Raw genomic sequence first — 56,438 nt, forward strand, 5'->3', positions numbered from 1 at the left:
CGAAGGACCCGGAGGAGGGCCGGTGCAGGACGAGCTCGCCCAGGGCGCGCAGGATGAGGAAGACGAAGAAGCCGCAGATCGCGTAGGAGAGCACGAGGGAGGGCCCGGCCGCGGCGAGGCGCCCGCCCGCGCCCAGGAACAGGCCGGTGCCGATCGCGCCGCCGATCGCGATCATCTGGATCTGGCGGGCCTTGAGCCCCTTGTGGTAGCCGGCATCCTCGGCATGGATCACATGGTCCCTCGAATGCGCGTGGCCACGGTCTTCAAGACGGTCGGCGAGCTGCTGGTCGCCGTCCTGCGGGACGGACTCGGTGGAGGACATCGGCGTCCTTTCGTTGGTGGGGTTGGAAGGGAAGGCTAGGCGCTGAGATTCGCGAGGCGCTCGGGGCGGAGGAGCTCCTCCAGCCTCTCGGCGGTGAGGAGCCCGCGCTCGAGCACGAGTTCGGCGACGCCGCGCCCCGTGGCGAGGGCCTCCTGGGCGATCGCCGTCGCCGCCGCGTAGCCGAGGTAGGGGTTGAGCGCGGTGACGAGGCCGATCGAGTGTTCGACGCTCGCCCGAAGCCGCTCTGCGTTCGCCGTGATGCCCCGAACGCAGCGCTCGGTGAGGGTGTGGCAGGCGGCTTCGAGGTGCGAAATGCTCTTGTGGAGGCTGTGCACGATGATCGGCTCGAAGGCGTTGAGCTGGAGCTGTCCTGCCTCGGCGGCCATGGTGATCGTGACGTCGTTTCCGATGACCTCGTAGGCCACTTGGCTGACCACCTCGGGGATGACCGGGTTGATCTTGCCGGGCATGATCGACGAGCCGGACTGCACCGCGGGCAGGACGATCTCCGCGAGACCGGCGCGCGGCCCCGACGAGAGCAGGCGGAGGTCGTTGCAGATTTTCGAGAGCTTGACGGCGACCCGCTTGAGAACGCCCGAGAGGTGCACGAACGCGCCCATGTCCTGGGTTGCCTCGATGAGGTCGACGGCGGTGACGAGCGGCAGGCCCGTGGCGTCGCCGAGGTGGCGGCAGGCCGCTTCCGCGTAGCCGGGAGGTGCGTTGAGCCCGGTGCCGATGGCGGTTGCGCCGAGGTTGATCTCGTGCACGAGCCGCGAGGCCTCGCGAAGTCGCTCGCGGTCCTCGCCGATCGTCACGGCATAGGTCCCGAACTCCTGGCCGAGAGTCATGGGCACGGCATCCTGAAGCTGGGTCCGGCCCATCTTGACCACAGTGCGGAATTCGGCTGCCTTCTGCGCGAACGCATCCTCGAGCGAGGTGAGCGCCGCGAGGAGGCCCTCGATGCCGTAGACCGTCGCCACCCGCACCGCCGTCGGGTAGACGTCGTTGGTCGACTGGCTCAGGTTCACGTGGTCGTTCGGGTGCAGCCTCGCGTAGTGGCCCTTCGCCTCGCCGAGCAGCTCGAGCGCTCTGTTGGCGATGACCTCGTTCGCGTTCATGTTGGAGGAGGTGCCCGCACCGCCTTGGACGACGTCGACGACGAACTGATCCGCCAGCTCTCCGTCGAGGATCTCGAGGCACGCCTTCTCGATGGCGGCGCCGCGCTCCCCGTCGAGAAGCCCGAGTTCCTGGTTCGCCCTCGCAGCGGCGAGCTTGACCGCCGCCAGCCCTCGCACGAGATGCGGGTTGGTCGAGAGCGGCTGCCCCGTGATGGGGAAGTTCTCGACCGCGCGCAGCGTGTGGACGCCCCAGTAGGCGTCGACGGGGATCTCGCGATCGCCCAGGAGATCATGGTCGGTGCGCGTTGGACGCGTCGCGGCGAGCCCGGCGCGGGAGGCCGGGGGCGCGGCGTCGTCGAGGGGCGCGGCGGCACGGATCATGGGAAGGCCTTTCATGCGAGGACGCCCGGGGAGCTGGGGGAGGCTGAAGGATAAAGCGGCAGACGGGCAGGGTTCAGGCGGGGAATGCGTCGTCGAGGGCGGCGAAGATTCCCACCGGGCGGCCGCCACCGAGGACGGTTGCGGCGGCGAGCCCCGCGAGTGGTGCGTCGGGCGCGGCTTCGGGGATTCCGAGCGCGGCGAGCGCGCGCACGGCGATCGGCATGCGGGCGCGGTCGGCGCCGTCCGAGACCTTCACGGCGACTGCACGGCCATCAGGAAGCCCGACGAGCTGGATGCCCTCGAAGCCGTCCTTCGCGACGGCGCCCGGCAGGAGCCGCATGAGCGCGGTGACGTCCCGGCCTTCGCCTGCCACCATCCCGGGATGGGCCGTCATGGCGCGGGCGACGGCGGCTTCCGCGCTCAGGGCGCCATTCGCGCCGTCGTCTGTCGCGGCGGCCCGTGCGAGCCGCCCGTAGGCCCGCGCCATTGCCGCGAGGCTGAGGGCGGGAAGCGGCGTGCCGCAGCCGTCGGTGGTCCACGCCGCGGGCTCCTCGCCCGTCAGCTCGGCGATGGTGGCGGCGATGAGCTGCTGCAGCGGGTGATCTGGTTGGAGGTATCCGCTGACCGGCCAGCCGTTGATCGTGCAGACGGCGGCCATGGCGGCGTGCTTGCCGGAGCAGTTCTGGCAGAGGTGGTCGGCTGTCCCGCCATCGTGGAGCCATTGCTCGCGCTCGGGCACTCCGTACGGGAGGTCGACCGTGTTCTCGAGCGCCGAGATCCCGAGGCCGTGCAGCCTGAGGATGCGCAGTGCACCCTCCCGATGCGGCTGGGCGCCGCTGTGGCTCGCGGCGGCGAGCGCAAGGAGTTCGTCGGGGAGCCTGAGGCCCGCGCGCACGAGGGCCACCGCCTGGAGCGGCTTGAGCGCTGAGCGCGGATAGACCGGAGCGCTCGAGTCGCCCACTTCCCAGAGGAGGGTCCCGTCAGCGGCCGTTGCGGCCACGCTTCCGTAGTGGACGCCTTCGACGAGGTCGCCGCGGATCTGTACGGCGAGTGGGACGTGGGCGGGGAGGCCCGGAAGCACGAGGGCGCGGCCTGCGGGGGAGACGTACGGGGAGTGATCAGGGGTGGAAGGCATGGCTCTCTGAGGACGGCGCTAGGCGGATTGTGATCGGCGGTGTGGAGGACCGCTAGGGTCCGGGGGTTCCCAGGGACCCGAGCGCTTCATTGACTGCCGCGAGGTGCTCAGCCATGGCGGCGCTCGCGAGCTCGGCGGAGCCGGCCTCGAGCGCGGTGACGATCCGGCGGTGTTCGACGTCGGAGGCGCGCTGGCGGTCGGCGACGAGGTTGAGGGTTTCGGACTGGTTGGAGAGCGCCTCGCGCAGGTCGACGACGACGCTTTCGAAGACCTTGTTGCCGCTTGCCCGTGCGATGAGGCAGTGGAATGCCGCGTCGAGGGCGACCCACGCGGCTGGGTCGTCCTCGAGGACCATGTCGGCGACGATGCCCTTGAGGGTCGCGAGGTCCTCGTCGCTGCGGCGCAGGGCGGCGAGGCCGGCTGCAGGGACCTCGATGTGCGGGCGCGCCTCGGTGAGGTCCCGGGCGGAATAGCGGCCGAGCACGAGGTCGCCCGAGATGCGGCCCGAGACGACGAAGGTCCCCTTGCCGGTGTGGGTCTCCGTGAGTCCCAGCGCGGCGCAGGAGCGCAGCGCCTCCCGGACCACCGAGCGGCTGACGCCGTAGCGCGCCGCCAGAGCGGCCTCCGCAGGGAGCTTCGAGCCGACCGGGAGGTCGCCTGCCTCGATGGCGCCTCGCAGTTCGGCGAGGACAGCCTCGGCCGCGCTCAGGCGGGGGAGCGGCCGCGACGGGGCGCCGGAGGGGATTGCCTCCCGCTGTCTAGCTGTAGGGCTGTCAGACAGGTTCACCCGACGACTATGGCACTCCTCACACAGCACTGTCAACCGGCCACGGGACCCCTGGGCGTATGGCCTACCGCTCGAGCGGCGGGTACAGCTCGCCTACGGGTATCTCCGCCGCAAGACGGTTCTCCGGGCCGGGGAGGGGGCAGGCCCACGCCTCGTTGTAGGCGCAGGAGGGGTTGTACGCGAAGTTGAAGTCGAGCGTGTAGACCGCGACGCCGGTCGGATCGGTCCTGGCGCCGAGATAGGCCCCCTTGATCGTGTCGACGAGATACCTCCCGGCGCCATAGGTCCCGTCCGGCCGTCCGGCCGTGGCATCCCGGAACGGCACGAAGACGCCCCCGCCATACCCTGCATGCCGCCACGCGGCGAGCCGGCCGAGCCCGGGCACGTCGAACGTTCCGATTCGCACGAATGGCACCACACCGTCCGTGCCCGTCCGCACGGGCCTCTCCTGGCCCGCGCCGTCCGCGAGGAGCGGGAGCTCGAAGCGGAAGCCGGCGTCGTAGGGGGCGGTGTGCAGCCCGCGGAAAGCTGTGCGGTCCGCGGGGACGACGGCGGAGGCGGGGTGGGTGCCGAAGAGCACGTCCCGCTCACGGCGCCACAGGTCGTGGCCCTCGCGGGGGCTTGCCGCCGCGCGGACCCGCTGATAGAGGTCGAACACGCGGAGCCGCCAGTCGGCGACGTCGTGCGCGGGGATTGCGAGGCCGTCCTCGTCCTGCTCCAGCATGGCGCCAGACTACCGCTGTCGCGGTTCGCTAGGGTGTCGGTATGGTCGTCGCCCGCCACGCTGTCCTCCCCGCTGGCACCGAAGCCAGCACGGAGGCCAGCGCCGCCACAAGCACCGCCGCCAGAACCCCCGCCAGCCCTCGAGCGCGTGTTTTGCTCAGCGCCGTCCTGTGCGCGCTGTTCCTTGCGGGGTGCGGCGCGAGTCAGAGCGGCCCCCAATGGACTCCTGTGGTTCCCGGGAGCGCCTCGGCGAGTGCTTCGCCAGCTCCCTCGGGCAGCACCTCGGCGGGCGCGACGTCGGCCCAGTGGAAGACCTTCACCGACCCTGGGAAGACGATCAGCTTCGAGCTGCCCGCCCAGTGGATCGTGCAGTCGGCCCCGCTGGCCCCCGGCTCCGCCGCGGGTGCCGTGCACTACGACGTCAAGAAGGCCGACGGGACGTTCGTCGCGGGCCTCCAGACGGGTCTGCCGGTGCCGACCCCGCAGCCGTGCGACGCTGGTCAGGCGAAGCCCTACACGGTGCTCAACAGCGTGCCGGTCAACCTGCCGTTCCAGGACGGTCCGACGGCCCTCACGCCGCGCTTCGTCTTCCGGGTGATCCAGGGCTACAAGTACTTCGGCTCTTTCGGACTCGTGGGGGTCACGACGTCGGCTCAGGACGGCAAGGCGTGCCGCCTGCTCAACATCGTCCCGGGCCCGACCGGCACCGGCGGCTACGCGTTCTCCGACGTCACGGAACTCGCGCCGCTTGCCGCGAATGCGGAGGTTGCCCCGCTGCAGGCATTCGATAACCTTGCACAGGCGTCCGATTACGTCCGGGCGTCGGGAGACTTCGCCGATGCGCAGCGCATGATCATGTCGCTGAAGTTCACGAAGACCTCCTAGGCCTTTCGACTCCTAGCCGTCTGGAGCCCAATGCTGCGTACTGTCAGCGCCCGTCTCTCGTTCACCACAGTGGCGCGGACGAAGGTCGCAATGGCCGTCGCCGTCGCACGGAACGCCGGGTACGCGTCCTTCGACGAGCGGCTCAGCGTGACCGCCGACGGCCAGCCGGTCCCCTGGCGCGAACTCGTCGACGGGCATGGCGGCCGCTTCCACGTCCTCGAGTTCGACTACCCGTCGGATGTCGACGTCGAGTACACCGCGAGCGTGCGGGGCCGGGCCGTTCCCGACGCGGTCGACGAGATGGACCTCATCCGCTACGTCCGGCCGAGCCGCTATGCGGAGAGCGACCGCCTGCTGCCCACCTCGTACGGGCAATTCGGGGGGATGGGCGGGTCCCAGCTCGCGGTCGCGGTCCGCAAGTGGGTGCACGAACAGCTCTCGTACGTTGCCGGTTCGTCCCGGGGGACCGACGGCGCGGTGGAGACCCTTCTGCACCGCCGTGGCGTGTGCAGGGACTATGCGCACCTCGCGATAGCGCTCCTGAGGGCCAAGGACGTTCCCGCGAGGCTCACGGCGGTCTACGCTCCCGGGTTGCGGCCCATGGACTTCCACGCCGTCGCGGAGGCCTACGTCGACGGGTCGTGGCACGTGATCGACCCGACTGGCCTCGCGCCGCGATCCGGCATGCTCCGGATCACGGCTGGACGCGACTCCTCCGACACGGCATTCCTCTCGACGGTCGGCGGAAGCCTCGTGCTGCGGAAGCTCGCTGTCGCAGCGGACTGCGACGAATCGCTCCCGGACGACGATCCGGAAGCGCTCGCCGTCATCGGCTAGCGGCTCCTCCATCGGCCGAGGAACGGACGCGGCGCAGGAACCCTCTGCTCAGAGCGGATGGTTCTCGACGACGTGCTCGCGGAGCTTGGCGGTGAGCCGCTTCAGTTCGGCGAGCTCTTCGGCGTCGAGCGCGCCGCCGAAGAGCCGGGCGATCTCGCGGACATGCTCGCGGCCGATGCGCCGCTGGGTCTCGCGCCCGGCCTCCGTCAGGGTGATGAGGATTCCCCGAGCATCGTCGGGCGCTGCCCGGCGCGTGACGAGGCCTTTGCGCTCCAGCCGCTCGACGAGCCGGCTGAGACTCGACTGCGCGAGCAGCACATGGTCGTTGAGCTCGTTGAGGCGCAGGCCGCTTTCCGGGCAGCCGCTGAGGGTGAAGAGGACGTCGTACTCCTTGATGCCGAGCCCGCGGAATGCCGGGTCGGCCTGGAGACGCCGCATCACGGCGACCTGCGCCCGGAAGAGGGACTCCCACGCCTCGGCCGCGTCCCGCACTGATGGCGCGGGGCTCGTCGTGGCACTGGAGGGGGCGTTCATTTCGCTGCCTCCGCCTCCGCATGTGCCTCGGCGGGCGCCTGTGCCTCTGCCGGCTCGGGTGAGGCCTTGCGCTCGAGGAGCGCGGCGTGGGTCGGACCCTCGGGGACGTCGGCCGGACGCCCGGCCTCGAAGCCGGCCTTGAGCTCGGGGAGCACCTCCCCGAGGAGGTCGAGCTGGTCGAGCACCGTCTTCAGCGGAAGGCCCGCGTGGTCCACGAGGAACAGCTGCCGCTGGTAGTCCCCGAAGTAGTCGCGGAACGCGAGCGTCTTCTCGACGAACTCCGCCGGGCTGCCGACGGTGAGCGGGGTCTGGGACGTGAAGTCCTCGAGGGAGGGGCCGTGGCCGTAGACCGGCGCGTTGTCGAAGTACGGCCGGAACTCGCGTACGGCGTCCTGCGAGTTGCGGCGCATGAAGAACTGGCCGCCGAGACCGACGATGGCCTGATGGGCCTTGCCGTGGCCGTAGTGCTCGTAGCGCTCGCGATACAGGTTGATGAGGCGGATGTAGTGCTCCTTGGGCCAGAAGATGTTGTTGGCGAAGAAGCCGTCGCCGTAGTACGCGGCGAGCTCTGCGATCTGCGGCGTGCGGATGGAACCGTGCCAGACGAAGGGAGCGACGCCGTCGAGCGGGCGCGGGGTGGCGGTGAAGTTGTGGAGCGGCGTGCGGAACTTGCCCGACCAGTCGACGACGTCCTCATCCCACAGGCGGCGGAGGAGCGCGTAGTTCTCGATCGTGAGTTCGAGCGCATCGTGCGGGTTCTTGCCGAACCAGGGGTACACGGGGGCGGTGTTGCCGCGCCCCAGGACGAGGTCGGTCCTGCCGTCGACCAGATGCTGGAGCATCGCGAAGTCTTCCGCGATCTTGACGGGATCGTTGGTCGTGATGAGCGTCGTCGTCGTGGAGAGGATGAGCCGCTCAGTCTGCGCGCCGATGTAGCCGAGCAGCGTGGTGGGCGAGCTCGGGTAGAAGGGCGGGTTGTGGTGCTCCCCGGTCGCGAAGACGTCGAGTCCGACCTCCTCGGCGTGCCGGGCGATCTGGACGATGGCCTTGATCCGCTCGGCCTCCGTCGGCATGCGGCCATTCGTGGGGTCGAGCGTGACGTCGCCTACGCTGAAGATTCCGAACTGCATGATGACCTCTCTCCTCGTGTCTTTCCCAGAGTACATGCATTTGCATCTACTTTGAACCGAGGAGTGCTGCCGATTGTTTCCCGGGGGCGGCCCTGGCTGCCGGCCGGGGCGTCAGCTCTCGAGGACGAGCGGCTCGGCGATCTCCCGGAGGAGCCGGCGGCGCTCGAGCCGCCCTTCGACGAGCCGGTACAGCACCGGCACCAGGACGAGCGTGAGCGCAGTCGAGGAGACGAGTCCGCCGATGACGACGACGGCGAGCGGCTGCGAGATGAAGCCGCCGCCCCCGGTGAGGCCGAAGGCCATTGGCGTGAGGGCGAAGATCGTCGCGAGTGCCGTCATGAGGATCGGCCGCAGCCTCTGCCGCGCCCCCCGCTCGATGGCGTCCTCGAGCGGGAGGGCAGGCCGTCCGGGACTCGGGCGCCTGTACTGGTTGATGAGGTCTATGAGGACGATCGCGTTCGTCACGACGATGCCGACGAGCATGAGGAGGCCGATGAGGGCCGGGAGCCCGAGCGGGATCCCGGTCGCGAGGAGGAGCAGGATGGCTCCCGTCGCGGCGAACGGGATGGACACGAGCAGCACGAGCGGCTGGATGAGGCTCTTGAACGCGGCGACCATGACGACGTAGACGATCGCGATCGCGGCGAGCAGCGCCAGTCCCAGCTGGCGGAACGAGTCCGCCTGCTGGCTCGCCGCGCCGCCCACCGACGCCGTGGCCCCGGCGTCGAGAGAGAGGTTGTTCACGCGCTGCTGGACCGCGGCGCTCACGGTGCCGAGGTTCGAATCGCCCGGGGTGACCGAGACGGTCGCCGTGCGCTGGCCGGATGTGCTCGTCACGGTGACCGGCACGTTCAGCGCCTCCACGCTCGCGATCGCCCCCAAGGTGAGGCCGTGGGCGCCCGGGAGCGGCAGCGCCCGGACGGCGTCGACGCTGGAGAACTGGGTGCCCTTCCCGATGAGCACGGGATAGTCGGTGGTGTCGATCCGCACGGTCCCCGCGGGAATCGGGCTGACCGTCGCCGCGAGCATCGCCCCGACCTGCTGCTCGTTGAGACCCGCAGCGGTGGCCTTCGCGCGGTCGACCTTCACCTGCACGACGGGCTGGGCGGCTGCGAGATTGCTCGTGACGCCCGTGGCGCCGGGAACGCCCTGGAGCGCACTGACGACGGCGTCATTGGCTTTGGAGAGGGAGGCGGCGTCGGGCGCCTTGACAGTCACGTCCACGGTGGACGCCGTCCCGAAACCACCCTGCTGCTGGCTGAGGTTCACCTGGCCGACGCCGTTGAGGCCGGCGAGCTCGCTCCGCACGCGCTGCTGGAGCGCCAGCTGGTCGCTGTTCTCGTCGGTGATCACCGTGAACGTCGCGCTCGAGGCACCTGAGGAGAGGAACGCACTGAATCCGGTCGTCGAGTTGCCGACGGTGACCTGCACGGTCTTGATGCCGTCCATGTGCCTCAGGACGTCCTCCACCTTGCCGGCCGCGGCGCTTGTCGCGTCGAGGCTCGTGCCCGGCGGCATCGTCTGGCTCACCGTGAAGCTGTTCTCCCCGGAATTGCCGAGCAGATTGGTCGGGAGGAGGGGCGTGAGGGCGAAGGTCCCGACGAGGACGACGGCGCCCGCGACGAGCGTCCACACCGGGTGCCGCTGGGTCGAGCGCAGGATCGGGAGATAGCCGCGCTGGATGAGGCTGCGCTTCTCCTTCTCGTGGGCGCGTGCTTCGACCTCGGCCCGGTCGACGGCGGGCCGCGGCTTGCGGCCGAGGAACCAGTAGGCCAGGACGGGCACGATGGTGAGGGCGACCGCGAGGGAGGCGAGGAGCGCGATCGTGACCGTGAGCGCGAACGGTCGGAACAGCTCGCCCGCAAGGTTTCCGACGAACGCGATCGGGAGGAAGACCGCGACTGTCGTGAGGGTCGAGGCCGTCACGGCGCCGGCGACCTCGCGGACCGCGGCGAGGATCGCCGTCGTCTTCTCCTCGCCGTAGCTCAGGTGGCGTTTGATGTTCTCGATCACGACGATCGAGTCGTCCACGACGCGGCCGATGGCGATCGTGAGTGCGCCGAGCGTGAGGATGTTGAGCGAATAGTGCGCCGCGAAGAGACCGATGAACGTGATGAGGAGCGAGAGCGGGATGGAGACCGCCGTCACGAGCGTCGAACGGACGGAGAGCAGGAACACGAGGATCACGAGGACCGCGAAGCCGAGGCCGAGGAGGCCCTCGGTCGTGAGGTCCTGGATGGACTTCTCGATGAACGGTGCCTGGTCGAAGACGGTCGTGAGCTTGGCGTTCGAGCCGAGCGCCGACTGGAGGCAGGGGACCGCGTTCCGGACGGCGTGCGAGATCGCGACGGTGTCGCCGTCGGGCTTCTTCGTCACGGAGACCGCGAGCGTGGGCTTCCCGTCGGTGCGGGTGATCGAGGTGGCTGCGTCGTCCTGGATGGCGACGGCGGCGACGTCGCCGATCGTGGTGGGCTGCGTCGCCCCGGCGAGCGGGAGCCCCTTGACCGCGTCGGTCGAGTCGATCGGGCTGCCGGCCTGGAGGGAGAGCGTGCGCCCCTGGTCGGTCACGGTGCCGACCGGAACAAGCGAGCCGTTGTTCTGCAGAGCGGTCTTGATCGCCCCGACATCCACGCCGCGGGCCGCGAGAGCCGCGGGGTCCGGCTGAATCTGGATGTGCCGGGTCGCGCCACCCGTGATGTCGACGCTTCGGACGCCGTCGATCTTCGACAGGGAGGGGACCACCTGCTGCGTGAGCTCATTCTGGAGGTCGCTCAGCGGGCGGTCGGACGACGCTGCGAGGAAGACGATCGGGAAATCCGTGATGCTCCCCGCCAGGGTATTGGGGGAGACGTCCGAGGGGAGCTCTGACTTGGCGTTCGAGATCGCTCGGTCGATCTGGTTGCGCGCCCGGTCGAGGTCGGTCCCGTACTGGAAGGAGAGCCGGATCGTGGAGACACCCGTGCGCGACGTCGACGCGCTGCTCTCGAGGCCTTCGACCGCTTGGAGCGCCTTCTCGAGCGGCTGCCCGACCTGCTTGTCGACGACGTCGGGCGATGCGCCCGGCATCGAGGTCACGACGGTGAGCTGTGGGAATTCGATCGACGGGATGAGCTCCTGCTTGAGCGTCCCCATGGTGATCACGCCGAACACGGCGGCGAAGACCGTGATGAGCGCGATGAGAGCCTTGTTTGACATCGAAAGGCTCGCGAGCCGGAACATAGGGTGGTCTCCCGTCGAACGACGACGGCCCGCACCGTACCACGGTGCGGGCCGCCGGATGCCTGTGCGTTACTGGGCGGTGGCCGCCAGCTGGAGGGCGTCGGCTGTGGTGGCAGCGACCTCGGCCAGCAGGTCGGGATTCTCATTGAGCTTGACGCCGTAGCCCGGCATCATCTCGCGGAGCTTGTCCTCCCAGCCACGGTACTTCTTGGGGAAGCACCTCCGCATGAGCTCGAGCATAATCGGAACCGCCGTGGAGGCGCCGGGCGAAGCGCCCAGCAGGGCGCCGACGGACCCGTCACGCGACGTGATGACCTCAGTGCCGAACTGCAGGACGCCACCCTTCTGCGGGTCCTTCTTGATGATCTGCACGCGCTGCCCCGCAGTGATGAGCTCCCATTTGTCGCCGTCGGCGAGCGGGAAGTACTCGCGGAGCGCCTCGACCTTCGCGCTGTGGCTCTTCGCCACCTCCTTCACGAGGTAGGCGGTGAGATCCATGTTGTCCTTCGCGACCGCGAGCATGGGCACGATGTTCCCGAGCCGGATCGAGAGGGGCAGGTCGAGGAGCGAGCCGTTCTTGAGGAAGTTCGTCGAGAAGCCGGCATAGGGCCCGAAGAGGAGCGAGCGCTTGCCGTCGACGTAGCGGGTGTCGAGGTGCGGAACCGACATCGGGGGAGCGCCCACCGACGCCTGGCCGTACACCTTGGCGTTGTGGCGCGCCGCGATCGACTCGTCCGTGCTGCGGAAGAACTTGCCGGACACGGGGAACCCGCCGTAGCCCTTGCTCTCCGGGATCCCCGACGCCTGCAGGAGGTGGAGCGCCCCGCCGCCCGCACCGATGAACACGAACTTCGCGTGGATGCGCCCGCGCTCGCCCGAGGCGGTGTGCTTCGTGGCGATGTCCCAGCCCCCGCGAGAACGGGAGACATCGGTCACGTCCGTTCCGTAGTTGACCTCGACGCCGTTGCTGGCCAGATAGCCGACGAGCTCCCGGCTCAGCGTGCCGAAGTCGACGTCGGTGCCGGAGGCGACCCGGTTGGCTGCGACGCGGCCCCCGCCTCGCCCTTCCATGACGAGCGGCGCCCATTCCGCGATCTGTGCCGGGTCCTCGCTGAATTCCATCTCGCTGAACAGCGGGTTGGGGTGGAGGGCCTCGAAGCGCTTCCTGAGGTAGTCCGCATGGGCGTCGCCGAGGACGAAGCTCATGTGCGGGACCGTGTGGATGAACCGGGTGGGATCCCCGATGTCACCCTGGCGGACGAGGTGGGACCAGAACTGTCGCGAGAGCTGGAAGCCCTCGTTGATGCCCAGCGCCTTCGCGGGGCTGATCGAGCCGTCCTTCGCCTGGGGCGTGTAGTTGAGCTCACAGTAGGCCGCATGGCCGGTCCCCGCGTTGTTCCACGGGCCCGAGCTCTCGAGCCCCACGGCCGGGAGGCGCTCGAAGAGCACCACGTTCCAGGCCGGTTCAAGTTTCTTGATGAACGCCCCGAGGGTTGCGCTCATGATGCCCCCGCCGATCAAGACGACGTCGGCGGACCGAGTGGTGGATATGAAGGTCACTGACTCTCCCTGCGCATATGGACCACAGGCAGAATATCCCTCGGCGGGCGGTTCTCTAAATCCCCGCGTGCCTGTGCGTCAAGGGGTTCCCCCTCATTTTTTCAGGGCTGCGAAGTGAGGACCACGTGGTTGAACGTCTCGTTGAGCACAGGGGACGTCGGGTACGTGTCCACCCGGCTCGAGAGGGCCACGGCCGAGATCGGGAAGGCGATGGGGACCGCAGGGGCCGTGCTCGCGATCTGCGCGTTGATGTTCTGGTACGCCTGCGTCCGGTCGTTGCCGTCGGGCAGGCCGCGGGCCCGCCCGAGCTTGCTGAAGAGCTGCGCGTCGAAGAAGCCGAACTCCCCGTTCTTCGATCCGAAGAGCGAGGCCAGGAAGTCGTCGGGATCGGCGTACGTCCCGTAGCGGCCGAGCAGGTGGAACGCGTGATCCCCTGCTGTGGTCACACGCTCGAGGTAGCCGTCCGACCACGCGACGGGCACGGGCTGGATGTTGAGCCCGACGAGCGTGAGCTGCGAGCTCAGCTCCGCATAGACCTTCTCCGGAGAGGGCAGGCACAGGTGCGTGACGTCGAGGGGGTAGTAGAACTTGAGCGGCTCGCCCCGGTAGCCCGATTGGGCGATGAGCCGCTTGGACTTCTCAGGGTCGAAGGACGGGAAGCCGCCGGCCTGGTTGAAGCCGTTCAGCTTGGGCGGGAGGAACTGGGCCGCTGGCTTCGTGTCTTCGAGGAAGATCGGCGTGATCAGCGCAGTCTTGTTGATGGCGGAGGCGACGGCGAGGCGCACGTTCTCGTTCTGGAGGATCGGCACGGACTGGTTCATGCCGAGGTACATGACGGAGAACGGGTCGCGACGGACGACTTGGAGGCCCTTGCGGACGAGGGTCTCGATGTTGTCGAGGGTCACGGCGTCGTAGCCGTCGATCCTGCCGCTGACGAGCGCGTCGAGCCGGCTCTGGGCCTGGTCGTACACCACGAAGGTGAGCTGCCCGATCTGGCCCCGGGTCCCCCAGTAGTCGGGGGAGGCTTCGAGGAGGATCTGGTCGGAGTTCCACGCCTTGAAGCGGAACGGTCCCGTGCCGACGGGATGCTGGGCGTAGCGGGAGATCCTGGTTCCGGCGGACGGCTGGTCCTCGACGTCGGCCGCGCCCGCCTTGAGCGCGGTCGGCGATGAGATCGCGAAGGCGGGGGCCGTGAGGGCCTGGAGCAGTCCCGTGAGCGGCGAGGTGAGGTCGAGCCGGACCCGGTAGTCCCCGAGGACGGTGCAGCCCTTGTAGAGGGAGAGCTGCGGTGCGTCGGAATGGGCCTGGAACGCGGCCGTGAAGGGAAGGACGCCCCGGGAGGCGCGGAGGGAGGGGGAGAATCCGAACCACCGGTCGAAGTTGAACTTCACGTCGGCGGCGGTGAACGGAGTGCCGTCGTGGAACCGGACCCCCTGCCGGAGGGTGAACGTGTACGAGAGGAGGTCCGCGCTCTGCGTCCACTGGATCGCCAGCCCAGGAGCCGGCGCCCCCGTCTCGGGGTCGGTCGTCAGAAGTCCCTCGAGGACCTGGCGGGCGACGCGCCACGATTCGATGTCTGCTGTCAGGGCCGGGTCGAGGCCGATGGGGGAAGCCGGCGTTCCGAAGGTGAACTTCTGGTTCGACGTGGGGGTCGGGCTCGATGAGGCGGTCGGCTTCGGCTGCGGCGAAGGCGTGCACCCTGCCAGCAATGCCGTGACCGCTGCCGCTTGAAGCAGATCCCTGCGCCTGATGCCTCGCGCCACTCCTATGCCTATGCCTTTCCCGCCGCGTGCCCGGCGCCCGTCCCCAGGTGTCGTTCCTGCACGGCCGGGCTCGTGCTCATGCCGGAGGTGGTGCGCGAGGAGGGATTTGAACCCTCACGTCCGAAGACACAGGAACCTAAATCCTGCGTGTCTGCCAATTCCACCACTCGCGCGGGGCCCGCACCGAACTCGGCGGGACCGTCTGTCAGTCTAGCGGGAGTGCCCGGACAGTGGGTCCAGGCGGCACTCGGGTCAGCCGAGGCCGAGGTCGCGCCGGAGCTTCGCGACGTGTCCCTTGGCGCGCACGTTGTACTGGGCCAGCTCGATCCGGCCTTCCGCGTCGAGGACAAACGTGCTGCGGATGAGGCCTTCGTAGGTCCGTCCGTAGTTCTTCTTCTCTCCCCACGCCCCGTAGCGCCCGGCGATCTCGTGCCCCTCGTCGGCGAGGAGCGGGAAGCCGAGGTGCTGCGCCTCCGCGAAGTCGACGATGGCTGAGGCAGGGTCCGGCGAGATTCCGACGACCGAATAGCCCGCGGCGGCGAGCGGAGCCAGGCTGTCGCGGAAATCACACGCCTGCTGAGTGCAGGCCGGGGTGTCGGCCTGAGGGTAGAAATACAGGATCGCCTTGCGCCCGCGGAGGTCCGAGAGCGATGTGGTGCCGCCGTTGGAGTCAGGCAGCGTGAAGTCCGGGGCGGCGTCGCCCGGGGCAAGCCGCGCTGTGGCTGGGGGAGTGCTCATCACGCCAGCGTAGCCTTGCGGGCGGGGCGACGCCGGGCGGCTGTGGGCGACGTGATCGACGGCACTGCGGATGCCTGCGTCCCCGATTTCACTCTGGGCGCGGAACCGTGTAAAGTCTCATGTCGTTGCGGGGGACGCAGCGCGGCCGAAAACGAAGCCCTCAGGGGCTTTGCGGCCCGTCAGGATCCCGCTCAGCGAAAGCTGCGCCTCTAGCTCAACTGGCAGAGCAATTGACTCTTAATCAATGGGTTCCGGGTTCGAGTCCCGGGGGGCGCACTGCAGAGGAAAGGACCCCGTCGCGATTCAGCGATGGGGTCCTTTCCGTTCCGCCGGTCCTTTCGTTCCGCCGGTCCTTTCGTTCCGCCGATCAATTCGACCGGCGAAGGCGGGCAAGCCCTAGGCGCCGAAAGGTCCCAGGGCCCGAACTGCCCTACGCTCCGAACTGCACAGCGTCGACCTTCCACGTTCCGCCCTCGTCGGCCATCGTGACACTCGCGTTCGCGAGCTCGTTGGGATTGATGGCGTCGGGCTGCCCGGACGCGGTCCAGCGGGCGTCGGTCACGGCGGCGCCGTCTGGCCCGACGTACTGGCGGCTCAGGTAGCAGAAGACGTGGCCGCTCTGGAGGGCGGACCCTGCGCTCGTGTGGAGAACGCACTCCATCCCGGTCGTCTGGACCGTGAAGCCGGCGGCGTGGACCTGCCCCTGTCCCGGCGTGAACGCGGCCGCGAACGACCCCGCCATGTGGGCGGTGATGAGTCCCTGCGACAGGAGCTCATCGCGGGCTCCTGTCGGGGAGGCGTACTTCGCGGAGGTCTCGTTCAGGAGGACAGGGAGCACCCGGTAGATCGCGTCGCGCGCCTTGGTCTCGTCGGCGGTGAGTGTGCCCGAGAAGCCGGGCCCGTCGATCTGGAGCGACCGGAGGGTCGGGGCCACGACCGGCACGCTCACCGCCGCTGACGGCGCGTCGGACGACGTCGACGGCCCCGACGGCTGGGGCGCGGACGCCGTAGCCGAGGCAGCCGGTGTCGTCGCGCTGCCGGACGGCGAACCTGTGGGCGTTCCGGTGGCTGCGCTCGCGGCGGGCGCCGCTTGGGGGCCAGCGGCCGAGCACCCCGCGAGCACTGTGCCCGAAGCGAGCGCTCCGAGCGCAAGGGTCGAGGCGAGCAGAAGCTTCCTGGCGGTCATTCAGTGTCCTTCCCGCGGACTCGGCCCTCGCGGACCGTCTCCATCAGACCATGTCTCATCGTCTTGCTCTGCCAACCTACGCGACTTCCTGCAGCCTCCCTGCCGCGACTTGCTGAGCCGCCGCGAACTGCTGGTCCGCTACGGGCAGGTCGTGATCAGAGGGCGCAGAGGTCGCGCATGAACGCCGTGAAGTCGTCGGCGTCGTCCTCCTGCTCGAGGGTCCGGGGAGCGGTCGAACGCTCGGCGGGATCGAGTTGGCACAGCGAACGTATGGTGAAGGAGAACTCACGGCCCGTGCTCGTTCCCACGTCGAATGCGCCCGGCGAGGGTTCGGCGGCGTAGGCGAGATTCGTGAGGTCGACGGTCCAGGGGCGTCCTGCGGCCTCGAGCGTCCGGCGGTCGAAGGGCGCGATGACGAGTTCGATGGGCTGGCGCCTGTACCCGAGGACCACGCCACGCGGCGTGGGCGTCCCGCTGAACGGGCCGTCGAGCATCCCCCCTGCCTCCGCAGCGCACACGAGGTTGTAGGACGCGTAGTTGGGGATCTGCCGGTCGAAGACGCGGTGGAGTGCCGCCTTGAGCGCTGCGTCTGATGCCGCGCGGCCCCTTCCGTCCGCGAGGGGCGGATGCTGGCTGCTCACGCTTGCTCCTTTCGCCGCCGCGCCTCCCAGTCTACGGACAGGTCCGTCCGTGGCTGGAGGGGCGGTGGCGAGGTTTCAGCCCTGTCCAGAATGCGGACACTAGTCCATCTGCTGGATGAAACATTGCCGGAATTTCGCCGATCCTCCCCGGGACAGGTCGGGGGAGCCCGCCCCCGGTCATAGACTCTGCACATGACCGAGCAGAGCCAAACCTCCCCAGCGCCCCGCGAGGGCGTCGACATCAAGCCCCGCAGCCGCGTCGTCACGGACGGCATCCACGCCGCGCCGGCCCGCGGCATGCTCCGCGCGGTGGGCTTCGGCGACGAGGACTTTGCCAAGCCGCAGGTCGGGATCGCGAGCTCGTGGAACGAGATCACTCCGTGCAACCTCTCGCTCGACCGTCTCGCGAAGGCCTCGAAGGAGGGCGTCCACGCTGCAGGCGGCTTCCCCATGCAGTTCGGGACCATCTCCGTCTCCGACGGCATCTCCATGGGCCACCAGGGCATGCACTTCTCCCTCGTCTCGCGCGAGATCATCGCCGACTCGGTCGAGACGGTCATGCAGGCCGAGCGGATCGACGGCCAGGTCCTCCTGGCTGGCTGCGACAAGTCGCTGCCCGGCATGCTGATGGCCGCGGCGCGCCTCGACGTTTCGAGCGTCTTCCTCTACGCCGGCTCGATCATGCCGGGATGGGTCAAGCTCGAAGACGGCACGGAGAAGGACGTCACCCTGATCGACGCCTTCGAGGCCGTCGGCGCCTGCGCTGCGGGACGCATGTCCAAGGGCGACCTCGACCGCATCGAACGCGCCATCTGCCCGGGCGAGGGAGCATGCGGCGGGATGTACACGGCGAACACCATGGCGAGCGCCGCCGAGGCCCTCGGCATGTCGCTCCCCGGTTCCGCCGCTCCGCCCTCGGCGGACCGGCGCCGCGACATGTTCGCCCACCGCTCCGGCGAGGCCGTTGTGAACCTCCTCCGCCAGGGGATCACCTCGCGCGACATCATGACCCGCGAGGCGTTCGAGAACGCGATTGCCGTCATCATGGCCTTCGGGGGATCGACCAACGCGGTGCTCCACCTCCTTGCGATCGCGCGCGAGGCGGAGGTCGAGCTCGAACTCGAGGACTTCAACCGGATCGGCGACAAGGTGCCGCACCTCGGCGACCTCAAGCCGTTCGGACGCTATGTCATGTACGACCTCGACCGCGTCGGCGGGGTGCCCGTCGTCATGCGCGCCCTCCTCGATGCAGGCCTCCTGCATGGGGACGCCCTCACGGTGACCGGCAAGACGGTGGCCGAGAACCTCGAGGAGATCGCTCCGCCGGACCTCGACGGCAAGATCGTCCGCGCAATGGACAACCCCATCCACAAGACCGGCGGGCTCTCGGTGCTGCGCGGTTCGCTCGCGCCCGAAGGCGCCGTCGTCAAGACGGCGGGATTCGACGCCGAGGTGTTTGAGGGCAGCGCCCGCGTCTTCGAGCGTGAGCAGGGCGCACTCGATGCCCTCGACAATGGCGAGATCAAGGCGGGGGACGTCGTCGTCATCCGCTACGAAGGCCCCAAGGGCGGTCCCGGCATGCGCGAGATGCTCGCCATCACCGGCGCGATCAAGGGGGCCGGGCTCGGCAAGGACGTGCTGCTCCTCACGGACGGCCGCTTCTCGGGCGGCACCACGGGCCTGTGCATCGGGCACGTCGCTCCTGAGGCGGTCGACGGCGGCCCGATCGCCTTCGTGCGCGACGGCGACCGGATCCGCGTGGACATCCCGAACCGCACGATCGAGCTGCTCGTCGACGAGAGCGAGCTCGAGGCGCGCCGGGAGGGCTGGGAGCCGCTTCCTGCCAAGTTCACGAAGGGTGTCCTGGCCAAGTACGCGAAGCTCGTCCACTCGGCGAGCGAGGGTGCAGTCCTCAACTGACGTCGAGTGCCGAGGGGCGCCACGACTGCGGCCGGGCCCGAGGGCCCGGCCGCCTGTCAGTCTCACGTCGTGGATGGCAGTCCGAATACTGAGACGGAGACGTCGCAGATTGACACTCTCACAAGCGATTGTGAAGACTGTGGGCATGCGGACCGTTTCGACCGACATGGTGCTCACTGTCGTCGTCCTTGCCAAGCGCGTGGCTTACTGAAGCCCGACTGGCAACGTTCTGTCACGCGCAACCCCTCGGAGAGCCGAAAGGCTGAGGGGTTGTTTTTATTTGAGCTGAGCACAGCTCCTTCGCCACGAAGATCCTAAGGAAGAGACTGATGAGCAAAGGAACGCCGATCAGCCCATCGCTGATGGCTTCGAAGCCGTCTGCGGCCAAGGCCGCGGATTCTGTCGACTCTGTCGACTCTGCCTCTGCCGTCCTGGGGCCCAACCGCGTCGTTGAGCCCACAGAGATGACTGGATCTGAAGCAATCGTCCGCTCGCTCGAGGAACTGGGCGTGGACGATGTCTTTGGTCTTCCGGGCGGCGCGATCCTGCCGACCTACGACCCTCTGATGGCTTCGAAGATCAACCACGTCCTGGTGCGCCACGAGCAGGGCGCCGGCCACGCAGCCCAAGGGTATGCGATGGTCACAGGACGTGTCGGCGTCTGCATCGCCACGTCGGGTCCGGGCGCCACCAATCTGGTGACCGCGATCGCCGACGCGCATATGGACTCCGTCCCCCTCGTAGCAATCACCGGCCAGGTCGCGAGCAGCGTCATCGGCTCCGACGCCTTCCAGGAAGCGGACATCGTCGGCATCACCATGCCGATCACGAAGCACTCGTTCCTCGTCACGCGCGCAGAAGACATCCCGCATACCCTCGCGGCGGCCTTCCATCTCGCGTCGACGGGCCGCCCGGGTCCCGTCCTCGTGGACGTCACCAAGGATGCCCAGCAGTCGAAGATGGTCTTCAGCTGGCCGCCGAAGATCGACCTCCCCGGCTACCGCCCCGTCACGCGCGGACACAGCAAGCAGGTGCGCGAGGCCGCCCGCCTCATCGCCGCCGCGTCCAAGCCCGTCCTCTACGTCGGCGGAGGCGTCATCAAGGCCGACGCGGCCGCGGAGCTCGTACAGCTGGCCGAGACGACGGGCGCGCCCGTCGTGACGACGCTCACCGCGCGGGGGGCCTTCCCGGATTCCCACTCGCAGCATGTCGGCATGCCGGGGATGCACGGGTCGGTCTCGGCCGTCATGGCGCTCCAGCAGGCGGACGTCCTCATCACGCTTGGCGCCCGGTTCGACGACCGGGTGACCGGCGTGCTGAGTACGTTCGCGCCCAATGCCAAGGTGATCCACGCCGACATCGACCCGGCCGAGATCTCCAAGAACCGCACCGCCGACGTGCCCATCGTCGGATCCGTCAAGGAGATCATCCCCGAGCTCACCGAGGCCGTGCGGGCGATCCAGGAGAAGGACGGCGGCGCGGACCTCGCGCCGTGGTGGGCGTTCCTCAACCGGCTCAAGGAGGACTACCCCCTCGGGTGGACCGAGCCGGAGGACGGGCTCCTCTCTCCGCAGAAGATCATCCAGCGCATCGGCGAGCTCACGGGCCCCGAGGGCGTGTACGTCGCCGGAGTCGGGCAGCATCAGATGTGGGCGGCCCAGTTCGTCAAGTACGAGCGTCCTCGAGCCTGGCTCAACTCGGCGGGCCTCGGCACCATGGGCTACTCGGTGCCCGCGGCCATGGGGGCGAAGGTCGGGAACCCCGAGCGCGTCGTGTGGGCGATCGACGGCGACGGCTGCTTCCAGATGACGAATCAGGAGCTCGCCACGTGCACGCTCAACAAGATTCCCATCAAGGTCGCGGTCATCAACAATTCGTCCCTCGGCATGGTGCGCCAGTGGCAGACCCTCTTCTATGACGGCCGCTATTCGAACACCGACCTCCACACCGGCGCCGAAACGCTCCGCATCCCGGACTTCGTCAAGCTCGGCGAGGCCTACGGGTGTGCATCGTTCCGCGTCGAGCGGGAGGACCAGATCGACGACGTCATCAAGCAGGCCTTGGAGATCAACGACCGTCCCGTCGTGATCGACTTCGTCGTGAGCCCCAACGCCATGGTCTGGCCGATGGTCCCGTCCGGCGTGAGCAATGACCTGATCCAGGTGGCCCGCAATTCCACGCCAGTGTGGGAAGAGGAGGACTGAGGCATGGCCCGCCACACCCTGTCCGTGCTGGTCGAGGACAAGCCCGGCGTGCTGACGCGCGTCGCAGGCCTCTTCGCCCGCCGCGCGTTCAACATCCACTCGCTCGCAGTCGGTCCGACTGAGGTCGACGGCATCTCGCGCATCACCGTCGTCGTCGACGCCGAGGGCGACCTCCTCGAGCAGGTGACCAAGCAGCTCAACAAGCTCGTGAACGTCATCAAGATCGTCGAGCTGCTGCCCGACAACTCGGTACGGCGCGATCACCTCCTCATCAAGGTGCGTGCCGACGCCGCAACCCGGATCCAGGTCACCCAGGCAGTCGACCTGTTCCGCGCTTCCGTCGTCGACGTGTCGACGGACGCGATCGTCGTCGAGGCGACCGGGACGACTGAGAAGCTCGAGGCGCTTCTCACCGTCCTCGAGCCCTTCGGCGTCCGCGAGATCGTGCAGTCGGGTACTCTCGCGATCGGCCGCGGCTCGCGGTCGATGAGCGACCGCGCACTGCGCGCCAGCTAACGCCCCTGTCAAGCCAGCAGAGTTTTCCCAGTGAAGAGCCAAGGAGATATCAAGTGACTCACCTCTACTACGACGACGACGCCGACCTGTCGGTCATCCAGGGCCGCAAAGTCGCCGTCATCGGCTACGGCAGCCAGGGGCACGCCCACGCCCTGAGCCTCCGCGACTCGGGCGTCGACGTCCGCGTCGGACTCGCCGAGGGCTCGAAGTCGAAGGCCAAGGCCGAGGCCGAGGGCCTCCGCGTCCTCCCGGTCGCCGAGGCCGCCGAGGAAGCCGACCTCATCATGATCCTGACCCCGGACCAGGTCCAGGCGAAGGTCTACGCCGAGTCGATCGCCGACCACCTCAAGGCCGGCGACGCCCTCTTCTTCGGCCACGGCTTCAACATCCGCTACGGCTTCATCCAGCCGCCGGCAGAGGTCGACGTCGCGCTCGTCGCGCCGAAGGGCCCGGGCCACATCGTCCGCCGCGAGTTCGAGGCCGGACGCGGCGTCCCGGACCTCATCGCGGTCGAGCAGAACCCGTCGGGCAAGGCCAAGGAGCTCGCCCTCTCGTACGCGAAGGCCATCGGCGGCACGCGCGCCGGCGTCATCGAGACCACGTTCACCGAGGAGACCGAGACGGACCTCTTCGGCGAGCAGGCTGTCCTCTGCGGCGGTGCCTCCCAGCTCATCCAGTACGGCTTCGAGACCCTGACCGAGGCCGGCTACAAGCCGGAGATCGCGTACTTCGAGGTGCTCCACGAGCTCAAGCTCATCGTCGACCTCATGGTCGAGGGCGGCATCGCGAAGCAGCGCTGGAGCGTCTCGGACACCGCAGAGTTCGGCGACTACGTCTCGGGCCCGCGCGTCATCGATCCGCACGTCAAGGAGAACATGAAGGAAGTCCTCAAGGACATCCAGGATGGGACCTTCGCGAAGCGCTTCATGGATGACCAGGCGAACGGCGGGAAGGAGTTCCTCGAGCTGCGCAAGAAGGGCGAGGACCACCCGATCGAGGCGACCGGCCGCGAGCTGCGCAAGCTGTTCTCGTGGATCAAGTCGGACGACGACTACACCGAGGGCTCGGTAGCCCGCTAGTCGTCTCGAAGCGGCGGGCGCAGATCGCGCCCGCCGCTTCGGCTGTCCCGCGGAGCAGAGTGCTCCGGCTCACACCCCTCCCATCACCCCGCCCCAGCGTGAAGCATCCCGCCTGACCCGACCGGAGAGGCCCGCCCGTGTCCAACGAGAAGCCCGTCGTCCTCCTCGCCGAGGAACTGTCCCCCGCCACCGTCGAGGCCCTGGGCCCCGACTTCGAGATCCGCCACACCGACGGCGCCGACCGCTCCCAGCTCCTGCCGGCGATCGCGGACGTCGACGCAATCCTGATCCGCTCCGCGACGAAGCTCGACGCCGAGGCGATCGAGGCCGGCAAGAAGCTCAAGGTCATCGCGCGTGCAGGCGTGGGCCTCGACAACGTCGACATCAAGTCCGCGACCCAGGCGGGCGTGATGGTCGTCAACGCGCCCACCTCGAACATCGTCTCCGCCGCCGAACTGACGTGCGGGCACATCCTGAGCCTCGCCCGCAGGATCCCTGCGGCCAACGCCTCCCTCAAGGCGGGCGAGTGGAAGCGGTCCAAGTTCGCGGGCACGGAGCTCCTCGACAAGACGCTCGGGGTCATCGGCCTCGGGCGGATCGGCGCGCTCGTCGCTGCCCGCATGCAGGCGTTCGAGATGAACATCGTCGCGTTCGACCCCTACGTGACGTCGGCGCGCGCCGCGCAGCTGGGAGTCAAGCTCGTGACCCTCGACGAGCTCCTCGCCCAGAGCGACTTCATCACCATCCACATGCCGAAGACCCCCGAGACCCTGGGCATGCTCGGCGCCGACGCGTTCGAGAAGATGAAGCAGACGGCGTATGTCGTCAACGTCGCCCGCGGCGGACTTGTCGACGAGGACGCTCTCACGAAGGCCCTCGAGGCCGGGAAGATCGCCGGCGCCGGCATCGACGTCTTCGAGAACGAGCCGAGCACCAACCTTCCGTTCTTCGAGTACCCGAACGTGGTGGTGACTCCGCACCTCGGTGCCTCGACCGACGAGGCCCAGGAGAAGGCGGGCATCTCGGTCGCCAAGTCCGTGCGCCTCGCCCTCGCCGGAGAGCTCGTGCCGGACGCCGTCAACGTCGCGGGCGGCGTCATCGCGCCCGACGTGCGCCCCGGCATCCCGCTCGTCGAGAAGCTCGGCCGCATCTTCACGGCCCTCAGCCACGAGCCGGTCACCCAGATCGACGTGGAGGTCGCCGGCGAGATCGCCTCGCTCGACGTGAAGTCGCTCGAGCTCGCGGCGCTCAAGGGCGTGTTCATGGACGTCGTGTCGGAGAAGGTCTCGTACGTCAACGCGCCGGTGCTCGCGGAGCAGCGCGGGGTCGGCGTCCGCCTCCTCACGACGGCCGAGGCCGAGGACTACCGCAACGTCCTCACGATCCGCGGTCTGCTCTCCGACGGGACCCAGGTCTCCGTCGCGGGCACGCTCACGGGCCCCAAGCAGATCCAGAAGCTCGTCGGCATCAACGGCTACGACCTCGAGATACCGATCTCGGAGCACCTCGTGGTGATGAGCTACACCGACCGCCCCGGCGTCATCGGCACGATCGGCCACATCCTGGGCATGAACGGCGTGAACATCGCCGGCATGCAGGTGGCCCGGGCCGAGCAGGCGGGCGAGGCGATGGCGCTCCTCACCGTCGACTCGAAGATCCCGGCCAACGTGCTCGAGGCCGTGAAGAGCGAGATCGGCGCCACGGCGGTGCGCGAGATCGACCTCGAGGACTGAGCTTCCCCGCACTCCTTCAACGGGAGCCTCCCCGGAGGCAGCGGGCGTACGACGGCGGGCCTCACCGAAAGCGGTGGGCCCGCCGTCGCCGTGTCCGGGAGTCGACGCCATCCGCGGGCACCGAGGCCGAGGCAGCAGCCCGCAGCATTCGCCGCCTGCCCTGCCGATCCGGTAATTTTTAGGGGTGACGTCCGCAGCCGGGAAGCCCCCGTTCTACATCACCACCGCCATCACGTACCCGAACGGGGAGCCGCACATCGGCCACGCCTACGAGTACATCGCAACCGACGCGATGGCGCGCTTCAAGCGGCTGGACGGATACGACGTCTTCTTCATGACCGGCACGGACGAGCACGGCCTCAAGATCGCCCAGTCGGCGCAGAAGGCGGGCATCACGCCCAAGGAGTTCGTCGACCGCAACGCGGAGCTCTACAAGGAGACCCACGCCGCCCTGGGCGTGAGCTACGACCGCTTCATCCGCACCACCGATCCCGAGCACTACGAGTCCGCCCAGGCGATCTGGAAGCGGATGGAGGAGAACGGGGACATCTACCTCGACAAGTACGAGGGCTGGTACTCGGTGCGCGACGAGGCTTACTACACCGAGGACGAGACCGTGGTCCGCGACGGCGTGCGGTACACGAAGGAGACCGACACCGAGGTCACGTGGACGGCCGAGGAGAGCTACTTCTTCCGCCTCTCGGCGTACCAGGAGAAGCTGCTCGCGCTCTACGAGGCGCAGCCCGAGTTCGGGGCCCCGCAGTACCGCTTCAACGAGGTCATCTCCTTCGTGAAGCGCGGCCTCGAGGACCTGTCCATCTCAAGGACCACGTTCGACTGGGGCATCCCCGTCCCCGGTGCCCCCGGCCACGTCATGTACGTCTGGGTCGACGCGCTCACGAACTACCTCACGGGCGTCGGCTTCCCGGACGTCGAGTCCGAGTCCTTCCGCAGGTTCTGGCCCGTCGATGTCCATGTGATCGGCAAGGACATCTCGCGCTTCCACGCCGTCTACTGGCCGGCCTTCCTCATGAGCGCCGGCATCGACGTGCCCAAGCGCGTCATGATCCACGGCTTCCTGCAGAACAACGGCGTCAAGATGTCCAAGTCGCTCGGCAACGTCGTGGCGCCGCGCGATTTCATCAGCCAGTACGGGCTGGACCAGGTCCGCTACTTCCTGCTCCGCGAGGTCCCGTTCGGCGCCGACGGCAGCTACAACCACGACGCGATCGTGGGCCGCATGAACGCCGATCTCGCCAACAACCTCGGCAACCTCGCCCAGCGCTCGCTCTCGATGGTCGCCAAGAACCTCGACGGCGTCGTGCCGGAGCCGGGGGACCTGACGGACGGCGACAGGGCCCTGCTCGACGCGGCGGGGGGCCTCCTGGAGGCTGCCCGCGCCGCGTTCGAGAAGCAGGAGTTCAGCCGAGCCCTCGAAGCGATCTGGGGCGTGCTCGGGGACACCAACGCGTACTTCGCCGAGCAGGCCCCGTGGGTCCTGCGCAAGACGGACCCTGCCCGCATGGCCACCGTGCTCTACGTGACGCTCGAGGTCCTGCGCATCGTCTCGATCCTCGTCCAGCCGGTCATGCCCGCGTCGGCCGGGCAGCTGCTCGACCTCCTGGGCCAGGGCGACGGCGAAGCGCGGCAGTTCGCCGCGCTCGCCGCCCGGATCGCACCGGGCACGCGGCTGCCCGCACCGGCTCCGATCTTCCCGAGGTATGAGGAGCCGGTGCAGGCCTAGCCGCCCTGCTCGGACGGGGCTAGTCGACCGCGAGGCCGGCCACAGGGGAGAGGCGTGCGGCTCGGCGCGCGGGAAGCACCTACGCGCCGAGGCCGGCTGCCGCCGCGACGACGACGACGGCGACCACCTGCGCCCACGGGATGATCGCGGTGACGGTCGCGAATGTGCTCAGTGCGGTCTGAGCGCCGAGCCAGCCGTACAGGATCCCCAGCGCGGTGCCGATCACGGCCGCGACGCCCGCCACGAGGACGGCTTCGAGGGCCAGCATGCCCCGGAGCTGCCCTCGGGTGAGGCCCAGAGCCCGGAGCAGGGAGTTCTCGCGGGTCCGCTCGAGCACCGAGAGCGAGAGGGTGTTGGCGACGCCGATGAGCGCGATGAGCACGGCGACGGCCAGCAGGCCCGTGACGACGAGGAGCAGGGTGTTGATGACCTGCGTGAAGGTCGCCTTCTCGATCGCGGCTCCCGAGACCTCCGATTCCTGAACCCCCAGAGCCTGGGCGACCTGGGTCCTGAGCGTCGCGACCGCTGCGCCGTCGAGCTTCGGGTCGACGCTGAGCCAGACCTGCTGGGGCAGGTCGCCCGGGCGCGCCTGGAGCGTCCCCGGAAGGACGAGGGCGGGCAGATCGGTTGCCGTGCCCGCCGTGACCGCGAGGGACGCGGAGCGCGGGTCCGCGCCTCCGCTGGTCCCCGGACCGGGCGTGACGGCTGCAGTCGTCGTCGCCGCACCGTGGGGGAGCACGATGCCTCCGGGTGCGGGCCGGTCCAGGGGACTCTGGATGACGGCGGCGGCGTCCGAGGCGCTGATCTTGTAGACGGGGGCGTACACCGCGCGCGGCGTGCTGTGCGTCTGGACTGATCCGACCGGAGTCAGGACGGCGGAGGCCTCGACACCTGCCAGGGCGCGCACGCTCGCTAGCTGCTGGGCCGTGAAGGGGGCGCCCGGCGTTCCGTTGACTGCCATGCCCACGGGGAAGTGCCGGTCCAGCGACGACCCCAGGGCGGCTTGGGCGGTGGCGGCACCGGTCATCATCATCGTCACGAGCGTCACGCCGATCACGAGCGCGGACGCAGTAGCCGTGGTCCTCCGGGGGTTGCGCACCGCATTGACGGCAGCCATCCTGCCGGGGACGCCCGCAGGAGCCGCGAGGAGGCCGGCGGCCGCAACGAGCCGCGGCACGAAGAGCGCAGCCGCGAGCACGATGCCCACGAAGGAGACGGCGCCCGCCGGGACGGCGAGCAGGAGGTTCCCCTTCGCAGCGCCGATACCGAGGCCGACGGCGCCGAGTGCGGTCAGCGCGAGGCCGACGACGAGCCGTACGCGGCCGGCTGTCCGCCGGAGAGTCGGCTCCTCCGAGGGGCGGAGTGCGGCGAGCGGCGAGACTCGGGTCGCGGCGCGCGCAGGGAAGAGCGCCGCCAGGACTGTCAGGAGCGTGCCGACGGCGAGCCCGACGAGGATCGACGATGCTGGCACGGCGAGGGTCGCGTACTGGTATCGCGGGTTCTGCGCGAGGAGCGCGACGACGACCGCGACGACCCCGACGGCCACGCCGACCCCGAGCACCGAGGCGACGATTCCGGTGATGAGTGCTTCGAGGATCACCGATGCGCGGATCTGCCGACGGCTCGCGCCGATGCACCGGAGGAGGGCGAGCTCCCGCGTGCGCTGCGCGATGAGGACCGAGAACGTGTTGGCCACCACGAGGCCCGCCACGAGCAGGGCGACGGCGGCGAAGGCGAGCAGGATGATCGTCAGGCGGTCGGAGCCGCCCGTGAAGGACTTGATCGTCGCCACCGTCTTCTCGGACGGGGTCATGACGCTGCCGGGCGCCTGATGGACCGCAGCATCGAGGGCGGAGGCCACGGCCGCCCGGTCAGAGCCGGGCGCGACGAGCACCGTGATCGAGGCGTAGGCCGGCTGTGCGCCCGAGAGGGCGGAGAGGGTCGCGGGAGGCGCCGCGAACTGCGCCGCCCAGGACTGCTGCGGATCGGTCGACGCCGCCATGATGCCGGTCACCGTCGTCGTCAGGGTGCGGGGGCCCGCACCGGTTCCCGAGGCGAGCAGCTCGACGGTGCTGCCCACCGCGAGTCCGCGCGCGGCGGCCGTCTTCGCGTCGACCGCTACCTGGCCTGCCGCCGTCGGCCATGAGCCCGAGGTGAGGGCGACGGGCTCGAGCCGTGCTGACGCCGGCAGGTTCCGGGCGAGGCCGCCGATCGTCGTCGAGCCGATCTTCGCCTGGATCTGGAGCTGCTGCTCGGCGTAGCTATCGGCTACCCCGGGTGTCTGCGCCACTGCGGCAGCATCGGCTGCCGAGAGATACGTGCCCTCGTGGGGCGGGGAGACGACGAGGTCTGCCTTCGCGTAGTCCTGGCCGATGCTCGCGACGAGCGATGCGGTCGTCGAGGCGTTGACCATGAGGGTTGCGGAGAGGAACCCGACTGCGAGGAGGACGGCGAGGACGATGGCGACGAATCGTCGCGCGTGCGTCCTCAGCTGGCTGAATGCGACCTGCAGCATGCCTAGCCCTCGACCTTCGCGAGGGCCGCGAGCACGGTCTCGACCGTGGGATCGGCGATCGATCCGGCGAGGCGGCCATCGGCCAGGAGGACGACCCGGTCGGCGTAGCTCGCCGCGACGGGGTCGTGCGTCACCATGATGATGCTCTGTCCCATCTCCCGGCTGCTCCGCCGGAGCATGCCGAGCACTTCGGCCCCCGAACGGGAGTCGAGGTTGCCGGTCGGCTCGTCGGCGAAGACGACGGCGGGGCGCGTGAGCAGAGCGCGGGCGACCGCGACGCGCTGCTGCTGCCCGCCGGAGAGCTCGTGCGGCTTGTGGTCCAGCCGGTCGCGCAGCCCGAGCGTCTCGGCGAGCTGTTCGAACCACGCGTCGTCGACCGAGCCTCCGGCGAGGCTCACGGGCAGCGTGATGTTGGCACGGGCCGTGAGCGTGGGGACGAGGTTGAAGGCCTGGAACACGAAGCCGACGCGATCGCGCCGGAGCTGGGTCAGGGCCTTGTCGCCGAGGCCCGTGAGCTCGGTTCCGCCGATGGTGATGGTCCCGGCGTCGGCAGTGTCGAGGCCTGCGAGGCAGTGCATGAGGGTCGACTTGCCCGAGCCCGAGGGGCCCATGATGGCGGTGAACTGGCCAACGGGGAACGCGATGTCGATGCCGCGGAGGGCCTCGACCGCCGTCTCGCCGCGCCCGTACGTCTTGCGGAGGCCGCTCGCGGTCACGGCGTCTCTGAGGCCGGACCGCGGGTGGATGGATTCGGAGGTGGTGGTCATGCTTCCACGCTATGGATCCAGGAGGCCCCGGCGGATCGCGCCGTGGGCTGATCTTCCCGCTGTCGAATGCCCTCCGCCTCCGCCTGTGGGATGACGCCGGGGACTACGGAGCCACCGCCCCCGTCGCGTACGCGATCATGACGACGTGGACCCGGTCCCGGGCCTGCAGCTTCGCGAGGATCCGACCGACGTGGGTCTTCACCGTCGCTTCGGAGACGACGAGTGTGTCCGCTATCTCGGTGTTAGAGAGCCCCTGGGCGATGAGCACGAACACCTCATGCTCCCGCGCGGTCAGGGTGTCCACCGCCCGGGCCTCTGCTGTCACCTCGGGCCCCGGTTCCCGCAGGAGCGTCGCCATGTGGTCGAGGAGGCGCCGTGTCGTGGAGGGGGCAATGACGGCGTCGCCCCGGTGGACCGTCCTGACGGCGGCGAGGAGCTCCTCCGGGGGCGCGTCCTTGAGCAGGAACCCGCTTGCCCCGGCCCGGATGGCCGAGAGGGCGTATTCGTCGAGGTCGAACGTCGTGAGCACGACGACCTTGGGGGCCGGGACGGGGGCGGCGGCGAGGAGTCGGCGGGTGGTCTCGATCCCGTCGAGCCGTGGCATCCGCACGTCCATGAGGACGACGTCGGCACCTGTCCGCTGGAGCACTCGCAGCGCCTCGAGGCCGTCGCCGGCTTCGGCGACGACACTCAGGTCGGGCTGGGAGTCGATGAGCATCCTGAACCCTCCACGGACGAGCTGCTGGTCGTCCACGAGGGCCACCCGGATGGGACTTGTCACCGAGGGTTCGTTGTCAGGGATGTCAGGCCTCCGTGTAGGGGATGAACGCTCGGACGAGGAAGCCCCCACCAGCGAGGGGCCGCGCGTCGACCGATCCATCGTAGAGGGCGACGCGTTCGGCCATGCCTCGAAGCCCCTGGCCGTCCCCGGGGGCAGGGTCCGCGGCTGCCCCGCGCCCGTCGTCTGCGATGAGGAGCTCGAGGCCCCGTGGCGTCCACCGCTCGAGGACGGACGCCGAGGCCTTGGGGCCGGCGTGCTTGAGGACATTCGTGAGGGATTCCTGCACGATGCGGTACGCGGTCAGCTCCGCCCCGACCGGAAGGGCCCGCCGCGGCGTGCCGTCCGCGGCGAACGCCACGACGAGCCCCGAACGGCGCACGGCGTCGAGGAGGGCCGGAACGTCCTCGAGCGTGGGGAGCGGCCGGGTGGCCACGGCGCCGTCGCCCCTGAGGACGCCGAGGAGGCGGCGCATCTCCCGCAGCGAACCGCGCCCCGTCTCGCTGATCGTGCCGAGCACGGACCCTGCAATGGAAGGATCGTGGACCGCCGCGTACCGGGCGCCGTCGGCCTGGGTGATGATGACCGAGAGGGAATGGGCCACGATGTCGTGCATCTCCCGAGCGATCCGGCTGCGTTCGTCGGCCGCGGCGAGCCCGCGCTCCTGTTCCCGCTCGACCTCGAGGCGCCGGGCACGCTCCTCGAGCGCCTGGACCGCGAGGCGACGGGCGCGGGCGAGGTCGCCCAGCGTCCACGCGACGAGCACGACGGCGCCGATCGCCACCGCGCCGACCAGCTGCACGGGCACGCGGACCCCGGCCTCGCCCGTCGAGAGGTAGGCGCTCGCGGTCATGGGCAGGAAGAAGTAGCGCAGGACGAAGAGGAGGCCCCCGAAGAGGCCTGCCCCGAGGCCCGCGAGGCTTGCCCACCGGGGACCGTACGCGGCGAGCGAGTACACGGTCGCGAGGGCCAGGGCCTGGGCGATGACCGGCTGGCTGCCGAAGACGACCTCGATGAGGCACGCGGCTGCCACGGCTGCTCCGGAGGCGACCGGGCGCGTCCGCCTCCACGCGAGGGGCACGATGACCAGCGCGGAGAAGACGAGTTCGCGGGGGCGGAACCCGAGCGCGTACGGAGCTGAGAGGAACACGAGGAGCCCGAGCGCCGCGAGCGCGTCGACCCGGCCGGGGTGGGCCTGGGCCCAGCGGTAGAAGCGGTGATGCGCTCGCATGATCCCTGAGCCTAGGCTGACGGGCGACGGCGCGCATCAGGCCCCGGTCTGATCCGCGGGGCGGCCCGTCTTGTCATCTGAGACGAGTTGTTCAAGATATGGATGGTCTTCCTACCGTGGGAGCATGACGCAGACTCTCGACCTAGCAGTGATCCCCGGTGACGGCATCGGACCAGAGGTCACGGCGGAGGCCCTCAAGGTCCTCCACCGGGCCCTCGAAGGGACGGATGTCGAAGTCAAGGAGACGCACTACAGCCTCGGCGCCCAGCACTGGCTCGCGACGGGGGAGACGCTTCCGGAGGACGTCCTCGCGGACATCCGCGGCCGCGATGCGATTCTGTTCGGGGCGGTCGGCGCCGCGCCGGGCGACACTCGTATTCCGTCCGGGATCATCGAGCGCGAGCTGCTCCTCAAGCTGCGCTTCACGCTCGACCACTGCGTCAACCTCCGCCCGTCGCGCCTCTACGCGGGCGTCGGCAGCCCGCTCGCCGCGCCCGGCGAGATCGACTTCGTCGTCGTGCGCGAGGGCACCGAGGGGCCCTACGTGGGCAACGGGGGCTCGATGCGGACCGGCACCCCGCACGAGATTGCGACCGAGGTATCGGTCAACACGGCCTACGGCGTGGAGCGCGTGGTCCGCGAAGCGTTCCGCCGGGCGTCGCTGCGCCCCCGCAGGAAGGTCACCCTCGTCCACAAGCACAACGTCCTCGTCCACGCCGGCCACCTCTGGAAGCGCACGGTCGAGGCGGTCGCCGCGGAGTTCCCCGAGGTCGAGCACGACTACCTGCACGTCGACGCCGCCACGATCTTCCTCGTGAGCGACCCAGCCCGCTTCGACGTCATCGTGACCGACAACCTCTTCGGCGACATCCTCACGGACCTCGCAGGGGCCGTCACGGGAGGCATCGGCCTCGCGGCGTCCGGGAACATCAACCTCGACGGCAGCGCGCCGTCGATGTTCGAGCCCGTCCACGGGTCTGCGCCGGACATCGCGGGCCAGCAGAAGGCGGACCCGACCGCCGCGATCCTCTCGGCCGCGCTCCTGCTCGACCACGTCGGCCAGGGCGAGGCGGCGGCACGGATCGAGGCGGCCGTGCGGGCGGACGTCGAGTCGCGGACGCCGGGGGAACGACGCACGACGACTGAGATCGGCGCGGCGATTGCGGAGCGGGTCTGAGGCGTAAGCTGTAGGCACCGACAGCCCCGAGGCCTTCGCCGCGGGGCGGCGTGCCGCGGGATGAGCGGCACAGGCGGGATCAAGGCGCAGGATTGATGTGGAGGAACCATGACTCAGAACGCCGTCGGCGTCGAGTTCGCGCAGCGGCTCACCGAGAACCCGACGACCGCTGAGAGGCGTGCCGCGATCCTCGAGGATCCCGGTTTCGGCAACTACTTCACCGACCACACGGCGGTCATCGACTGGTCGATCGATGCCGAGGGCCGGGGCGGCTGGCACCAGGCGCGCATCGAGCCGTACGGCCCGATCGCGATGGATCCCGCGGCTGCCGTGCTTCATTATGGCCAGGAGATCTTCGAGGGCCTCAAGGCCTACCGTCACGCGGACGGCAGCGTCTGGACGTTCCGTGCCGAGGCCAACGCCCACCGGTTCAACCGCTCGGCCCAGCGCCTCGCCCTGCCCGAGCTTCCGCCCGAGCTCTTCGTCGAGTCGCTGCGGCAGCTCGTTTCGGTGGACAGGGACTGGGTGCCCAGCGGGGACGGAGAGGCGCTCTACCTGCGCCCCTTCATGATCGCGACCGAGGCCTTCCTGGGGGTGCGCCCCGCACGCGAGGTCTCCTACCGCGTCATCGCCTCGCCCGCCGGGAACTACTTCGGCGGCGCCCTCAAGCCGGTCTCAATCTGGCTCTCGGAGCACTACGCCCGCGCGGGCCACGGCGGCACCGGCGAAGCGAAGTGCGGCGGCAACTACGCGGCGTCGCTCGCGGCCCAGCTCGAGGCCGAGGCCAACGGCTGCAAGCAGGTCCTCTTCCTCGACCCGTACAACGACAACGCGGTCGAGGAGCTCGGGGGGATGAACATCTTCTTCGTGTTCACCGACGGCCGGGTGGTCACGCCCGCGCTCAACGGCAACATCCTGCGTGGGGTGACTCGGGACTCCGTCCTGCAGCTCGCGTCCGACCGGGGCCTGTCCGTCGAGGAGCGCAAGATCACGATCGACGAGTGGCGGGCCTCGGTGGCCGACGGCACGCTCGCAGAGGTCTTCGCGTGCGGCACCGCGGCGGTGATCACTCCCATCGGCGAGCTCAAGACGGCCGAAGGCTCGCTCGTCTCGCCTGCGGCAGGCCCGGATTCGGTCGCCATGAGCATCCGTGAGCAGCTCCTCGGCATCCAGACCGGCGCGGTCGAGGACCTCCACGGCTGGCTCACCCGGCTCGCCTGATCCGGCACCGGCCGGCAATCCGCTCAGCGACGGCGCGTTCCCTCCAGAGGGGACGCGCCGTCGTCGTGCATGCGGCTGCCCGCGATAGGGTAGGCGCCATGCGTATCGCCCGTTTTGTCATTGATGCTGCCTCGGATTCGACCCCCCTCTACGGCGTGGTGCAGGGAGACCCCGGCAGCGAGCAGGTGGCAGTCATCAAGGGTGACCCGTTCTTCCAGGGCATCACGCCCACGGGCGAGGTCCACCGTCTCGAGGATGTCCGTCTCGTGGCGCCGATCATCCCGCGGAGCAAGGTCGTGGGCATCGGGCGCAACTACGCGGACCACGCGAAGGAGCTCGGCAACGAGCTGCCCACCGAGCCTGCCATGTTCCTCGTCGCGAACACCGCGGTCGTGGGCCCCGGCGATCCCGTGGTCCTGCCCGAGTGGACGGAGGAGGTCTCCTACGAGGGCGAGCTGTGCGTCGTCATCGGCCGCATCTGCAAGGACGTGCCCGCAGAGAAGGCGCACGAGGTGGTCTTCGGCTACACCGTCGGCAACGACTTCACCGCGCGGGACAGGCAGCGGACCGACGTGCAGTGGGCGCGCGCGAAGTCCTTCGACACGTCGTCGCCCCTCGGCCCTTGGATCGAGACCGAGCTGGACCCCGAGGACCTCTCGCTCGTGACGCGCCTGAACGGCAGGGTCGTCCAGGACGGGACGACGGCGGACATGGTCTTCGGCGTGCGGGAGCTCGTCGCAGCCGTGTCGCAGGCCTTCACACTCCTCCCCGGCGACGTCATCATGACCGGCACCCCGGCGGGTGTGGGCCTCGTCACCGAAGGCGACCGCATCGAGGTCGAGATCGAGGGGATCGGGACCCTTTCCAATCCCGTCGTGCGCCGATAGCAGCGGCCGCAGGCAGGCGCGCGCGGCTGCGCGGCGTGCCCGCGGCCTAGAATGGGGTCACTATGACTTCCTCCGCCGATACCGCCTTGCTTGACGCCGACGCCATCCCCTCCGTCACCCCCGACACCCCGGTCCGCGTTCGCTTCTGCCCGTCGCCGACGGGCACGCCGCACGTGGGCATGGTGCGCACGGCCCTGTTCAACTGGGCCTACGCGCGCCACACCGGCGGCACCTTCGTGTTCCGCATCGAGGACACGGACGCGCAGCGCGACTCGGAGGAGAGCTACCAGCAGATCGTGGAGGCGCTGCGGTGGCTCGGCCTCACCTGGGACGAGGGGATCGACGTCGGAGGCCCCCATGAGCCGTACCGGCAGTCGCGTCGCCTCGGCCTCTACAAGGAGGTCGCCGGGAAGCTCAAGGACGCGGGCTTCCTGTACGAGTCCTACTCGACGCCGGACGAGATCGAGGCGCGCCACCGTGCAGCGGGCCGCGACCCCAAGCTCGGCTACGACAACTCGGACCGGGACCTGACCCCGGAGCAGATCGCAGCCTTCCGCGCGGAGGGCCGCGAGCCCGTGCTGAGGTTCCGGATGCCCGATGAGGACGTCGCCTTCGACGATCTCATCCGCGGCGAGATCCGCTTCAAGGCCGGGACCGTGCCGGACTTCGTCGTCGTGCGCGCCGACGGTTCGCCCCTGTACACGCTCGTCAACCCGGTCGACGACGCCCTCATGGGAATCACGCACGTGCTCCGTGGAGAGGATCTCCTCTCCTCGACGCCGCGCCAGGTCGCGCTGTACCACGCGCTCCACGCGGTCGGCGTCGCCTCCTACATGCCGCTCTTCGGCCACCTGCCCTACGTCATGGGCGAGGGGAACAAGAAGCTCTCGAAGCGCGACCCGCAGTCGAACCTGTTCCACCACCGCGACCGCGGCTTCATTCCCGAGGGCCTGCTGAACTATCTCGCCCTGCTCGGGTGGTCGCTCTCCGCGGACGAGGACATCTTCACGGTCGAGCAGCTCGTCGACAACTTCGACATCGCCGATGTGCTGCCCAACCCCGCGCGCTTCGACCAGAAGAAGGCAGAGGCGATCAACGGCACCCACGTGCGCCTCCTCGATCCCGAGGACTTCCGGGACCGGCTCGTGCCGTACCTCCGTGCCGCCGGCATCGTGGGCGAGGCGCTCACGCCGCGCGAGGAGCAGATCCTCACGGAGGGAGCGCCGCTCATCCAGGAGCGGATCACGCTGCTTGGCGAGGCGCCCGGGATGCTGGGCTTCCTTTTCGCCGACGACGATTCGATCACGGTCGAGGACGACGCGCGGAAGGGGCTTCCCGAGAACCTCACCGAAGTACTCGACGCAGCGATTTCTGCCCTCGAGCCGCTCGAGGAGTGGACCGCCGAGGCGATCCAGGACGCTCTTCGCGCGGCCCTCGTCGACGGGCTCGGCATCAAGCCGCGGCTTGCGTTCGGGCCCGTGCGCGTCGCAGTCTCGGGACGCCGCGTCTCGCCCCCGCTCTTCGAGTCGATGGTGATCCTCGGGAAGGACTCCTCGCTCGCGAGGCTCAGGGCCTTCCGTGGCTGACGGCGCCCACGGTTCGGCCGGTCGGGGCGGTCGGCCTGTCGAGGGTGTCCTCCTGGACATCGACGAGACGCTCGTCGACCTCGAGGGCGCCATGCACCGGGCCCTCCGCGAGGTGACGGCGCCGTACGCCACCCTCGACGAGGCGGGCTGGACGCAGTTCTGCAACCTGTTCACCCGCGGTTCCGAGGACATCTACGAGCGGTACGTCGCAGGCGAGATCACGTTCGCCGAGCAGCGTGTGCTGCGTGCGGAGCGGTGCCTCGCGAATGCCGGGACGGAGTTCCCGGACGCGGCGGCGGCCATGGCGTGGCTCAGCGCCTACGAGGCGGCGCAGCCGGCCTATGTGCGTGCGTTCGACGACGTTGCGCCCCTCCTCGATGCGCTCGACGCCGCGGGCGTCCCCTACGGCGCGGTCAGCAACAATGTCCACGACTACCAGCGGGCCAAGCTCGACCACGCCGGCCTCGAGAGGGTCGGGATCCTCGTGGGGATCGACGCTGTCGGCGCCGCGAAGCCGGACCCGGCGATCTTCCGCGAAGGCCTGCGTCTCCTCGGCACGAGCGCCGAAGGCACGGTGTACGTGGGGGACAATCCGCATCACGACGTCATCGGCGCCGAAGCCGCGGGCCTCAAGGGCATCTGGCTCAACCGCTCCCGCAGGGAGCTCCCCGAGGACCTCGCTGCGCGGATCAGCGTGCAGGTCGGAAGCCTCGAGGAGTTGCCGGCCCTCATCGGTCTGAGGCCGGCGGCCGAGTCCGGCTAGACCCTGACCAGTCCCGCCCTGACGCGGCTGCGGATGAGCGCGGCGAGCACGGCGAACACGATGAGTGCTCCGATGACGGCCAGCGCTGCGGGACCTCCCGTCGAGGACGTCGGCGAGACGCCGGCTGTCCCTGCATGCAGTTGCGCGGCTCCGTCCGCGAGGGCCCTGTTGCCCTCAGCGAGCTGGCCTGTACCGGTGGCCAGCTGCTGATTTCCGCTCGCGAGCTGGGTCGCGCCGTCGGCCACCTTCTGGCTTCCGTCGGCGAGGGCCGTGTTGCCCTGGGAGAGCTGGGCCGCGCCGTCTGCGAGCTTCGACGCTCCTCCGAGGAGCCCGCTGTTCGGGTCGCCCGCGCCGGTCACGCCGTCGTCCAGCTGCGTGGCACCGGCTGAGAGGGCCGCGGCGCCGGCATTAAGGGAGTCTGCGGCCTTGAGCAGCCCGGGGTGCTCCGGATCGCCCGCGATGCCATTCATGCCCACGACGATCGCCGCGGTGCCGGCGGCGAGCTGCTGGGTGCCCAGCACGAGGCCGGGGGCGTTCGGGTCCTGGCTGTCGACCTTCTGGTCGAGGACGTTGAAGCCGTCCCTGAGCCGCTGGGCACCGTTGCTGAGACGGCCGGCGCCGGCGTTGAGCTGGCCGGCGCCCGTGTCGAGCTGTCCCGCGCCGGCGTCCAGACGGGCGGCACCGGCGGCGAGCAGGGCGATCTTGTCCTTGACGAGTGCGAGGGGGAGGGCGCCGGTTGCTCCGTTCGCGGCGTCGAGCAGCTGCTGGAGGCCTTGGGCCAGGGCTGCGGTGCCGGTTCCCTGGGTCGGGTCGCCGTTGGCGCCCGGGTAGCCCTTGAGCTGTTGAGTTCCGGCCGCGAGCTGCGAGGTGCCGTTCGCGAGCTGGGCCGCGCCCGCAGCAAGCTGGGAGGCGCCGTCCGCAAGGTTGTCGGGCGACGTGCCCGAAGGCGTCGGAGTCAGGACTCCCGCGAGGGCTGCCGCGCCGTCGCGGATCTTCTGGGCGCCGTCGTCGACCTTGTACACGCCCGGGGCCAGTTTCGAGCGCACGTCCGCCGCGACCTTCTGCGTACCGGTGAGCAGGCGCTGGGCGCCGTCGGCCAGCTGCTGGGTGCCGGGGGCGAGCTTGTCGCGGATGCCGTCGCGGAGCGCTGCGGCGCCGGAGCTGAGCGCGGCGGAACCTGCCTGCGCCTTGTGAGCCCCGTCGTCGAGCTGCGAGGCGCCGTTGGCGAGCGTGTTCGAGCCGGTCGAGGCCGCGTGGGCGCCCTCGTTGAGCTGGGACGCTCCCGAGGCCGCCTTGGCCGCCCCCTCGCTGAGCTGGCGGGAGCCGTCGGTGAGCTTCGCCGAGAGCAGCGTGTAGAAGGCAAGGAAGGCGACGAGCATCAGGGCGAGAAGGACGACGGCGGCCCGGCGAATGGCAAGGGACGGATTCGAGGGGAGCCGCGGGAGGAAGAACGGAGGGATGGGCACTTGGACCTCTCTCGGTAGTTACCAACAAGTAACTTACCGAGAGTAAATGTGATCTAGATCATCCTGCAAGGGTTGTTTTCGAGGCATTCGTCGTCCCCGCCCTGCCCAGACCGCGCGATTTGGCACGGCATGGGTCGATCTTGTAAAGTAATTACTCGTGCTGAAGGGCACGGAGCGCGTCGGATCGAACGATTCGCGGGGGTCCGAGTCCGGAAGACACCTTGGGATATGGTGTAATTGGCAACACTACGGTTTCTGGTACCGTCATTCTAGGTTCGAGTCCTGGTATCCCAGCTCCTGATGCCCCGTGAGCGAGCGGCGGGTCTGACGGTCAGGTAAAGTACACGGCCCCATCGTATAGCGGCCTAGTACGCCGCCCTCTCACGGCGGTAACGCGGGTTCGAATCCCGCTGGGGTCACGTGGGTCCGTGGATTTTCCGCCGGACCCTTCGTCAAGCCTTCATACGACGCCGCGAGGCGTCCGGGTGGAGGTGCAGTGAGGCCCCATCGTATAGCGGCCTAGTACGCCGCCCTCTCACGGCGGTAACGCGGGTTCGAATCCCGCTGGGGTCACTGCCACGGACGCCCCCGGTTCTCTGAGCCGGGGGCGTTCTGCTGTCTTCGGGTCCTAGCCCGCGAGCCTCTGCGCCGCGGCCTGGATCTTGAGCATCGTGCGCAGATTGCGCGTCGTCGTCGTGGCCTTGAACCTGGCCTTCGCCGTCGCCTTCGACATCGCGCTGTCGAGCGTTCCGCCGACCGGCGCAAGCCAGGCCGTGGCGGTCGGGGAGAGGCGGGCGTGCTCGGTGCCCGCGTTCTCGGCAACGTCCCAGAGCTCGTCGAGCGCGGCTGGGTCCGTCGAGAGGGTCACGTAGGTGTGGGTCGAGGCGTCGTCGGGAGGATAGGGACAGGCGCCCACCATGTCGTCGAGGTCGTCGGCCGGGACGACGATGACCCATGCGTCGTAGCCGAATCGCTCCCGGAGCGCGTTCTGGACTGCTTCCTTGAGCGCGTCCGCTGGGAGCTCCGAACGGAGGACGGCGTTCCCGCTCGCCAGCAGGGTCGAGACATCCGTCACCGGGAGTTCGGCGAGGGTCTCCTTGACCTCGGCCATCTTGAGGTTGATCCCGCCCACGTTCACGCCCCTCAGGAAGACGGCGTAAGCGGTCATGCGGGCCTCCTTCGGCGAGGTCTCAGTCGTTTCCCTTGCGCAGTGCCTCCGTGAGGAGGCGGGCGGCGCTGCAGACGACCTCAGCATGCTGACGCCCGGGCTGGCGCGTCAAGCGCTCGATGGGGCCGGAGATGGAGACGGCAGCGATGACCCGGCCGGACGGACCTCGGACAGGCGCCGACACGGAGGCGACCCCCGGCTCGCGTTCCCCGAGAGACTGGGCCCAGCCCCGGCGTCGCACGCCCGCCAGTACCGTCGGGGTGAAGCGCGCGTTGTTGAGGCCTTCCAGGAGCCGGTCGTGGTCCTCCCACGCGACCAGGACCTGAGCGGCCGAGCCGGCCTTCATGGTGAGCTGCGTGCCGACCGGAATGGTGTCGCGGAGTCCCACGGGGCGCTCGGCCGACGCGACGCAGGCACGCCAGTCGCCCTGGCGGCGGAAGATCTGGGCGCTCTCTCCGGTCGCGTCGCGGAGCTGGACGAGGATCGGGCCAGCCGCGGCGATGAGCCGGTCTTCGCCGGCGGCCGAGGCGAGCTCGACGAGACGGGAGCCGAGGACGAACCGCCCCTGGATGTCGCGGGCCACGAGGCGGTGGTGGACGAGGGCGAGGGCAAGCCGGTGGACCGTGGGCCGGGCGAGTCCGGTTGCCGAGACGAGCTGGGCCAGAGTCGTCGGTCCTGCCTCGAGTGCATCGAGCACCATCGCAGCCTTGTCGATCACGCCTACGCCACTAGAATTGTCCATAGCTTGATATTGCTGTCTCAAAATCTGAGATGCAAGTCCGTGGACTGGCCCGATCGCCAGCGTCCTGCTGGACTGGTGTAGAGGCGCCTGCGGCGCGGAAGAGAACCGAAGGGAGCTGGCCATGGGACGCACTCTGGCCGAGAAGGTCTGGGACGCGCACGTCGTGCGCAAAGGCGAGGCCGGCCAGCCCGACCTCCTCTACATCGACCTGCACCTCGTGCACGAGGTGACCTCCCCCCAGGCGTTCGAGGGCCTCCGCCTCGCCGGCCGTCCGCTCAGGCGCCGCGACCTGACGGTTGCGACGGAGGACCACAACACCCCGACGCTCGACATCGACAGGCCGATCGCGGACCCCACGAGCAGGACGCAGATCGAGACCCTGCGCGCGAACTGCAAGGAGTTCGGCGTCCGCCTCCATCCCCTGGGGGACAAGGAGCAGGGGATCGTGCACGTCGTCGGACCCCAGCTGGGCCTCACCCAGCCCGGCCTGACGATTGTCTGCGGCGACTCGCACACCTCCACGCACGGAGCGTTCGGTGCGCTCGCCATGGGAATCGGCACCTCCGAGGTCGAGCACGTCATGGCCACGCAGACGCTGCCGCTCAAGCCGTTCAAGACGATGGCCATCACGGTCGAGGGCAAGCTCAGGCCGGGCGTGAGCTCGAAGGACATCATCCTCGCCGTGATCGCGAAGATCGGCACCGGCGGCGGCCAGGGCTACGTCCTCGAGTACCGCGGCTCCGCAATCCGCGCGCTGTCCATGGAGGCGCGCATGACGATCTGCAACATGTCGATCGAGGCCGGCGCGAGGGCCGGCATGGTCGCTCCCGACGAGACGACCTATGCCTTCATGAAGGGCCGTCCGCACGCCCCGCAGGGCGAGGAGTGGGACGCCGCCGTCGAGTACTGGAACACCCTGCACACCGACGACGACGCAGTCTTCGACGCGGAGGTCTTCCTCGACGCCAACGAGCTCGAGCCGTTCGTCACGTGGGGCACGAATCCGGGCCAGGGCGTCTCGCTCTCCCAGTCCGTGCCCGACCCCGATTCGTTCGCCGACGAGAACGCCAAGGCGGCCGCGCGTCGCGCCCTGACGTACATGGACCTGGCCCCGGGAACTCCGATGAAGGACATCCGGGTCGACACCGTCTTCCTCGGCTCGTGCACCAACTCCCGCCTCGAGGATCTGCGGGCCGCGGCCGAGATCATCCGCGGGCGCCAGAAGGACCCGAACGTGCGCATGCTCGTCGTTCCGGGTTCCGCACGCGTCCGCCTCGAGGCCGAGGCTGAGGGCCTGGACCAGGTCTTCAAGGACTTCGGCGCCGAATGGCGCTTCGCCGGCTGTTCGATGTGCCTGGGCATGAACCCGGACCAGCTCGCTCCGGGCGAGCGGTGCGCCTCGACGTCCAACCGCAACTTCGAAGGCCGTCAGGGCAAGGGCGGCCGCACCCACCTCGTCTCGCCCGTCGTCGCCGCGGCGACGGCGATCCGGGGGACCCTCTCCTCGCCGTCGGACCTCGGCGCGGTGCCCGCCGCAGCCGGGACGAGCGGCCACTCCGCCTGAGCCGGGGCTCCCCGGGACCACATACCCTTCAAGACAGGAAGCCCGCCATGGAGAAGTTCACCTCCCACACCGGGATCGGTGTCCCGCTGCGCCAGAGCAACGTGGACACCGACCAGATCATCCCCGCCGTGTTCCTCAAGCGGGTCACGCGCACCGGCTTCGAGGACGCGCTGTTCTCGAGCTGGCGCAAGGACGAGTCGTTCATCCTGAACCAGGAGCCGTTCAATCGCGGCTCCGTGCTCGTCGCCGGCCCTGACTTCGGCACCGGCTCCTCCCGCGAGCACGCCGTCTGGGCGCTCAAGGACTATGGCTTCCGCGTCGTGCTGTCCTCACGTTTCGCGGACATCTTCCGCGGCAACTCCGGCAAGCAGGGCCTCCTGGCCGCCGTCGTCGCCCAGGACGACGTCGAGCTGATCTGGAAGGAGCTCGAGAACCACCCGGGCACCCAGATCACGGTCGACCTCGAGTCGAAGACCGTGACGTGCGGCAATCTGGTGGCGCCGTTCGAGATCGACGACTACACGCGGTGGCGCCTCCTCGAAGGCCTCGACGACATCGGGCTGACGCTCCAGCACGAGGACGAGATCGCGGCGTACGAGGCGAAGCGGCCCTCGTTCAAGCCCACCACCCTCCCGGTCCGGAACTGAGCCTGCGCGCGCCGCCCGGCCGGGGCGGCGCGCGCACGCGGTGTTTCGCGCGCCGAGGGGCGAGCTTCTATGCTTAGCAGGGTCCGCGGCCCGGTGTGCGGCCAGGCGAGCAGTGAGGAAGCAACATCCATGAGCAGTGTCCTGACCATCCGCGGTGGCGTGCCGCTTTCGGGGCGGGTGACCGTCCGGGGAGCCAAGAACCTCGTGCCGAAGGCCATGGTCGCGTCCCTGCTCGGCGATGAGCCCTCCGTGCTCGGGAACGTTCCGGACATCAAGGACGTCGAGGTGGTGCGGAACCTCCTGCAGCTCCACGGAGTGGAGATCCAGCAGGACGCCGGCGCGGGGAACCTCACGCTCGATCCCTCGAACGCGCGCACGGCGCGCGTCGCCGACATCGACGCCCACGCAGGCGATTCGAGGATCCCGATCCTCTTCTGCGGGCCGCTCATCCACGCCATCGGCGAGGCGTTCATCCCGGACCTCGGCGGGTGTCGCATCGGCGACCGCCCGATCGACTTCCATCTGGGCGTCCTCAGGCAGTTCGGGGCGGTCGTCGACAAGCGCCCCGGAGGCATCAGCATCTCGGCGCCGAAGGGTCTCAAGGGTGCCAAGATCTCCCTCCCATACCCGAGCGTCGGAGCCACCGAGCAGGTTCTGCTGAGCGCGACGAAGGCCGAGGGCATCACCGAGCTCAAGGGCGCGGCCACGGAGCCGGAGATCGTCGACCTCATCGCGGTGCTCCAGAAGATGGGGGCGCTCATCTCGATCCAGTCGGACCGGACCATCCGGATCGAGGGTGTCCGCTCCCTCGGTGGTTTCACCCACACCGCGCTCCCGGACCGCAACGAGGCGGCGTCCTGGGCTTCGGCGGCCCTCGTCACGAAGGGCGACATCTTCGTCGAGGGTGCGCTCCAGCGGGACATGATGACCTTCCTCAACACCTTCAGGAAGCTCGGCGGCGGGCTCGAGATCAGGGACGACGGGATCCGCTTCTACCACCGGGGCGGAAAGCTCTCGCCGCTCGTCGTCGAGACCGACGTCCACCCCGGCTTCATGACCGACTGGCAGCAGCCGCTCGTCGTCGCGCTCACCCAGGCCGAGGGCGTCTCGATCGTGCACGAGACCGTGTACGAGAACCGCTTCGGCTTCACCGAGGCGCTGCGCAGGATGGGCGCTGCCATCCAGGTGCACCGCGAATGCCTTGGAAGCGTCCCGTGCCGCTTCGGGCAGCGGAACTTCCTGCACTCGGCGGTCATCTCGGGGCCGACGAGCCTTCACGGGGCCGACTTCGACGTGCCGGACCTCCGCGGCGGATTCAGCCACCTCATCGCCGCCTTCGCGGCCCAGGGAACGTCCCGCGCTACGGGAGTCGACGTCATCAAGCGCGGCTACGAGCACTTCACGGACAAGCTCGAATCGCTCGGAGCGGACTTCGACCTCCTCGAGGGGGCGGCGTGAAGCGCGGGGCCGCGTCGGAGAGCACGAGCGAGCGGATCGCCTTCGCGTTCGCGGGTGCGGTGGTCCGGCCCATCATGAATGCGCTCATGGGCAGGGCCTGGCTGCGGACGGATCGGCTCCCCGAGGGAGGATTCATCGCCTGCCCCAACCACTGCACGGAAATCGACCCGCTCGTCGTGGGGCACATGCTCTACAGCCAGGGCCGGCCGCCGCACTTCCTCGCCAAGGCAGGGCTCTTCAAGCCGCCCGTGCTCAAGCAGGTCATGCAGGGGACGAAGCAGATCCCCGTGGACCGCAGCGGCACCGGCGCGGGGAGGTCCCTCGAGGTGGCACGCGAAGTCCTCGACGAGGGCGGTGCCATCCTCATCTACCCGGAGGGCACGCTGACCCGAGACCCAGATCTGTGGCCCATGAAGGGCCACACCGGCGCCGCGCGCCTCGCGCTCAAGACCGGAGCCCCGGTCGTGCCGATCGCCCACTGGGGTGCCCAGGAAGTCTTCCCGCGCTACGCCAAGCGCTTCCACGTCTGGCCGCGAAAGCGCGTGCGGGTGCTCGTGGGCGAGCCCGTCGACCTGAGCGAGTTCGAGGGCCGGCCGCTCGACAAGTCCACCCTCGTCGCCGCCACGGAGAGGATCATGGACGCGATCACGGCCCTCCTCGCGGAGCTTCGCGGCGAGGAACCGCCGGGGGAGCGCTGGGACCCGTCGGCGCATCAGCAGAGCCTGCACGGCCGGGACGTCGAGCGCGGCACGGATCCCCTGAACGGCACGGATCCCCTGAAGGGTGCAGGAGCGAACGACGGCGGGATCCCCGCGTGAGCGCTGGGCTCGCCGCAGGCGGGGCGTCGCAGGCGCACGAGGCCGCCGAGGACATCACGGACGTTGCCGTGTTCGGGGCGGGGAGCTGGGGAACGACCTTCGCGAAGGTCCTCGCCGATGCGGCCGCCGCCCACGCCACTCCGCGCAGCATCCGGGTCTGGGGACGCAATCCGGAGACGATCGCGGACATCAACCGCCGCCGGAACGGCCGCTACCTCGGGGACATCGAACTGCCCGAAGGCATCAGGGCGACGACGGATCCGTCGGCAGCCCTTGCGGGGGCCCAGCTCGTCGTCTTCGCCGTTCCGGCCCAGTCGCTGCGTGCGCAGCTCGAGCAGTGGCGCAGCCTCATCCCGGCCGACGCCGTCGTCATGTCCCTCATGAAGGGCCTCGAGGTCGGCACCGACCTGCGGATGACCGAGGTGATAGCCGAGGTCACCGGAATCGCTCCCGCCCGCATCGCGGTGCTCTCCGGGCCCAACCTCGCCATGGAGATCGCGCGGAGGGAGCCCACGGCGTCCGTCGTTGCCTGCGCCGACGAGGAGCTCGCCCGCCGGATCGCGCGCGTCTGCACGGCACCGTACTTCCGCCCCTACACGTCGAACGACGTGGTCGGCGCGGAGATCGGCGGCATCGTCAAGAACGTCATCGCACTGTGCGTCGGCATCTGCGAGGGCAAGGGCATGGGAGACAACACGAAGGCCTCCGTCATGACGCGCGGCCTCGCCGAGACGACCCGCCTTGCCGTGGCCCTCGGCGCCGACCCCCACACGCTCGCCGGGCTCGCAGGGCTCGGCGACCTCGTCGCAACCTGCGCATCGAGGCTCTCGCGGAACCACACTGCGGGAACGCTCCTCGGCCAGGGGCTGAGCGTCGACGAGCTCGCGAACCACATGACGCAGGTCGCCGAGGGCATCAAGTCCGCACCTGCGGTCCGTGAGCTCGCCCGGCGCGTCGGTGTGGAGATGCCCATCACCGAGGCTGTCGTCGCCGTTCTGGCCGGCCGCGTCGGTGTCGACCAGCTTGAGTCGCTCCTGCTTGCGCGGGAGCTCAAATCGGAAGGCGAATAGCGTGCCCAACCCCAGCCCCGGCCGGAAGATCCGCGTCGCGCTCCTGTTCGGCGGCCGCTCGAGCGAGCACGCCGTCAGCTGCGTGACCGCCGCAGGCGTCATGAACGCGATCGACCGGGACAAGTACGACGTCGTCCCCATCGGGATCGCGAAGGACGGCCAGTGGGTGCTCTCCGACGGCGAATGGCAGCAGTGGGCGCTCAACTCGGGCACCATGCCCGAGGTCCGCGCGGGTTCGGAGACGGTGCAGCTTGCGGGCGGCCCGGGCCGGCCTGGGCTCGTCGTCACGCGGCCCAACGAAGTCCCGCGTGAACTCGGCGAGGTCGACGTCGTCTTTCCGCTCATGCACGGCGCCTTCGGCGAAGACGGAACCATCCAGGGGCTCCTCGAGCTGGCCGACGTCCGGTACGTGGGCGCAGGCGTGCTCGCCTCGGCGGTCGGCATGGACAAGCACTTCATGAAGGTGGCCTTCGAGGCCGCCGGCCTCAAGGTCGGTCCCTACGTGGCGGTGACGGACAAGGAGTGGCGCCGCGACCCGCAGGCGGTCCGGGATGCCATCGGTGCGTTGGGCTACCCCGTGTTCGTCAAGCCCTGCCGGGCAGGCTCATCGGTCGGCATCACCCGCGTCGAGCGCGAGGACGAGCTCGACGCGGCCATCACCGAAGCCCGGCGCCACGACCTGCGGATCGTGGTTGAGGCCTCGATCGCGGGCCGGGAGATCGAGTGCGGAGTGCTCGAGGGCCGGGGGAGCGATGCACCGCGGACCTCCCTGCCGGGCGAGATCGTCGTCCAGGGCGGGGCGCACACGTTCTACGACTTCGAGGCCAAGTACGTCGAGGCAAGCGCTGCGGCCCTGAGCTGCCCCGCCGACCTGCCCGGCGAGGTCATCGCCGAGGTGCGGGAGCAGGCAGCGCGGGCGTTCGATGCGGTCTCGGCGGAGGGCCTCAGCCGCGTCGACTTCTTCTACACGCCCGACGGGGAGCTCGTGATCAACGAGATCAACACGATGCCCGGCTTCACGCCCATCAGCATGTACCCCCAGATGTGGGCAGCGACCGGACTCTCCTACCACGACCTCATCGACGAGCTGATCCAGCTCGCACTGGAACGGCCCACGGGCCTGCGGTGAGCTGAGCCGGCGCCGGGCCCAAACCGGCCGGTCAGCCCTGCGGGAGCTGGGCGACCTCGGAGTCACCCACGCACTTCTTGGTCTGCGGGACCTTGGCCACGGCCGATGCGATCGTCGCGAGGACCGTCGCCGAGCTGACCTTCGAGGTGTCGATCACGAGCTCGGTGGCCGGCGTGCGCCCGAAGGTCGTGAGGAGGTAGGTGTCGTTGGGCCCTTCCGTTGGCTGCGCGGAGGGCGTCGGGGCCGGCCCGGCGGATCCGGAGGCCGAGGGCGTGGGCTGAGCGGACGACGACGGCGACGCCGCCGGTGAAGCGCTCGCCGTCGTGAGGTCCTTGATCACCCAGTCGACGCCGTTGACGGTGAGGCAGCGATCCGTCGTCGGCCCCGGGGTCGGGACGCCGCAGCGGAGGATGACGGCCGAGGGGTCGCCCCACGCCGCGGTGGCCTGGCTCGTCGTCGTCCGCAGTGCGGCGCCCGCCAGCGTGTCCGGCATCGCGATCATCTCGGGTGCGCACGCAGGATTCGCGGCGTCGGGGGCGGGATCGACCGAGACCGCCGCGCTGCACGCGGAAAGCGACGCGCCCAGCACGAGGGCCGATGTGAGCGCCGTGGCGCGCACGAGGACTGCTGCGCGGCGACGGCTGCGGGGCATGGTTCTCCTCAGAACTTGTGGTGGGGGCGTGTCCGGCACGGACGACCGTCCCTTCCAGACTACTAGGCTGGAACGGTGCGCACGTCCCCGCTGCCCCTGACCGTCGGCGACCTGAGCGAAGGCGAGCTCCTCGATCGGATCCTGCCCCGCCTCGCCGCCGGCCCCTCAGCGCTCCTCGGCCCCGGGGACGACGCTGCGGTGCTCGCCGCGCCCGACGGTCGCGTCGTCGTGAGCACCGACACCCTGACGCAGGACGCCGACTTCCGGCTCGTCTGGCCGAACGGCTACGCCCATACCGGATACGACGTCGGATGGAAGGCCGCGGCGCAGAACCTGAGCGACATCAACGCCATGGGAGCCGCCGCGACGGGCATCGTGGTGAGCCTCACGCTCCCGCAGGCGACGCCGGTCGGCTGGGTCGAGGACCTCGCGTCCGGACTCCTCGACGCGGTCCGAAGCCTGGGGGCAAGCAGGTGCGCGCTCGCGGGAGGTGATCTGGGCCGGGGCAGCGAGCTTTCGGTCACCGCGACTGTCCTCGGCACCCTCGACGGCCGGCAGCCCGTCCTGCGGAGCGGCGCCCAAGTCGGCGACACGCTCGCCGTCGCGGGTTCGCTCGGCTCCGCCGCCGCGGGGCTCGCGCTGCTCGAGCACGGGCCCGCGTACGAGGGCCTCGACGCCGCGCTCCGGGAGCTCGTCGGCCGCCAGTGCCGCCCAGTGCCGCCGCTCGAGGCGGGACCCGCCGCGGCGTCGTCGGGAGCGACCGCGCTCCTGGACCTCTCCGACGGCCTCCTCCGCGACGGGATGAGGCTCGCCGCTGCGAGCGGTGTGCGCCTGGACCTGGATCCGGACGCCCTCGCGCTCCGGGCACAGGCGCTCGGGCACGCGGCGGAGGTGGTGGGAGTCGATCCGCTCGACTGGGTCCTGGGCGGCGGGGAGGACCACGGCCTCCTTGCGGCCTTCCCTGCCGACGCACAGCTCCCACACGGCTTCGCTGCGATAGGCTCGGTGATGCCTGCCGACGGTGGAGAGCCTGGAGTGTCCGTCGGCGGAACGCCGGCGGCGACGAGGGGATGGGACCACTTTGCCAAGTAGAAACGCCGCGAAGACGGCGTCGAACGCCGCGGCGATGCGCCGCTGGCTCGGCATGGCGGAGACAGTGCTCGCGAATCACAGCGACCGCCTCGACGCGATCAACATCTTCCCCGTTCCGGACGGAGACACGGGCACCAACCTCTACTTGACCGCACATGCCGCGGCGCAGGCGGCCATGGCCGCGGACAGCCAGGACCTCGGCGTCGTCGTCGGCGCGGCAGGCCAGGCCGCCATGGAGGAGGCGAGGGGAAACTCCGGGACCCTGTTCGCCGTCTTCCTCGACGCATTCGCCGTGCCCCTCGCCGGACAGTCCCGGCTGAGCGGCCCCCTGCTTGCCGAATCGCTCCACCGGTGCCGCATCCGGGCCTGGTCGGCGCTGAGTGAACCCGTCGAGGGCACCATGCTCTCGGTCCTGGCCGCCGCCGCCGACGCGGCCGCCAGCGCGTCGGAGCTCGCCGACGCGGGCGAGACCCCGCACAGCAACGCCGTCCTGGTCCGGACGATCGACGCCATTGTCGAGGCGGCCGTAGGCGCCGTCGTCGACACCGAGGGCCAGCTGCCGACCCTGCACGACGCCCGCGTGGTCGATGCGGGGGCGGTCGGACTCCTGCTCGTCCTGGGAGCACTCCGGGCGGCAGTGATCGGCGAGGGCCTCGGGGACCAGATCTTCGACAGGCTCCACGGCTACGCGGTCCAGGACCCGCACATCCACGCCCAGCAGCCTCCCGCCCAGGGCGTCGAGCTCATGTGCACCATCACGCTGAGCCCGCTGGACGCTGCGGGCCTCCGCCACCGCCTCGACGAGCTCGGCGAGTCGGTCATCATGAGCCCGCTGGGCCCTCTCGACGAGGATTCCGGGTTCGTCCGGTGGAGGGTCCACGTGCACGTGGTCGACCCCGAGGCCGCCCTCGCCGAGATCCGCCGCGCGGGCGAGCCCGAGAAGATCTCCTTCACCGAGCTCCATTCGGACCATGCCCGCTGATCGCAGCACTCCGCTCGACCGCCTCATCGGGGCTCGCAGCGGAAAGAAGTTCGCCGACCAGCTCGGGATCACGACGGCAGGCGACCTGCTCGACCACTTCCCGCGGCGGTACCTCGCCCGCGGCGAGCTCACGCCGATCCGCGAGCTGCCCCTCGACGAGGACGTCACGCTCGTCGCCCAGGTCGTCTCGGCGTCCAACCGCCGCATGGCGACCCGCAAGGGAAGCATCACGGAAGTCCTCGTGGGCGACCGGCCGGGCGAGGCTCAGGGCCCGAGCACCCTCTCCCTCACGTTCTTCAACGGGTACCAGGCGGCCAAGCAGCTGACCCGCGGCGTCATCGCGATGTTCTCGGGCAAGGTCGGCCTCTACCGCGGGAAGCTCCAGCTGACCAATCCGATCTACGAGCTGCTGGACCCGGACGAGTTCGACGCCGAGGCCGCCGCCCGGCTCGCGGGCCGCCCCATCCCGGTCTATCCCGCGACGGCCTCGATCCCGAGCTGGACGATTGCGAAGGCGGTCGGCACCGTGCTCGGGCAGCTCGGCCCGGACTCCCTGCCGGAGGCGCTTCCCGCGGATCTCCGCCTCAAGTACCGCCTGCCGGGAGTGCACGACGCGTACAGGATGATCCACGAGCCCGAGGACGACGGCGCGTGGCGCTCCGCCCAGAGGCGGTTCCGGTACGAGGAGGCGCTCGTCCTCCAGACGGCGCTCGCCCGCCGAAAGGCCCAGCACGCCGCGCTTCCGTCACGCCCGAGCCCCGCCCGGCGCGGCGGCCTGCTCGAGGCGTTCGACCGCCAGCTCCCGTTCGAGCTCACGAGGGGCCAGCGGGAGGTCGGCGAGGTCCTCGCCCGGGAGCTCGCCGAGAACCACCCGATGAACCGCCTCCTGCAGGGCGAGGTCGGCTCGGGCAAGACGGTGGTGGCGCTGCGGGCGATGCTCCAGGTGGCCGACGACGGCGGGCAGGCGGCGCTCCTGGCCCCGACCGAGGTCCTGGCGGCGCAGCACTACGCGTCGATCCGAGCGACGCTCGGCCCCCTCCTGCGGGACGGGCTGCTGGGCGCGTCAGGAGACGAGGGCGTCGAGGTCGCCCTCCTGACCGGCTCCCAGTCGGCGGGTGAGAAGAAGCGCAACCTTCTCGCAGCGGCGAGCGGCCAGGCGGGAATCGTCGTGGGCACCCACGCCCTCCTGTCGGAGCACGTGCAGTTCGCGGACCTCGGGCTCGTCGTCGTCGACGAGCAGCACCGGTTCGGGGTCGAACAGCGGGATGCCCTGCGCGCCAAGAGCCTCGCGACCCCGCACCTCCTCGTCATGACGGCCACTCCCATTCCCCGGACCGTCGCCATGACTGTCTTCGGCGACCTCGAGACGTCTGTCCTGCGGGAGCTTCCCGCGGGGCGCTCGCCCATCGCGACGCACACGGTGGGCCTGGTCGAGAACCCGGCGTGGGAGCGGCGGATCTGGCAGAGGGCGCGGGAAGAGGTCGACGCCGGGCGGCAGGTCTACGTCGTGTGCCCCACGATCGGTGCCGGCGGGGGAGACGAAGGCGACCTCGACGCGCTCGACGACGCGACGTGGGGAGGGACGGCCCTGGCGGCTTCGCCCGTCGCTCCGGACATCCAGCCCGCGTCGGTCGCGGAGGTCGCCGAGCAGCTCTGCGGCGAGCCGGCGCTCGAGGGGGTCCGGATCGGTGCTCTCCATGGTCGTCTCGACACTGAGGCGAAGGCCTCGGCGATGCGCGCGTTCGCTGCGGGAGAGACGGGGATCCTCGTTGCCACGACCGTGATCGAGGTCGGGGTAGACGTGCCGAACGCGACGCTCATGGTCATCCTCGACGCAGACCGGTTCGGCATAGCCCAGCTGCACCAGCTCCGCGGACGCGTCGGCAGGGGCGGGCACGCCGGCACCTGCCTTCTCGTGACGCGCCTCGAACCGGGGCACCCGAGCCGCGAGCGGCTCAGCGCCGTGGCGGCGAGCACCGACGGCTTCGAACTGGCACAGAAGGACCTCGAGTTCCGCCGCGAGGGCGATATCCTCGGCGCGAGCCAGTCGGGCCGCCGCTCGACGCTGCGGCTCCTGCGGGTCCTCCGCGACGGCGAGGTCATCGAGAACGCGCGGGAGGACGCGCTCGCGGTGGTCGCCGAGGATCCGGACCTGGACCGGCACTCCGAGCTCGCCGCTGCCATCGAGGACTATCTCGGGCCCGAGAGGGAGGTCTTCCTCGAACGTGGGTAAGGATATTGCGTTATGAGCAGGATCATCTCCGGTATCGTCGGCGGCGTCCCCCTGGCGGCCGTGCCGGGCTCGGCGACGAGGCCGACGACCGACCGGGTCAAGGAAGCACTGTTCTCGCGGCTTGACGCGCTCGGCATGATCGCACGGGCGCGCGTGCTCGACCTCTATGCGGGATCGGGGGCGCTCGGAGTCGAAGCCGCGAGCCGGGGCGCCTCGACTGTGGAGCTCGTCGAGTCGGAGGCAAAGGCGGCGCAGGCGTGCGAGCGCAACGCCCGGACCGTCAACGACGCCGTGAGCCGGCGCGCCGTGACGGTCCACCGTTCGAAGGTGAGCTCGTTCCTCGAGCGCGTCCCGCCGGGTCCGCATTGGGACCTCGTCCTCATGGACCCGCCCTACCCGCTGGGGGAGGACCCGCTGGCCGCCGTGCTCGGAGCGGTCGCCGACCGCCTCGCGCCGGACGGACTCGTCGTCGTCGAACGCTCCGCCCGCTCGCCCGAGCCCTCGTGGCCCGACGGTCTCGTGCGCTACGGGGACCGGAAATACGGCGAGACGCGCCTGTGGTTCGCGGAGCCGGCAGCCGACGGACGGGAGGCGGCCGACGGCGAGGGCGGCTCAGCCGTGGCGGGCGCCCGCGCGTGAGGTACTTCGATCAGGCCGCCGCGGCCGCACCCCAATGGTGGGAGATCATCTCGGCGTTCGCACCCGTAGGGACGTTCGCGGCGGCTGTGGTCGCGGCCGTCGTCGGGCTGCGCACGATCCGGCAGCGTTCCTACGCCGACCGGCGGTCCGAATTCTGGCGGCGCACCGAGTGGGCGCTCGAGGCTTCCGTCCACCCGGACCCGCAGATGCAGACGATGGCCACGATGGTCCTCGCGAGCCTCGCCAAGAGCGATCTGATCGCGAGCGACGAGGAGCTCATGCTCCTCGACGCCGTCTGGGTCGACCCGATCGCGCAGGCCGAGGCCGAGGGACTCGACGAAGAGCTGGGCGGCGACGAGGATCCGGGGGATACTGGAGAGGAGCAAGCCGTATGACGACGGCCCGATCCATGAAGGCCCGGACAGGGCGGAAGGCACCACGGGGGAGCGATGACCGAGCACAGCGGCCAGACGCCGAAGCAGGAGGAGTCCGTGGAGAGCCATGAGCGGCGCCCGGGATCATCCGACCGGCGGGTCCAGATCGCAGCCGCGAAGCTCCGAGTCGTCCTGGACGAGCGTCTCAAGCGCGAGACGCCCGAATGGGTCAAGCGTCTGGCCGAGCAGAAGCTCGCGAGCTGACCGCCGTCATCGGACGAGGCCGTCCAGCTCGACGCCGTGGCGCACGGCGGTCGGATGGGGGCCAGCGGCTACGAGCGCCGCGGCCCATGCGGGGTCCGGAGGACTCATGAAGCCCACCGCGACGATGTTCCCCGGGTAGCGCGCCTCGAACATCTCCGGCTCGCTGAGTGCCGCAACGTCCACGAAGACGCTCTGCATGGCGGCGAGCTGGGACCGGACGAGCGTGAGCGGCGGATCGTCGCCGATGTTCACGAGCATCGCCCCTCGGGGTGCGAGAAGCGTGGCTGCCTCCGCGTAGAAGTCCCGGTGCGCGATATGCGCTGGTGCCTCCGGACCCGAGAAGATGTCGAGCACGACGGCGTCGAACGGCCCCCGGGACGCCAGGTCCGCGAGCTCCCAGCGGGCGTCGCCGATGCGGGTCTCCAGTATGGTGCCCTGCGGCAGGGGGAGCCGTTCGAGGACGAAGTCCAGCAGCTCGCGCTCGAGCTCGACCGCGATCTGGGGGGAACCGGGCCGGGTCGCCTGGAGGTATCGGGCGAGGGTGAGCGCTCCCGCGCCGAGGTGGAGCACCCGCAGCGGCTCGCCGGGCGCGGCGAGCAGGTCCAGCACGTTGGCCATCCGGCGCAGGTACGCGTAGAAGACGTGTTCCGGGTGGGCGAGGTCCACATGGGACTGCTCGGCGCCGCCGATGGAGAGCACGAAGGCGCCGTCGACGAGGTCGTCGGGAGAGATCGTCGCGTGGGTCCCGATGTTGGCGAGGTAGCGTTCTGGGCTCACAGCTCTTGGCTCACACGAGCCTGCTGAGGCCTGCGAGGCGCGCAGCGGCGTCCTCGAGGACGCTCTCGCGTTTGCAGAACGCGAAGCGCAGGAGCGACCGCGTCCGCCGCGCGCCCTCCTCGTGGCAGAAGACCGAGACGGGGATCGCCGCGACGCCGATGAGTTCGGGAAGCCTCCGCGCGAGGTCGAGGGCATCGTCGAAGCCGATCGAAGCGGTGTCCGCGGTGATGAAGTACGTGCCGTCGGGGAGGTAGGCGGTGAGGCCTGCGCTCCGGAGTCCTTCCGCGAGGATGTCGCGCTTCCGGCGGAGTGCGTCGGCGGCGCCCGTGAAGAACTCGTCCGGCAGGCCGAGGCCTTGGGCGACCGCGGTCTGGAAGGGCGTGCCCGAGCTGTAGGTGAGGAACTGCTTGACCGTGCGGACCTTTGCGACGAGCTCCTCGGAGCCCGTCGCCCAGCCGACTTTCCACCCCGTGAAAGAGAAGGTCTTGCCCGCGGACGAGATGCTGAGCGTTCGCTCGGCTGCCCCTGGGAGCGTCGCGATCGGAACGTGGGGGCGGCCGAAGACCAGGTGCTCGTAGACCTCGTCCGCGATGATGACGGCGTCGTGCCGGGCAGCGAGGTCCACGATCTGCTGGAGGACCTCGCGGCCGAACACAGCGCCTGTCGGGTTGTGCGGGTTGTTGAGGATCACGATGCGCGTCTGGGGCTTGAACGCCGCTTCGAGCTCGCTCGGGTCCGGCTGGAACCTCGGGGCGTGCAGGGGAACCGTCACGTGGTTCGCTCCGGCCAGCCCGATCATCGCCCCGTACGAGTCGTAGAAGGGCTCGAACGTCAGGACGTCGTCGCCGGGCTCTGCGAGGGCGAGCACGGCCGCCGCGATCGCCTCGGTCGCCCCCGTGGTGATGATGACCTCCGTCTCCGGGTCCGGGTCCAGGCTGTAGAAGCGCTTCTGGTGCGCGGCGACGGCCGTCCTCAGAGCCGGGATGCCCTTCCCCGGCGCGTACTGGTTCGAGCCCTCGGCGATCGCCCGGCGCGCCGCTTCCGCCATGACGGCAGGGCCGTCCTCATCCGGGAAGCCCTGGCCGAGGTTGATGGCGCCGGTCCTGACGGCGAGCCCCGTCATCTCCTCGAAGATGGTCACGCCCAGCCGTCCGTCCGCACCCAGTACGTTGGCGCCCGCGGCGGTGCGCTGCCAAGGAGAAGTCATGCAGCCATGCTAGCGAGCAGGCGCGTCTGGCTTCGGTTATGTTGGCAGCATGAGACGCGCCGTCTGCCCTGGCTCCTTCGACCCGATCCACAACGGCCACCTCGAAGTCATCGCCCGCGCAGCGAACCAGTTCGACGAGGTGATCGTTGCCGTGTCGACGAACTATGCGAAGAAGTACCGGTTCTCCCTCGAGGAGCGGATCGACATGGTGCGCCGGACGCTCGGCGCGATCAGCGGCATCCTCGTCGAGCCGATGGGGGCGGGGCTCCTCGCGGACTACTGCCATGAGCGGGGTGCCTCGGCCATCGTCAAGGGACTGCGTTCGTCCTCGGACTTCGACTACGAGCTGCCCATGGCGATCATGAACCGCCAGCTGACCGGGGTCGAGACAGTCTTCCTTGCGGCCGAATCGCATTATGTGCACCTCTCGTCGACCCTCATCAAGGAGGTCCACGACCTCGGCGGCGACGTCTCCGAGTTCGTTCCGCGGTCCGTGCTCGGGCGCCTTGACGCCACGTCCTCTGGACGATGAGGCTGAACCCAGCCCCTCAGGGAATGCCAGAGGCGCCGGTTTGGGCCTGACGCACCGCACAGGCTAGGATTGTTTGTCGGTCTATGTTCTACAGGAGTTCTCATTAAGCGCGAAGATCGTTCGCCCTTGACGCTTGACGTCAAGGACCTCGGGCGCAGCCCGGGCACGATGCGGACACTCGAAGAGCATGTGCCTGCACCGAGCGAGCTCGGTGTGGCGCTCATCGGCGTCAGGGAAGGGTCCCCCGTGGACCTCGACCTGAGGCTTGAGTCTGTCCACGAGGGGATCCTGGTATCGGGAACCGCACACGTCGATGTATCCGGCGAGTGCGGGCGGTGCCTGGATCCCATCGAGTACGGCCTCACCGTCGATGTGCAAGAGCTTTTCTCCTTCGAGGGCGGCGAGCCGTCGGACGGGGAAGACGATGAAGAGCAACGTCGAGTCGAGCACGATTCCATCGATCTTGAGCCGGTGTTGCGGGACGCAGTAGTGACCATGCTGCCGTTCCAGCCGGTGTGCCGGGAGGACTGCCCGGGGCTCTGCC

General features: G+C 69.7%; 49 protein-coding genes, 5 tRNA genes and 1 pseudogene (1 of these 55 running past the window's edge). 31 read left to right on the forward strand and 24 right to left on the reverse strand.

What is annotated here, in order from left to right; translation table 11 throughout:
• The 5 genes and pseudogenes from E6A21_RS06535 to E6A21_RS06555 form a co-directional block, all read right to left on the reverse strand.
• Nucleotides 1-322, reverse strand: a pseudogene (locus E6A21_RS06535) (amino acid permease); the annotation flags it as partial.
• A 35-nt stretch (nucleotides 323-357) separates the two neighbouring features.
• Nucleotides 358-1,821 carry an aspartate ammonia-lyase gene (locus E6A21_RS06540; RefSeq protein WP_138443357.1) on the reverse strand — a complete coding sequence of 488 codons (1,464 nt, stop codon included), beginning with the start codon at nucleotides 1,819-1,821 and terminating at the stop codon, nucleotides 358-360.
• Nucleotides 1,822-1,894: 73 nt separating this feature from the next.
• Nucleotides 1,895-2,956, reverse strand: coding sequence for an asparaginase (locus E6A21_RS06545; protein ID WP_138443358.1), 1,062 nt, complete (start codon nucleotides 2,954-2,956; stop codon nucleotides 1,895-1,897).
• A 52-nt stretch (nucleotides 2,957-3,008) separates the two neighbouring features.
• A complete protein-coding gene (locus E6A21_RS06550) occupies nucleotides 3,009-3,743 on the reverse strand; it encodes a FadR/GntR family transcriptional regulator (RefSeq protein ID WP_138443359.1) in 735 nt (244 codons plus the stop codon).
• Between the two features lie 64 nt (nucleotides 3,744-3,807).
• The gene (locus tag E6A21_RS06555; RefSeq protein WP_138443360.1) at nucleotides 3,808-4,467 is read right to left on the reverse strand and encodes a DUF1684 domain-containing protein; all 660 of its coding nucleotides are present in this window, start codon (nucleotides 4,465-4,467) and stop codon (nucleotides 3,808-3,810) included.
• Nucleotides 4,468-4,508: 41 nt separating this feature from the next.
• On the opposite strand from E6A21_RS06555, the gene E6A21_RS06560 reads away from it, so the two are divergent.
• Complete coding sequence (locus E6A21_RS06560) at nucleotides 4,509-5,351, forward strand: hypothetical protein (RefSeq protein ID WP_246036246.1); 843 nt, start codon at nucleotides 4,509-4,511, stop codon at nucleotides 5,349-5,351.
• A 30-nt stretch (nucleotides 5,352-5,381) separates the two neighbouring features.
• Nucleotides 5,382-6,188 carry a transglutaminase-like domain-containing protein gene (locus E6A21_RS06565; protein ID WP_138443361.1) on the forward strand — a complete coding sequence of 269 codons (807 nt, stop codon included), beginning with the start codon at nucleotides 5,382-5,384 and terminating at the stop codon, nucleotides 6,186-6,188.
• 48 nt (nucleotides 6,189-6,236) lie between these two features.
• Here the strand turns inward: E6A21_RS06565 and E6A21_RS06570 are convergent, their stop codons facing one another.
• The 7 genes from E6A21_RS06570 to bcp form a co-directional block, all read right to left on the reverse strand.
• Nucleotides 6,237-6,722 (reverse strand): MarR family winged helix-turn-helix transcriptional regulator, encoded by a 486-nt coding sequence (locus E6A21_RS06570; RefSeq protein WP_138443362.1) that lies wholly within the window; start codon nucleotides 6,720-6,722, stop codon nucleotides 6,237-6,239.
• Nucleotides 6,719-7,852 (reverse strand): LLM class flavin-dependent oxidoreductase, encoded by a 1,134-nt coding sequence (locus E6A21_RS06575; protein WP_138443363.1) that lies wholly within the window; start codon nucleotides 7,850-7,852, stop codon nucleotides 6,719-6,721. The genes E6A21_RS06570 and E6A21_RS06575 overlap by 4 nt, the downstream gene beginning before the upstream one ends.
• A 111-nt stretch (nucleotides 7,853-7,963) precedes the next feature.
• Nucleotides 7,964-11,071 (reverse strand): efflux RND transporter permease subunit, encoded by a 3,108-nt coding sequence (locus E6A21_RS06580; RefSeq protein ID WP_138443364.1) that lies wholly within the window; start codon nucleotides 11,069-11,071, stop codon nucleotides 7,964-7,966.
• 69 nt (nucleotides 11,072-11,140) lie between these two features.
• Nucleotides 11,141-12,631 carry a malate:quinone oxidoreductase gene (locus E6A21_RS06585; RefSeq protein WP_138443365.1) on the reverse strand — a complete coding sequence of 497 codons (1,491 nt, stop codon included), beginning with the start codon at nucleotides 12,629-12,631 and terminating at the stop codon, nucleotides 11,141-11,143.
• 101 nt (nucleotides 12,632-12,732) lie between these two features.
• Nucleotides 12,733-14,394 carry an ABC transporter substrate-binding protein gene (locus E6A21_RS06590; protein WP_246036247.1) on the reverse strand — a complete coding sequence of 554 codons (1,662 nt, stop codon included), beginning with the start codon at nucleotides 14,392-14,394 and terminating at the stop codon, nucleotides 12,733-12,735.
• 88 nt (nucleotides 14,395-14,482) lie between these two features.
• Nucleotides 14,483-14,567, reverse strand: a tRNA-Leu gene (locus tag E6A21_RS06595).
• Nucleotides 14,568-14,646: 79 nt separating this feature from the next.
• Entirely contained in the window at nucleotides 14,647-15,132 is a 486-nt protein-coding gene (gene bcp / locus E6A21_RS06600) for a thioredoxin-dependent thiol peroxidase (protein ID WP_138443366.1), read from the reverse strand.
• Nucleotides 15,133-15,335: 203 nt separating this feature from the next.
• Here bcp and E6A21_RS06605 point away from each other — a divergent pair.
• Nucleotides 15,336-15,408, forward strand: a tRNA-Lys gene (locus E6A21_RS06605).
• A gap of 154 nt (nucleotides 15,409-15,562) precedes the next feature.
• On the opposite strand, the gene E6A21_RS06610 is transcribed toward E6A21_RS06605, so the two are convergent.
• Nucleotides 15,563-16,318: a hypothetical protein gene (locus E6A21_RS06610; protein WP_138443367.1), complete on the reverse strand. Its 756-nt coding sequence runs from the start codon at nucleotides 16,316-16,318 to the stop codon at nucleotides 15,563-15,565.
• Nucleotides 16,319-16,473: 155 nt separating this feature from the next.
• A complete protein-coding gene (locus E6A21_RS06615) occupies nucleotides 16,474-16,959 on the reverse strand; it encodes a hypothetical protein (RefSeq protein WP_138443368.1) in 486 nt (161 codons plus the stop codon).
• Between the two features lie 192 nt (nucleotides 16,960-17,151).
• Between E6A21_RS06615 and ilvD the strand changes: the two genes are divergently transcribed.
• The 6 genes from ilvD (at nucleotide 17,152) to metG (ending at nucleotide 26,155) form a co-directional block, all read left to right on the forward strand.
• A complete protein-coding gene (ilvD, locus tag E6A21_RS06620; RefSeq protein WP_138443369.1) occupies nucleotides 17,152-18,879 on the forward strand; it encodes a dihydroxy-acid dehydratase in 1,728 nt (575 codons plus the stop codon).
• A 329-nt stretch (nucleotides 18,880-19,208) separates the two neighbouring features.
• Nucleotides 19,209-21,083, forward strand: a complete 1,875-nt coding sequence (locus E6A21_RS06625) for an acetolactate synthase large subunit (protein WP_138443370.1) — start codon at nucleotides 19,209-19,211, stop codon at nucleotides 21,081-21,083.
• A 3-nt stretch (nucleotides 21,084-21,086) separates the two neighbouring features.
• Nucleotides 21,087-21,599, forward strand: coding sequence for an acetolactate synthase small subunit (gene ilvN / locus E6A21_RS06630; RefSeq protein WP_138443371.1), 513 nt, complete (start codon nucleotides 21,087-21,089; stop codon nucleotides 21,597-21,599).
• Nucleotides 21,600-21,652: 53 nt separating this feature from the next.
• Nucleotides 21,653-22,678 carry a ketol-acid reductoisomerase gene (gene ilvC, locus E6A21_RS06635; RefSeq protein WP_138443372.1) on the forward strand — a complete coding sequence of 342 codons (1,026 nt, stop codon included), beginning with the start codon at nucleotides 21,653-21,655 and terminating at the stop codon, nucleotides 22,676-22,678.
• Between the two features lie 137 nt (nucleotides 22,679-22,815).
• Entirely contained in the window at nucleotides 22,816-24,411 is a 1,596-nt protein-coding gene (serA, locus tag E6A21_RS06640) for a phosphoglycerate dehydrogenase (RefSeq protein ID WP_138443373.1), read from the forward strand.
• Nucleotides 24,412-24,595: 184 nt separating this feature from the next.
• Nucleotides 24,596-26,155, forward strand: coding sequence for a methionine--tRNA ligase (metG, locus tag E6A21_RS06645; RefSeq protein WP_138443374.1), 1,560 nt, complete (start codon nucleotides 24,596-24,598; stop codon nucleotides 26,153-26,155).
• 79 nt (nucleotides 26,156-26,234) lie between these two features.
• Here metG and E6A21_RS06650 read toward each other — a convergent pair whose 3' ends face one another.
• From E6A21_RS06650 to E6A21_RS06665, 4 genes are all read right to left on the reverse strand, one after another.
• Nucleotides 26,235-28,670, reverse strand: a complete 2,436-nt coding sequence (locus tag E6A21_RS06650; RefSeq protein WP_138443375.1) for an FtsX-like permease family protein — start codon at nucleotides 28,668-28,670, stop codon at nucleotides 26,235-26,237.
• Between the two features lie 2 nt (nucleotides 28,671-28,672).
• Nucleotides 28,673-29,437, reverse strand: coding sequence for an ABC transporter ATP-binding protein (locus tag E6A21_RS06655; protein ID WP_138443376.1), 765 nt, complete (start codon nucleotides 29,435-29,437; stop codon nucleotides 28,673-28,675).
• 103 nt (nucleotides 29,438-29,540) lie between these two features.
• Nucleotides 29,541-30,200: a response regulator gene (locus E6A21_RS06660; protein ID WP_138443607.1), complete on the reverse strand. Its 660-nt coding sequence runs from the start codon at nucleotides 30,198-30,200 to the stop codon at nucleotides 29,541-29,543.
• Nucleotides 30,201-30,240: 40 nt separating this feature from the next.
• Nucleotides 30,241-31,446: a sensor histidine kinase gene (locus tag E6A21_RS06665; RefSeq protein WP_138443377.1), complete on the reverse strand. Its 1,206-nt coding sequence runs from the start codon at nucleotides 31,444-31,446 to the stop codon at nucleotides 30,241-30,243.
• A 124-nt stretch (nucleotides 31,447-31,570) separates the two neighbouring features.
• Between E6A21_RS06665 and E6A21_RS06670 the strand changes: the two genes are divergently transcribed.
• The 5 genes from E6A21_RS06670 (at nucleotide 31,571) to E6A21_RS06690 (ending at nucleotide 37,080) form a co-directional block, all read left to right on the forward strand.
• Nucleotides 31,571-32,623, forward strand: a complete 1,053-nt coding sequence (locus E6A21_RS06670) for a 3-isopropylmalate dehydrogenase (RefSeq protein ID WP_138443378.1) — start codon at nucleotides 31,571-31,573, stop codon at nucleotides 32,621-32,623.
• 108 nt (nucleotides 32,624-32,731) lie between these two features.
• Entirely contained in the window at nucleotides 32,732-33,844 is a 1,113-nt protein-coding gene (locus tag E6A21_RS06675; RefSeq protein ID WP_138443379.1) for a branched-chain amino acid aminotransferase, read from the forward strand.
• Nucleotides 33,845-33,942: 98 nt separating this feature from the next.
• Nucleotides 33,943-34,731: a fumarylacetoacetate hydrolase family protein gene (locus E6A21_RS06680; RefSeq protein WP_138443380.1), complete on the forward strand. Its 789-nt coding sequence runs from the start codon at nucleotides 33,943-33,945 to the stop codon at nucleotides 34,729-34,731.
• A gap of 62 nt (nucleotides 34,732-34,793) precedes the next feature.
• Nucleotides 34,794-36,317: a glutamate--tRNA ligase gene (gene gltX, locus E6A21_RS06685; protein WP_138443381.1), complete on the forward strand. Its 1,524-nt coding sequence runs from the start codon at nucleotides 34,794-34,796 to the stop codon at nucleotides 36,315-36,317.
• On the forward strand, nucleotides 36,310-37,080 hold the full coding sequence (locus E6A21_RS06690; RefSeq protein WP_138443382.1) for an HAD family hydrolase: 771 nt from the start codon (nucleotides 36,310-36,312) through the stop codon (nucleotides 37,078-37,080). The genes gltX and E6A21_RS06690 overlap by 8 nt, the downstream gene beginning before the upstream one ends.
• On the opposite strand, the gene E6A21_RS06695 is transcribed toward E6A21_RS06690, so the two are convergent.
• Nucleotides 37,077-38,546 (reverse strand): hypothetical protein, encoded by a 1,470-nt coding sequence (locus E6A21_RS06695; protein ID WP_246036249.1) that lies wholly within the window; start codon nucleotides 38,544-38,546, stop codon nucleotides 37,077-37,079. The genes E6A21_RS06690 and E6A21_RS06695 overlap by 4 nt on opposite strands.
• A gap of 222 nt (nucleotides 38,547-38,768) precedes the next feature.
• On the opposite strand from E6A21_RS06695, the gene E6A21_RS06700 reads away from it, so the two are divergent.
• From E6A21_RS06700 to E6A21_RS06710, 3 genes are all read left to right on the forward strand, one after another.
• Nucleotides 38,769-38,840: transfer RNA gene (locus E6A21_RS06700), tRNA-Gln, on the forward strand.
• Between the two features lie 52 nt (nucleotides 38,841-38,892).
• Nucleotides 38,893-38,965: transfer RNA gene (locus E6A21_RS06705), tRNA-Glu, on the forward strand.
• 81 nt (nucleotides 38,966-39,046) lie between these two features.
• Nucleotides 39,047-39,119, forward strand: a tRNA-Glu gene (locus E6A21_RS06710).
• 55 nt (nucleotides 39,120-39,174) lie between these two features.
• Here the strand turns inward: E6A21_RS06710 and E6A21_RS06715 are convergent.
• Both E6A21_RS06715 and E6A21_RS06720 read right to left on the reverse strand, forming a co-directional pair.
• Nucleotides 39,175-39,714 carry a DUF1697 domain-containing protein gene (locus E6A21_RS06715; protein WP_138443383.1) on the reverse strand — a complete coding sequence of 180 codons (540 nt, stop codon included), beginning with the start codon at nucleotides 39,712-39,714 and terminating at the stop codon, nucleotides 39,175-39,177.
• Between the two features lie 22 nt (nucleotides 39,715-39,736).
• Complete coding sequence (locus E6A21_RS06720) at nucleotides 39,737-40,456, reverse strand: IclR family transcriptional regulator (protein ID WP_138443384.1); 720 nt, start codon at nucleotides 40,454-40,456, stop codon at nucleotides 39,737-39,739.
• A 121-nt stretch (nucleotides 40,457-40,577) separates the two neighbouring features.
• Here E6A21_RS06720 and leuC point away from each other — a divergent pair, with 121 nt between their 5' ends.
• The 6 genes from leuC (at nucleotide 40,578) to E6A21_RS06750 (ending at nucleotide 47,142) form a co-directional block, all read left to right on the forward strand.
• Nucleotides 40,578-42,020, forward strand: a complete 1,443-nt coding sequence (leuC, locus tag E6A21_RS06725) for a 3-isopropylmalate dehydratase large subunit (protein ID WP_138443385.1) — start codon at nucleotides 40,578-40,580, stop codon at nucleotides 42,018-42,020.
• A 47-nt stretch (nucleotides 42,021-42,067) separates the two neighbouring features.
• Complete coding sequence (gene leuD, locus E6A21_RS06730; RefSeq protein WP_138443386.1) at nucleotides 42,068-42,667, forward strand: 3-isopropylmalate dehydratase small subunit; 600 nt, start codon at nucleotides 42,068-42,070, stop codon at nucleotides 42,665-42,667.
• Between the two features lie 129 nt (nucleotides 42,668-42,796).
• Nucleotides 42,797-44,125, forward strand: a complete 1,329-nt coding sequence (murA, locus tag E6A21_RS06735; RefSeq protein ID WP_138443387.1) for a UDP-N-acetylglucosamine 1-carboxyvinyltransferase — start codon at nucleotides 42,797-42,799, stop codon at nucleotides 44,123-44,125.
• 74 nt (nucleotides 44,126-44,199) lie between these two features.
• Complete coding sequence (locus E6A21_RS06740; RefSeq protein ID WP_138443609.1) at nucleotides 44,200-44,943, forward strand: lysophospholipid acyltransferase family protein; 744 nt, start codon at nucleotides 44,200-44,202, stop codon at nucleotides 44,941-44,943.
• A gap of 53 nt (nucleotides 44,944-44,996) precedes the next feature.
• Nucleotides 44,997-46,013, forward strand: coding sequence for an NAD(P)H-dependent glycerol-3-phosphate dehydrogenase (locus E6A21_RS06745; RefSeq protein ID WP_138443610.1), 1,017 nt, complete (start codon nucleotides 44,997-44,999; stop codon nucleotides 46,011-46,013).
• A 1-nt stretch (nucleotide 46,014) separates the two neighbouring features.
• Nucleotides 46,015-47,142 (forward strand): D-alanine--D-alanine ligase family protein, encoded by a 1,128-nt coding sequence (locus tag E6A21_RS06750; RefSeq protein ID WP_138443388.1) that lies wholly within the window; start codon nucleotides 46,015-46,017, stop codon nucleotides 47,140-47,142.
• Between the two features lie 31 nt (nucleotides 47,143-47,173).
• Here the strand turns inward: E6A21_RS06750 and E6A21_RS06755 are convergent, their stop codons facing one another.
• Nucleotides 47,174-47,794: a DUF3515 family protein gene (locus E6A21_RS06755; RefSeq protein ID WP_138443389.1), complete on the reverse strand. Its 621-nt coding sequence runs from the start codon at nucleotides 47,792-47,794 to the stop codon at nucleotides 47,174-47,176.
• A 75-nt stretch (nucleotides 47,795-47,869) separates the two neighbouring features.
• Here E6A21_RS06755 and E6A21_RS06760 point away from each other — a divergent pair, with 75 nt between their 5' ends.
• From E6A21_RS06760 to E6A21_RS06785, 6 genes are read left to right on the forward strand one after another with little or no spacing between them, the layout of a single operon-like run.
• The gene (locus E6A21_RS06760; protein ID WP_246036250.1) at nucleotides 47,870-48,886 is read left to right on the forward strand and encodes a thiamine-phosphate kinase; all 1,017 of its coding nucleotides are present in this window, start codon (nucleotides 47,870-47,872) and stop codon (nucleotides 48,884-48,886) included.
• A 34-nt stretch (nucleotides 48,887-48,920) separates the two neighbouring features.
• Entirely contained in the window at nucleotides 48,921-49,868 is a 948-nt protein-coding gene (locus tag E6A21_RS06765) for a DAK2 domain-containing protein (RefSeq protein WP_138443612.1), read from the forward strand.
• A complete protein-coding gene (locus tag E6A21_RS06770; protein WP_138443390.1) occupies nucleotides 49,858-52,101 on the forward strand; it encodes an ATP-dependent DNA helicase RecG in 2,244 nt (747 codons plus the stop codon). The genes E6A21_RS06765 and E6A21_RS06770 overlap by 11 nt, the downstream gene beginning before the upstream one ends.
• A gap of 12 nt (nucleotides 52,102-52,113) precedes the next feature.
• Nucleotides 52,114-52,740, forward strand: coding sequence for a 16S rRNA (guanine(966)-N(2))-methyltransferase RsmD (rsmD, locus tag E6A21_RS06775; protein ID WP_138443391.1), 627 nt, complete (start codon nucleotides 52,114-52,116; stop codon nucleotides 52,738-52,740).
• A complete protein-coding gene (locus tag E6A21_RS06780) occupies nucleotides 52,737-53,135 on the forward strand; it encodes a hypothetical protein (protein ID WP_138443392.1) in 399 nt (132 codons plus the stop codon). Before rsmD ends, E6A21_RS06780 begins: the two co-directional genes overlap by 4 nt.
• A 54-nt stretch (nucleotides 53,136-53,189) precedes the next feature.
• On the forward strand, nucleotides 53,190-53,378 hold the full coding sequence (locus tag E6A21_RS06785) for a hypothetical protein (RefSeq protein ID WP_138443393.1): 189 nt from the start codon (nucleotides 53,190-53,192) through the stop codon (nucleotides 53,376-53,378).
• 6 nt (nucleotides 53,379-53,384) lie between these two features.
• On the opposite strand, the gene E6A21_RS06790 is transcribed toward E6A21_RS06785, so the two are convergent.
• Both E6A21_RS06790 and E6A21_RS06795 read right to left on the reverse strand, forming a co-directional pair.
• A complete protein-coding gene (locus E6A21_RS06790) occupies nucleotides 53,385-54,155 on the reverse strand; it encodes a spermidine synthase (protein WP_138443394.1) in 771 nt (256 codons plus the stop codon).
• Nucleotides 54,156-54,165: 10 nt separating this feature from the next.
• Entirely contained in the window at nucleotides 54,166-55,362 is a 1,197-nt protein-coding gene (locus E6A21_RS06795; RefSeq protein WP_138443395.1) for an aminotransferase class I/II-fold pyridoxal phosphate-dependent enzyme, read from the reverse strand.
• Between the two features lie 49 nt (nucleotides 55,363-55,411).
• Here E6A21_RS06795 and coaD point away from each other — a divergent pair, with 49 nt between their 5' ends.
• Both coaD and E6A21_RS06805 read left to right on the forward strand, forming a co-directional pair.
• Nucleotides 55,412-55,894 (forward strand): pantetheine-phosphate adenylyltransferase, encoded by a 483-nt coding sequence (coaD, locus tag E6A21_RS06800; protein WP_138443396.1) that lies wholly within the window; start codon nucleotides 55,412-55,414, stop codon nucleotides 55,892-55,894.
• Between the two features lie 126 nt (nucleotides 55,895-56,020).
• Nucleotides 56,021-56,438, forward strand: partial view of a YceD family protein gene (locus tag E6A21_RS06805; RefSeq protein WP_138443397.1) — the 5' portion only. Its footprint extends 113 nt past the window's final position; the window shows 418 of its 531 coding nt (coding positions 1-418); it begins with the start codon at nucleotides 56,021-56,023; its stop codon lies beyond the right edge, outside the window.

The organism is Sinomonas susongensis (assembly GCF_005877005.1).
Taxonomy (GTDB): domain Bacteria; phylum Actinomycetota; class Actinomycetes; order Actinomycetales; family Micrococcaceae; genus Sinomonas; species Sinomonas susongensis.

What these genes read in the sequence shown, in the direction of transcription:
- E6A21_RS06540 (WP_138443357.1), bottom strand. Translation starts at nt 1,821, where the DNA reads ATGATCCGTGCCGCCGCGCCCCTCGACGACGCCGCGCCCCCGGCCTCC.
- E6A21_RS06545 (WP_138443358.1), bottom strand. Translation starts at nt 2,956, where the DNA reads ATGCCTTCCACCCCTGATCACTCCCCGTACGTCTCCCCCGCAGGCCGC.
- E6A21_RS06555 (WP_138443360.1), bottom strand. Translation starts at nt 4,467, where the DNA reads ATGCTGGAGCAGGACGAGGACGGCCTCGCAATCCCCGCGCACGACGTC.
- E6A21_RS06560 (WP_246036246.1), top strand. Translation starts at nt 4,509, where the DNA reads ATGGTCGTCGCCCGCCACGCTGTCCTCCCCGCTGGCACCGAAGCCAGC.
- E6A21_RS06565 (WP_138443361.1), top strand. Translation starts at nt 5,382, where the DNA reads ATGCTGCGTACTGTCAGCGCCCGTCTCTCGTTCACCACAGTGGCGCGG.
- E6A21_RS06570 (WP_138443362.1), bottom strand. Translation starts at nt 6,722, where the DNA reads ATGAACGCCCCCTCCAGTGCCACGACGAGCCCCGCGCCATCAGTGCGG.
- E6A21_RS06575 (WP_138443363.1), bottom strand. Translation starts at nt 7,852, where the DNA reads ATGCAGTTCGGAATCTTCAGCGTAGGCGACGTCACGCTCGACCCCACG.
- E6A21_RS06580 (WP_138443364.1), bottom strand. Translation starts at nt 11,071, where the DNA reads ATGTTCCGGCTCGCGAGCCTTTCGATGTCAAACAAGGCTCTCATCGCG.
- bcp (WP_138443366.1), bottom strand. Translation starts at nt 15,132, where the DNA reads ATGAGCACTCCCCCAGCCACAGCGCGGCTTGCCCCGGGCGACGCCGCC.
- E6A21_RS06610 (WP_138443367.1), bottom strand. Translation starts at nt 16,318, where the DNA reads ATGACCGCCAGGAAGCTTCTGCTCGCCTCGACCCTTGCGCTCGGAGCG.
- ilvD (WP_138443369.1), top strand. Translation starts at nt 17,152, where the DNA reads ATGACCGAGCAGAGCCAAACCTCCCCAGCGCCCCGCGAGGGCGTCGAC.
- E6A21_RS06625 (WP_138443370.1), top strand. Translation starts at nt 19,209, where the DNA reads ATGAGCAAAGGAACGCCGATCAGCCCATCGCTGATGGCTTCGAAGCCG.
- ilvN (WP_138443371.1), top strand. Translation starts at nt 21,087, where the DNA reads ATGGCCCGCCACACCCTGTCCGTGCTGGTCGAGGACAAGCCCGGCGTG.
- E6A21_RS06650 (WP_138443375.1), bottom strand. Translation starts at nt 28,670, where the DNA reads ATGCTGCAGGTCGCATTCAGCCAGCTGAGGACGCACGCGCGACGATTC.
- E6A21_RS06655 (WP_138443376.1), bottom strand. Translation starts at nt 29,437, where the DNA reads ATGACCACCACCTCCGAATCCATCCACCCGCGGTCCGGCCTCAGAGAC.
- E6A21_RS06665 (WP_138443377.1), bottom strand. Translation starts at nt 31,446, where the DNA reads ATGCGAGCGCATCACCGCTTCTACCGCTGGGCCCAGGCCCACCCCGGC.
- E6A21_RS06670 (WP_138443378.1), top strand. Translation starts at nt 31,571, where the DNA reads ATGACGCAGACTCTCGACCTAGCAGTGATCCCCGGTGACGGCATCGGA.
- E6A21_RS06675 (WP_138443379.1), top strand. Translation starts at nt 32,732, where the DNA reads ATGACTCAGAACGCCGTCGGCGTCGAGTTCGCGCAGCGGCTCACCGAG.
- E6A21_RS06680 (WP_138443380.1), top strand. Translation starts at nt 33,943, where the DNA reads ATGCGTATCGCCCGTTTTGTCATTGATGCTGCCTCGGATTCGACCCCC.
- gltX (WP_138443381.1), top strand. Translation starts at nt 34,794, where the DNA reads ATGACTTCCTCCGCCGATACCGCCTTGCTTGACGCCGACGCCATCCCC.
- E6A21_RS06715 (WP_138443383.1), bottom strand. Translation starts at nt 39,714, where the DNA reads ATGACCGCTTACGCCGTCTTCCTGAGGGGCGTGAACGTGGGCGGGATC.
- E6A21_RS06720 (WP_138443384.1), bottom strand. Translation starts at nt 40,456, where the DNA reads ATGGACAATTCTAGTGGCGTAGGCGTGATCGACAAGGCTGCGATGGTG.
- leuC (WP_138443385.1), top strand. Translation starts at nt 40,578, where the DNA reads ATGGGACGCACTCTGGCCGAGAAGGTCTGGGACGCGCACGTCGTGCGC.
- leuD (WP_138443386.1), top strand. Translation starts at nt 42,068, where the DNA reads ATGGAGAAGTTCACCTCCCACACCGGGATCGGTGTCCCGCTGCGCCAG.
- murA (WP_138443387.1), top strand. Translation starts at nt 42,797, where the DNA reads ATGAGCAGTGTCCTGACCATCCGCGGTGGCGTGCCGCTTTCGGGGCGG.
- E6A21_RS06740 (WP_138443609.1), top strand. Translation starts at nt 44,200, where the DNA reads ATGAATGCGCTCATGGGCAGGGCCTGGCTGCGGACGGATCGGCTCCCC.
- E6A21_RS06755 (WP_138443389.1), bottom strand. Translation starts at nt 47,794, where the DNA reads ATGCCCCGCAGCCGTCGCCGCGCAGCAGTCCTCGTGCGCGCCACGGCG.
- E6A21_RS06765 (WP_138443612.1), top strand. Translation starts at nt 48,921, where the DNA reads ATGCGCCGCTGGCTCGGCATGGCGGAGACAGTGCTCGCGAATCACAGC.
- E6A21_RS06770 (WP_138443390.1), top strand. Translation starts at nt 49,858, where the DNA reads ATGCCCGCTGATCGCAGCACTCCGCTCGACCGCCTCATCGGGGCTCGC.
- rsmD (WP_138443391.1), top strand. Translation starts at nt 52,114, where the DNA reads ATGAGCAGGATCATCTCCGGTATCGTCGGCGGCGTCCCCCTGGCGGCC.
- E6A21_RS06785 (WP_138443393.1), top strand. Translation starts at nt 53,190, where the DNA reads ATGACCGAGCACAGCGGCCAGACGCCGAAGCAGGAGGAGTCCGTGGAG.
- E6A21_RS06795 (WP_138443395.1), bottom strand. Translation starts at nt 55,362, where the DNA reads ATGACTTCTCCTTGGCAGCGCACCGCCGCGGGCGCCAACGTACTGGGT.
- coaD (WP_138443396.1), top strand. Translation starts at nt 55,412, where the DNA reads ATGAGACGCGCCGTCTGCCCTGGCTCCTTCGACCCGATCCACAACGGC.